Raw genomic sequence first — 57,671 nt, 5'->3', positions numbered from 1 at the left:
TAATGGAGGAGACTACCACCACCCTGAAGCGAGAAATGCGTGAAGAGTTGGAGAGCGATGTACAGGTGAAACGGCTTCTGTGGGTGGTAGAAAACTTCTACCACTACGAAAACCGAGACGTGCACGAGCTTTGTTTCTACTATTTGATGCATTTTCCGGCGGCAAGTCCAATTCTTGAACAGGCAGAGGGCTTTATCCGTTATGATGATGGGCAACCGATTCTGTTTCAGTGGCATCATTTACACGATCTTCGCGAGGTGGAATTATACCCATCTTTTTTAAAAAAGGACTTGAGAGAACTACCTGCGATGGTGATACACAAAGTTCATCGTGATGTGGATCATTGAGATATCTATCCCACCCACAAAAGAACATGAGACTGCTGACAAACCCGAACACAGATGGACGGCCGGATTTCCGTCTCCTTTCTCTTTCTCTTTCTCTTTCATCGATGATGGAGAGTCTACTTCGACTTGTCCATAACTTCTCGCCCTTGCAGGGCGTTTTTTTGTTTACCGGAAAAAGTCCGGCACATTGGACAACAGCGGAGCATATCCTACAGCATTTAACCAAGGGTGAAACAAAGAATCGTCGACTCACCATGTTGTCCACCGAAGAAAACCGCTCTCCAAAATGAAAGAGCGGTTTTTGGAAGGGTCCCTTTCTGAGAAGAGATGGAGGTCGTCTTATGCCTACAAATGACCAAAAACAATACTTCGATTATATCGTCATCGGCACCGGTCCGGCTGGGGCCGTAATCGCCAAGACCCTGAGTAACGATAAAAAAACGTCCGTCCTCGTTTTGGAAGCCGGAGATAATAACGATCGTGATCGACCGATCAAAGATTCTACCTTTGCACCTGAACTGGAAGAAAATTTTTTCCCGCAATACTTCTGGCAAGGTGAGGGGACACCGCAGGAAGGGGTAGATGACCGCTCTTTTGAATGGACCACCGGTCGTCTCTCCGGCGGCGGCACTTCTATCAACGGGGAGCAATATGTCCGACCAACGGCGGCCGTCTTCCGCGAATGGGAGCGTCTTTTGGGTCCGCAGTGGTCACCGCGACAGGCCTTAAGGCGATTCAAGGAATTGGAGAAATACAACGGAAAGACAAACAACCCTGCTGTACACGGTTATCGGGGACGAATCGATGTTAGGCAAGCTCCTGTCAACCCCACCATTATGGCTAAAAAGCTGGTTTTGGCGATGAAGCGAGCAACCGGATTCCCCGAAATTCTCGACTACAATGATCCGCGCACACCCCTGGGTCCCTTTACCCGCTGGCAATTGACTCAGAAACCAAATGGTCGCCGGGAAAGCGCATCCACCGCTTTTCTGTCAGCGGATATGATAACTCCTGACGGTCGGGGGGTTAACGGACGCAAGCTCAGGGTTTACTACCGCACAACAGCCCTTCGTGTACTTTTTTCCGACAAACGAGCCGTCGGGGTGGAATATTTGCGACAGGGAAAGTGTTTTTCCACTTATGCCCGTAAAAAAGTGATTATTTCAGCCGGAATCAACAGCGCTCAGCTTTTGATGCTTTCCGGGATCGGTCCGGCTGCCCAATTGAAAAAGGCGGGTATTCCCGTTCTTTTCAATAATCCGAATGTCGGTAAACACCTCCGTAACCATACCCTAAACACGGCAGTGTTTACCACAAATCGAAACGACCCCCCCTTACCTCCGAATGATCCCAATGCTCTTTACACCGGCGGTGCCTTTCTGCCCGATCCCACACCAGGCTCCCATCCACGGCGCCGGGCGGTACAGTTGATCGGGATCGGTTCCAATGGAACATTAACCATCGCCATTCTGTATTTGCGACCTAAAAGTCGAGGCTCCATCGTTATCCAAAACAATGATCCACTGAAGATCGTCCTAGCTGACGAAGGATTTCTAGCAAATCCCGCTGATTTGAAGGCCGTAAAAAACATTTACAAAACTTATATTAAAGAAATCGCCACTCAACTAGCCCAGATCGATCCAGCCTATCAACTTATTTCCCCATCGCCGGAAATGATTGATGATGATGCTCAGTTAGAAGAGTATATTAAAGAGGATTTTGATCACAACCATCACCAACAAAGTGCCTTACGCATGGCCCCGTTAAAAAAGGGTGGCGTCGTCGACCGTCAGGGACGGGTCCATGGGGTAAAAAATCTAATTGTAGCCGATGATTCCCTTGTTCCATTCACGGTGGATGGGAATACATCCGCCCCAGCATATCTCATCGGTTTAACGATTGCCCGGCAATTACAAGTGCAAAAACAGAAAACGTTCCGCTCAAAGATTCGATCGGAACCCACTGAGGAGTGATTGGAGCGATAACAGCAAAATCGCCCGGCGAGCGCGGGCGATTTTGTCAAGGGTAGATGGTAAACGGTTCTGTTGATCAGCCCAGGAAGGCGATGGATTGTTTCGTGTTTCTGGCGAATGTAATCGGATTTTGTATCGCTTCCCAATGGATATACATCAGACGGGGTTTCTCAAACAGCCAGTGATTATGAAGTGCGGTAACCGTAATGCCGTGACTTTGCAGATTGCGGATCAAACGGTTGGCCTGATTTTGAAAAACGGCCGTTTCCCCCAAACAGAGGGCACGTCCCGAACGGTCCAAGGATTCAAAGGAAAACAGCTGATAACGTACTAAGGGTGAAGTGGTACGTCTCCCCAAAATGGTCGCCCTAAACGGACGGTCACGACTGACAAAACAGACAGGGCCCTGTTCAATCTCATGTGTTCCACCCAAAATCGCCGCAAATTGGTTACATACTCTTCTAAACTCCGGAGTTACTTTTACTTGTTGTGCCATTAAAAAACCCCCTAGTAAAAATTGTTCGACATACGATATGTCCAAGTGGGGGGTTTTGTTTGTACAGATACCTTTGTTGAAGCCCATATTGTTACTATCCCACGAAAAGAGGCTGGTGTTAGAAAGTAGGTAGGAATCATAGCCATCGGAAACGAAAAAAAGCAAACGGCTATAACCGTTCGCTTTTTCCCTGAGAGGATTATCGATTGTTTCTGTCCTGATCCTCTTGTTGATCTCCAGACTGATCCCTACCCGGTGGCCGCGGGATGATAAATTCATCCCCGCCATCCTCTTCTCCCGGCTGCTCATCTTCACCAGGCGGCTGACCCGGGTCTTCCGGAGAGTCCGTATTTTCGTCCCCTTGATCCCCTTCTTGGTCACCAGGAGGCAGTTCCGGCAACTCCTCTTCCGGGGGCACTTCCGGCGGCCGAATGGCAAAGGCCATCACATTGGAAGGATCAGATTCATCGCCGGTCTCCGTATCGATCGCAATCACCCGGTAAGAATAGGTCGGACCGGCGTCGGAACCATCCGGTAGCTCGATGCGATCATCGGTAAAGGTTCCTTCCCTCGTGTCCCCCATCGCTTCCCAATCCGAATTGTCCACCGACCGTTCCACCCGGTAGGACAAACGATCGTCATAATCGTTCCAGCGCAATTGTACAGCAGGAGCATTGGCATCAAACGAGCCTTGCAAATTTACCGCTTTTAGCTCAAATGGCGGTTTCGGTTCCTCGACTCCCGGATTTTCAAAACGGCTGACCGGGGTACCGGACAAGGCTTCCGCCATCACCTGCTGAAATATTTTTGCTGGGTACCCGCTTCCGGAGAGTTCCACCTGTCCGTCCTGTTTGTTAAAAACCATGGCGGACATCACATATTCCCGCGTATATCCCACAAACCATGCTTGGCGGCTTTTTTGCGTCGTTCCCGTCTTCCCAGCCACATCGCGACCATCGGGAAGTTTTGCAGTCGTACCGGTTCCTTGATCCACATTGTACTTCATCATCCGCGTCAAGTAATAAGCTGTTTGCGGAGTAAGTACTTTTACATCCCGTTGCAGGTTTCCCTCGCTATCGGCCTCCCACTGGTTATCGCCAGTACTAATGCTCTCAATGGCGTGAGCCTCTGTCATGGAACCGTTGTTGGCGAAGACACTGTACGCCTGCGCCATCTCCACTGTGTTCACCCCATGGGTTAAGCCACCCAGAGAGAGCGCGGCATATGATTTCCTGTCTTTGTCATCCAGTTCCAACCCCATCCGCTCCGCATACTGAGCCGCTGTCGGTAAACCTACTTCTTTTTGTAACAGATAAGCCGTGGCGATGTTTAGCGATTTGGCCAGTACATCCCGTAGCGGCTGCTGGCCGAAGCTCCGTCGTTGAAAGTTTTGCGGTTTCCAATCTCCGATTTGAAAATCGGGGGGATCTGGCACGATTGTATACTCATTGTATCCTTTCTCTTGAATGACCGGTGCATATACCGTGATCGGTTTAAGAGCCGAACCCGGCTGCTGCCTTTCTTCGGTGGAGCGCAAAAGATAGCCACTGCCCTTGTATTCACGCCCGCCGGCGATCGCGGCAATTCCACCGCTTGTCGGATTGACAATCGTTCCACCGCCGTCCAATTCATCGTGATTCTGAAAAAGAGCGTCATCTTTAAACGCCTTTTCCATCGCTTTTTGAGCCTTGGGCACCATATTGGTATGAATTTCGTATCCCCCAGTGGCCAGCTCTTCTTCGGACAAGCCGAAACGGGCTTCCGCTTCCTGCATCACCAGATGTTTATACGCCTGATATTCATCATCTCGCAAATACTTGGTTAGATACTCGCGATTGACACCTAAATCCTTTTGTTGATATTGGTCCCGTTCCGCTGTCGTAATCAGCCCTTGATCCGCCATCAGCTTCAGGACTAAATCTCGCCTTTCCTTGGCCTTATCCGGATTTTGGTAAGGGTTGTAAGCGGATGGCGCTTTCGGCAATCCTGCCAATAACGCCGCTTCATGGGGTTCCAACTCATCCTTGGTCACATCTTTATCAAAATAGATTTTAGCTGCCATCTGAATTCCCTGTACATCATTTCCAAAATAAATAAAGTTCAGGTAAGCCTCTAAAATTTCATCTTTTGTGTAATCCCGCTCCAAATTCCAGGCGACAGCCACTTCTTGTACTTTGCGGGTATAAGTTTTTACATTGCTCTCCAAAATAACATTGCGAGCCACCTGCATGGTGATCGTTCCTCCACCTTCCGCCCGACGCCCCTCACGGATATTGGCCACAATCGCACGGGCGATACTGCGGAAGTCGACTCCATGGTGTTCCCGAAAACGCCGGTCTTCCACAGCTATAAACGCATTTCCAATCAGTTCATTTGACACCACATCATCCATGCTGACATATTCGCGGTTAGTCGATCCCAATTTGGTGGCGGGATTGCCATTGACATCATAAATCGTGGAAGCAAACTTAATCTGATCCAAACGATCCAACGGAACTGATTTAGCGGACATCATCACCGCCGAACATCCGCCGACCACTAACAGAATGGTTGTGATCAACACTAATACAAACCATTTTTTTGTGAAAAAGCGTGCCCGCTTTTTCTGTCTTCGTCCGCGTTCCGCCACCCGAGAGCCTACACGCTTTTCTTCCGCGGATGACTCCTGTTTCTCTTTTTCATCCATTTTCTTAACCCCCTGCCCTCTTCTCGCCACCAAGAGGAATCCTATCTATCTTTCTCAATATATGTCAGCCTCTATATATCCCTTATACTACTCCAACACCCCCAAAATGCCAATGGAAAAAATGGGCGTAAACAGCCGTGAGACGAGCTATGTAACCGTATGAAAGCACCCGGCTCTCCTCAAGGGAACAGAGGGGCATGAACCGACTGTAAATGATGAAAATGGGAGTTACACAATTTGATTCCATAAAAAAAAGCTGAATCCCTCTCAGGGATTCAGCTTAGATTGATAACACAGGGTCCAGGGCCCGATTTCCGTTTCGCGTCTCTTTCGCTTTCAACGATGAGGAGACCGCTTCGTCTCTCCGTCCCCAACCAGCAGCCAAAGGAAAACATATGTGGCCGCTACACTGGAAATCGTTCCCCTCTTCTCTCTAATGTTGTCAGCAACCTCTGCTTATTACGGCCAAAAGCCTCCGCCGTCATCATTACCATTGTCATTTTGGTCCCGACCACCATTATTTCCGCGGGAACCACCACCTTGATCATTGGGCAACTGATCCTGAATCTGATCCCCGCCATCCGGCTCTTCAGGCTGTTCACCCTGCTCCTCTTCCGGTTGTTGGTCCGGTTGCTCCTCTTCTTCTGGCGGTGGTGCATCGGGTGTCAGCTTCACTTCTACCACATTGGACTCCGCCCGTGCATCGCCACCTTCAGCTTGCTTATCGATGGCAACCACTTTGTAGAAGTAGGATTTAGACTCCGCTCCTCCCCCGAATAGCCCGTCGAAGAAACCACTTTCCGGCACTTCGATACTGTTGTCGCTATAACTGCCGCCTTCTGTCTCACCGATTGTGCTCCAGTTATTGTTATCCTCGGAACGCTGTACTTCATATTTCACCCGGTCGCCAGCATCCGACCACTTCAGATCGATTGCTTTGGCGTCAGCATTGTACGAACCGGAGACATTTGGTGGGCTGAGTTGGAAAGGCGGTTCGGGATCCTTCACACCCTTGGGCCGATCAAAATTCTTTACATCAAGGCCGGCCATCACTTCCGTCATAACGGCCTTCCAAATTCTCGCAGGATAACCGCCACCGGATAACCTGACTGTACTCCCTTGATCGTTAAAGACGGTAACCACTCCCACATATTGGGGCGTAAATCCAGCAAACCAGGCTTCCTTCGCGTTCTGTGTCGTTCCCGTTTTCCCTGCGACCGGACGCCCATCATCCAATTGCGCGTTTGTTCCGGTTCCCACAGGGCCATCCACCGCATACTGCAACATACGGGTTGTATACCAAGCCGTCTGCGGGCTAAAGACTTTATTGTCTTTCTTGATCGGTACCGCCGGTTGGACTTCTGTCCCCTCATTATTCTCCACTTTGCGGACAGTATGGGGTTCGTGGTTGACACCGTTGTTAGGGAAAGCGGAATACGCTTGTGCCATTTCCACCGTGTTTACCCCATCGGTCAATCCGCCCAACGACATAGCCGCAATACTTTTGCCATCCTTCTCATTCAAGGTTAACCCGGCCTTGACTGCCGTATCGTATGCCCGTTTTAGCGTAACGTGCTCCTGCAACAACCACACCGCCGAGGCGTTGAGCGAGCGGGCCACCGACTCCTGCAGCTCAACATCACCATAAAACTCACCAGTGTAGTTTTGCGGCGACCATTCCCCAATTTTAATCTCATCATCTTTGACGATATGGTATTCATTAAAGCCTTGTTCCACAGCGGGAGCATACACCGAGATCGGCTTCATAATGGAGCCTGGCTGCATCCGCTGTGTGGCCCGGTTCATATAGCCGGGCATATAGTGACGACCGCCACCCATCGCCACGATCTCCCCATTGCTGGGATTCATAATGGTTAAACCGGCATCCAGTCCCTCCAATGGTTGCCCGGTTTCCTGATCAACAAAATACTGATTCTTTTCGTCTTTTAACGCTGCTTCCGTAGCTTTTTGCGCTTTGGCATTAAGGGATGTGTAAATTTTGTATCCGCTATCCCTCAACTCATCTTCGGGGATATTGGAATAACGCTCCTTTAATTCCTTAAACAGATAATCCTTATAAGCCCCGTAAGAATTTTTGGGCAGATGCTTCTGCACATATTCGGGATCGACAGCCAACGGCTTCTTCTTGGCCGCTTCTACCTCCGCCTCTGAAAACAACGGCGGCGATTTTTCCCCTTTATCTTCCGCCAACTTGTTTAATACCACATTGCGTCGGTTGAGCGCATTTTCTTCTTTTGTAAAAGGATCGTATCCATAGGGAGCTTTTGGCAGCCCCGCCAGCAGGGCGATCTCCTCCGGCTCCAGCTCATCTTTGGTGATATCTTTATCAAAATAAATTTTAGCCGCCATCTTAACGCCGCGGACATCATTGCCTAAGTCAATATAGTTAATATACGTTTCCAGAATTCGGTCTTTCTCGTATTTCCGTTCTAGGTTGAGAGAAACTGCAATCTCATTTAACTTCCGCGTATACGTTTTATTGCGATCCTTCAAAACTGCGTTTCGGGCCACCTGCATCGTGATGGTGCTGGCACCTTCCGCCTTACCAAGGGAGATAATATTACGGAAAATAGCACGGCCAAACCCACGATAGTCAATTCCGTTATGCTGATAGAAACGTTCATCCTCCACTTTGACGAAGGCCTTTGCCAGCTCCGGCGATTTGATGTCGCCGATCTTGACATACTCCCGGTTGGAGGCCCCCAGCTTCATCACTTCTTTTTCATTGGTATCGTAGATGGTGGAGGATTCTTCCATTTTCTCTTCGATCTCTTCAATATTATAGGTAGGAGCGCTCATCACGACGGCGGAACAGCCACCGATTGCTAACAAAATCGTGGTGAGAATAACTAGAAAAAACCACTTCCAGGTGAAGAAGCGGAATTTCTTTTGCCCACCGCCACCCTTGCCATCACCGCCTCCACGCACCCTTCCCAGGCTGCGCCTACCGGCACGGCGGCCGTTGGAGCGCGAGCGGCTAGGAAAACCATTCGACTCCTTTTGAAACTGGCTCATACTTCTTTACCCCCTAATAGCATGTGGCAGATTTCAAACCTCGATGTGACTTATTCAAACTGTCTCTCTACGTAGGAATGAAGGAATATTCATATATGTGTCGTCATTGATCGCTCCACGTTTCTTGCGCGCGGAGGAGGCCATCTCTCTCCTTTTTCGCCTGAGATCACGAATATGATATAGTGAGAGGCGAGGTGATTATCCCATGAACATACCAGCAGCGGTCTTCGCCTGTCGCTTTACCGGGGTTATCGGAATCCTCGCATCCTGCCTGTTTGGGTACCTGTATGGGCTTATTGGATTTGTGCTCGGTCTTATCGCTTCGATGTTTTGGTTTAGCTTAGCCTGGTACCTGCAACAGGGATCCCACCCTAAAAAATAAAAGGCGAAACCTGTCGAATTTTCACCCTCTCATTATAACGCATATTGTGCTTCTTTTGTTACAGAAACTTTACTTTTACAGCGGAACAACTGCCCCTAGTACGGCAGTTGTTCTACGTTTTTATAACTTATTCCCTAATCGCTCACTTGAAAATCGCGATTATCAAATCCACCCGTCACCGGAATCACTGCACCAGTGATAAAATCGGAATCCGCCTCCGTCAGAAAGCGGATCACCCGGGCCAAATCCTCTCCCGTACCGGGTCGGCCAACGGGATTACGCGGCTCCTGTTTGCCTCGCGCCGCAGCGATCGACGCCTCTTTATAGGGAGGGCGAATATCGCCAGGGGATACCATATTGACAGTGATGCCATGGCGCGCTTCCTCCTGTGCCAGTGTGCGCGTAAACGAAACCAGCCCCGCTTTGGCGGCGGCATAAGCGGAAAAACCGCTCCAGGCAGGAGCCGTCTCTACCTCGGGAAAGCCAAAGGTGATTATCCGTCCCCACCCCCGCTGTCGCATATCGGGCACCACTTCCCGCACACAGTAGAACACCCCGCTCAAATTGCCGTCCACCAACTCCCGCCACTGCTCATCGTCGTGGTCGACCGCGTCGATCCGTTTAAACAGAAACGGACCCGCCGTACAGACAAGCACATCAATCCTGCCCATTCGCTCCCGGATCGTCGCTACCATCCGCCGCACGTCTTCTACACGTGAGACGTCTCCTTGCAGGGTAAAAAGCTCCCCACCATCAGCCTCAATCTCCTGTTGCAGTTTTTCCGCCTTTTCCCGGCTGTTGCGATAGTTGACGGCAACGCGATATCCTGCTGCTGCCAGCGTTTTTGCTACTTGTACCCCTAATCCAGCGATTCCCCCTGTCACCCAAGCCACCTTTGCTTCAGCCATATACACCATCCCTTTTATCCGTTACTTCCGTAAGTCGACTGACTAGGTATAACCGAGTCCCATCAGCAAAAGTGCTTCTTAGTTGTAGGTGGCAGATTTTCATCCTCGCTCCATACCACTTACACACTTCGCTTCCCAGTTTAATCGAGCACTCGCCCCTTCGCCGAGATCCTGTTTATTGTACCTGATGATCCCTTTTCTGCGCAAAAAGTTCCGCTAACCAAAGAAGTCCCCTTTTCCAGCGAAACGATTGCATCAACAAGGTACAATCGCTTCAACCGGAAATGAGGACTTAAGGCACTTCGCTTTCAAAAGACTTCCATCATTCGGATGATCAACAGACTTGTTCGCCCTTCTTTATCCCTTTCTCGCCTGCGGCTCCAAAACCCACTTCGTCATCAGCAACAACAGTGAGGCTCCGATCAAAATTCCCGCCACCGTCCACAGCGGATGGACTGAATCCCATATTGCCAAAGCCAGCACGATCGCAGTCAAGCCAGCAATAGCTACCACCCGAAACAGCCGCCGCTTCGTCCACCAGGCCAAAGCGGCAGAAACCACCGTCAACCCCGACATCACATGCCACTCCCACATCCCGATCATCGACCAGTCCATACGCTTCCCTCCTTTTTTTTCATTATGGACATGGAAAAAAGGGGGTATACGAAGACAACATAAACCTGTCACGATTATCGTGGGGTTTGACAATATCTCTAACAGAAGTCAAATCCGACATAATCACCTGAAGAGCAGGATTCTTCCCCGTCTATCCAGAAGATGAGTTCACACCAAATCGAAAGGGGGGGTGTAATGGTTTTTTATCTTAAACAAGGCGATACCATTCTTGGAACCCTTCACCCAAACAATAATGGGGATTTCCCTTGGATGCATTGTGAATTTAAACCAACGGCTTCCTTTGAACAGGTAAAGCCGTTATTTGATGAACTGTGCCATTTAAGCGAACAGGAAGAAGATAACCAAGCTGTCCTGGAAAGGCTAGAAGAATGTTGGGCAATCATCGATAAGCAGATTCATGTTATTTCCGAAGATAGAGAACGGTGGAGCATCGGTTTGATCTGCGACGACTTTGCTTCGATTCGTCCGTAAGTAACAAAAAAGCATCCCTTTTTCCAGATTGATACGCGAGTTTTTCGTGTATCCAACCCCAAGGGATGCTTTCTTTATTACACCTTTCTTCAAACAAACACGATTCCGTTACTGATCCTGATCACCGACATAGACGGAACGGATGATGGTTCGTTCAATTGTTTGTCCTTGGGCATCCGTCCCTGTCACATCAATGGTCAGGTTGTAAACACCCGGTTTTGTCATACGGGGTAACTTGCCGCTCAGCGCTTTACCGTTGGCGTCCGCTTTCAGCAATCCCCGGTGGGGAGCGGATTGAACCGTCCCTTTCGCTCCCGGCGGAGTCACCTGTACATCCACTTTTAAGTCTTTTGCCTTTCCTAGATCTGTATCGGCGATTTTGAGGCGCAACGGAATGTCATGATTGACCTCAGGCTGATTCTCGATTTCCAGCGAGAGAGATTGCGGTGCAAGATAAGTCCCTGTCAGCAGGTAAGCGTCTTCGCTTTCTCCGCTGAAACGAATTGTCCAGGTTCCCGCTTCCGGTTGATCAATCCGAAATGCTTGGACCGTGGCATCCTGGAAAATCACGGTTTCACTGCTACGTCCATAGACATCACTCTGGCTGTTATAACGTTTTCCAGAGGGAGAGGTCAATTCCACTTGTACGTTTTCGCTAGCTGTCATCAATGTAAAAATCGCTTCCTCTGTTCCCGAAGTGACAGTCGTCGTCACCACTTCTTCCTCTCCTGCCGCCAACGGACCACCACGTACCAATTGATCCCCTGCATTCGGATTGGACTCAGCAGAAGCAGCCACTTCCGTCGTCGCTGTTTGCGATGCGGTCATGGTTGAGCGAAGTGTCGGTTCAATCCGGTGAAATACCTCTCGGCCTAAGCGGATATTGTCATGATCCAAACCGGCAGTAAACAGATGATTCCCGTAAGGAAGGGAAGCACTCCAGACGTTTACCAAGCCGTCGTTGCTTCCATGGGTGGATAGATAGGCTCCACCTGTCCACAGGGCGGAAAACGTGGGCCCCCAGCTGGTTCCCGCTGTAGTGTAGTAGCTGTTGCGGGTCGCATTTGTATGGGAATCGGTCACAGCCCGGAATTGTTCCATATTGCCCACTTGTAGCGACTCTGTTCCCGGACTACGGGCTCCCAATAACTCCGCCAACCACCCGGCCCAAGAGCTGTACGCCAAATCCGCCAGGTGTGAGCCGTGATGGGGAGAACCCAATGTGATCACACGCCCGACATAGGGATGGGCACCATGATGGATTAACGCCGCTTGTGTATCGATTCCACCCTTGCTGTGGGCAACGATATTGACCCGTTGGCCGTAACGGTTGTAGATTTGTCCCAACAGATCAGCCAACATGCGGCCGTTGTCCCATTGATTGGCAGCGCTTCCACCCGAATCATGCAAATCGACAAACACCGTACGATATCCGTTTTGCCGGGCAATCGCCGCCATATCGTTTGCCCCGTAATACTGGGTTTCTCCAAACCAGCTGTCAGAACATCCATTCAACCCTTGTACAAAGACAAGCGGAGGCTTACTGGGGTCCGGATTGGCCGGTACCTCAACAAACCATGTTCCCGGTGTTCGGTCACAAGGATCCCCTTTGCCACCCAGCGGTTGAACCACTTCACCGGCCTCCACCGGCAATCCATCCATCATCCCCACAGGCAGTGCCAACAAAAACGCAAATAAAACCGACACAACCGCCCTAACTTTCCCTCTCAAGGAATGCACCTCATTTCATTCGAGTTGCGGTCCCCCTCCACCCGGTACATTCATTCCACATCGGCCAAGGCTTCTCCTGCTGTTTTGCGAAAATTAATTAAAAATTATAAAAAAGATTGTACCAATCGCTCCATATCTTCCGGCATCAGCGATTTCCACTCGTGTTCACGTCGATCCCTAGGATGAAACAGACACAGGCGGGCGGCATGCAGCGCCTGGCGCGCAATAGTGGCATCTTGTCCGCCGTAGAGGGTATCACCGATGATCGGAAAACCCCGATGCGACAGGTGGACTCGAATTTGATGGGTTCGCCCCGTCTCCAACTCCAACCGTAGCAAAGTGGCTCCCTTTAAGCGACGCTCCACCTGAAAGTGGGTGATCGCCTCCACGCCGTCTTCCCGCACCATCCGCTTATGGGGCTCTTCCGGGGAGCGGTCGATGGGAGCGTCGATTACCCCTTCCTCTTGCAGCCACTCCCCTCGAACCATGGCCAGATACTGACGCCGATAACGACGCTTTCCCATTTCCTTCGCTAAAAAAGCGTGAGCATAGGCATGTTTAGCAAAGACGATCAAACCGGAAGTATCCTTATCCAGACGTGTAACCGGACGGGCCTGTCGTTGTTCTCCCCGTTGCCGCCAATGGTACACCAGTCCGTTGGCCAAGGTGTAATCGCGATAATCTTTAGTGGGATGAACCACTTGCCCCGGCTCCTTATCCAGCACGATTAGGTCATCGTCTTCAAACACAATCCGTAAAGAAAGCTCCTGTGGTGGGATTGCCGGTTCAGGATCTTGCGGCATGATCACCTGAATCGCATCCCCTTCCGTCACACGGGAAGTAAAATACACGACGCGACCATTCACCGTCACCCCCTGTGACTCCCGCAAGCGACGCAACAACCGGCGAGAAAAGCGAAACCGTTGTTGTAACACCTGTCGCAACATTTTCCCCTCTTCTTCCTTTTTCACGGTATGTAAAAATGGAGCAGCTTCTGCGTTGTTCATCTCACCTTGCTCCTTTTCCTTTTTCATCTATTATCACCCTGTCGGTTCAACGAAAAAACCCGCCTTTTAAGCGGGTGAGGCTGCTGACAAACCTATCGTGGAACGGTCGGGGTGGTTATCCGTCTCTGCTCCATGCGTGTCAGAGTCGCTCGCCGGATAAAGTGAAACTCCATCGGTGGGATCTTTCCACCGATGGTTAGTTGAACTTATCGGGTTATACGCGGAAACCAACCCGACCTGTGTTTATAACCATTCCAGTACTTTGTCATCAATCTGCCGCTTATCAAGCGGGTATAGATTAATGACCACGGGACCAACAAGCTCTCCCTTTCATACCTCTTTCTCTTTCTTGGATGAAGGTTTTTAATACATAATGCCGGTTCGTTTGTGCGTTTGGGAAAACTGCGTCGGATTAGGATCAAAGTATTCAGTGGAGTATTTTTTAACAAACCGCTCCTGTGCATCGAGATAGCCTGAGCCCCAAGTGGGATCCATCGTGATCCATTTACCGTCCACTTTTACATCGACCCAGGCATGCCGATTTCCTTCCGCCACTCCTTCGACAAAACGGGCTTCCATATCGATGGAGCGCATGAGCGCAATCGCCAGGAAGCTGTAATCCTGACAGACGCCCTTTTTCTCCCGCAACGTTTTTAGGGCACTGTCATCGTATTCAAAGGCGTCGGTTTTAAACTTGTTTACATCATAGCTGATGTTTTGGGCCACATATTGATAAATGGCGAGGGCTTTTTCCCGATCCGATTGTTTATCCGCCGTCAGTTGCTGCGCAAGGGAACGAATCTCGTTGCTATCGGATTGAATTCCCCGGGAAGGCAGCAAGTTGCGCTGGTCATTGTCGTTATCGTTATGCACCGTGAAGCGCGCCACTCCAAAAAAGCGAAAATAATCGCGCTGCTCCGTCGTAATCTCTGGTACATTGACCGTCACTTCATAGGTTCCCTTGCCGAAACGAAGCCAAAAGCTGTCATCAAAGCGGTAATTCTCCACGGGAATAATATAGGTGGCTTGCTCACCGTCTTTTTTCGTCTGGATGATCAGATGTTTTGTCTTCGCCGCATCAGGCGCATTTGGATCGATCCTGCCCCGGATGCGGGTTTTCATATCGGCTTGTTCACCGCCTGCCAAAGGCATTTCCAACTGAACCCCACGTTCCTCATAATGGCGAAAATACTCCACCGGTTCCCGTTTCTGCTCGCTCTGATTGTCCAGCCATAACTTGGCCGCTTCGTTATACATATTATCTTTGGACGGATCAGGCGTTAACAACTTAATCTGGTGCACACCCTTACCAAACAGAAGCGGAATTTTTGAATCAAAGGTACCATCCCGGACAGGAATGATATGCTCCCACGTTTCCTCCCCTTTTTCCACCTGTACCATCAGCCGTTCCACCGTCTGCGGAAGAGAACCTTTCAGAGCAATGTTACGGTCAGCCTCTTGATAACCGGTAGCGGGCTGTTCAATCTGTAAGCCGGATGACTGACCCACTTGGGTCATCGCAATATCCCGTTCCAATTGTGGATTAACATTGTGCACCTTCATACGAGCTACATCGTAAAAGCGGTTGGCTTCCGCATTGCTGGGAAACCTTACCGTCACCCGGTAGACCCCTTCACCGTCGTGCAACTGGACCCACTGCTCAAAATTGCCATCGTTTAAAGGAATATAATAGGAAAACTTGCCTTCATCCCCTCCGACTCCTTCTTTCTTCACTTCCACCCATACAAAATCTGATTGAAACTGCTGATATTTCTTGACAGAACCTTGAAGAGAAAAACGGGAATTAACCGCAAATTCTCGATAGGCAGGGGACGCTAGATCCGCTTCCACCTGTTCTCCATAAGCTTCTAGCTTTAATTTTTTTAAATTTAACGCTTCATTTTTCTCCTCTGCCAACCGGTCCCACTTATTCGGTTGAGCTTCGGCCTCCGTTTGCAAGGGGAACGGGAAATCACATCCCGCCATCATCACCAGACAAACGGTTAGCAGTAAAACGACACCACCACGCAACCGTTTCATGGCAACCTCCGTCTCCTTGTGAAAATTCTCTCTCATTATATCAAGCATACGAAAAAAGCGGTTCTATAAATTGATTATATTTGATGAACACAACTTTATAACTACCTGTTTAACCTAAAAGAATTATAAAATGAAAAAAGAGACGCCCATTTTGATGGTACGCCCCACTAATTATAAGGAAAGACCAAGACCAAAGAAGATGCGGACAATCACATTCCTATCCAAAAAACAGAATGTTGTACTGCCATTGAGTTGATGAGTGAAAGCCACAACTTTGATACACCCCTATCATACAACAACTTACACGTTTTGTGTTTTTAAAAGTTCGACATAATTCGACATAATTCTCCCTTATTTTAGCGCCATTTTGCCTCATTTTAGCCACATGTTTTAAAACATCTTGATTTTGATCCCGTGAACAACACTTCAACAGTTGACAGCGAAATTGTAGCCAGTATGATGAAATTAATCATTTATCCATTATTCATACATTTTTTTATTAATTGCGGGTGAACCCGGATAATTGATTTAAGGTTAGAAAGGAGGAATCCTACCATAAGCCTCGGAATCAATTTGCGTCGGAGAAGAAAAAAGTTGCGGATGACGCAAGCGGAATTGGCAGAAGGCATTATCTCTGTTCCATATCTTAGCTTGATCGAAAACGAAAAGGCTATGCCTCGCGCAGATGTGTTGGAGCCCCTCGCCCAACGACTCAATTGTTCTGTCAACAATTTGCTCGGTGTGACGGATCAGGAGACACTGCGCCGAGCGGAAGGATGGATCGACCAAGTTCGCCTCGCTCTCACTTATGAAGGGGTAGGAGAAGCGGAACGCATTTTCCAGTCCCTAAAAGAATTGTCCTTTTCGATTGCAAACCCCAAAATTCTGATGCAGGTGGATTTGGTTGAAATTCAGCTGCTGATTCACCGACTGGAGTTAGAAGAGAGCCGAACCCGCCTTGAAATGTTTAAAGAGCAATGGCCCCAGTTGTCGGATGAGTATAACCTGCTGGCCTGGTACTTACGTCTGCAGGGGAATTTATATTTTTATCAAGATCAGCATCACAAAGCACTTATCTACTATCGTGAAGCGGAACGGATACTCTCCTCCGTCACTGATGATATCGAAAAAGCTTATATTTTTGGCAACTTGGGCCGAACCTATCTACATCTGTCCAACAGTTCACTGGGAATTCTCTATACCGAAAAGTGTATCGAAATCATGCAGCGTAAGGATCGCTGGCTGGAAACCTGCACGATGCTCAATATCCTGGGTGCATGTCATACTCGCCGTGGCGAGCATAAAGATGCGATTGAGTGTTTTGAACGGGTACTGCGGATGGCGGATCGCTTTTCCGTTACGGAAACGCTAACCTCCCAAACATACCATGAATTGGGCATCTGCTACTTCTCTCTCAGTGACTACGACCGCTCTATTCAGTACTTGCTAAAGTCGCTGGATGTGGTGAAAAAAGAGCAGCTGAGCCGGTGGGAGATCGGGTACACCCACAAAATCATTTGCCAGAATTACATTAAAAAAGGGGATTTTGAGCAAGCACGCCACCATCTTGAGCTGGCAATGGATCATTTACAAAAACGAAAACAACGGTTGACCGATTGCTATATTCTACTGGGCCAGATTCATTACGCCCAGGGTGACATCTCTTCTTTTGTCCAGTGTTATGAAAAGGCGATTCGAGAATACGGGCGGTTAGGGATATCTGAAAAAGCGGCCCAAGCCTCTCGCACACTGGGAAAGTATATGAACGATACAGGCGATCGGAATCAGGCACTTTCCTATTTGTTGCAAGCAGTCGAACACTATCAGACGCTTGCTTCTTCCATCGACTTTCCGGTCGAGTTACCCCCTACACCTGGAGATCAGCCGAAAGATACCGCCTCTCCGCAGTAATACATTTCAACCGAGGCCTCCTGTCGGGAAACCCTCGCTAACAAAGATTAGCCTTCCGAAGAGGTGAGTCGTTTCCGGCGTCAACCTCGGCACTGACACCCCAGCGAAGTATTCCTTCAGCTCTAATCGCTTTGCGGCCATGCTTTTCCTTTTACCGCAAGATCCAACATCAGTGGGAGGAGCACAGAGTCGCAAATCCGGCTCCATCCCCCTGTTCGGGTTTATCAGAGCCTCAAGGCCTCCCTAATCGGAGGCCTTGAGTGTAAGGTAGATCGATAATGATCCATATCGGCAATATCTGTTAACTGCGCATCTTACTCCTGTTCCCCCAACAACGACAACAGTTCCTCTTCCTCCACCACGCGCACACCCAAGTCTTGCGCTTTTTTCAGTTTGGAACCGGCCTTATCTCCGGCAATCAGCATATCGGTGTTTTTGCTGACACTGTTGGTTACGTTGCCACCGAGGGCTTTGATGCGGGCACCGGCGTCTTGACGGGACATCGATGCAAGCGTACCAGTAAGAACCACTGTTTTGCCGGCAAAGGGAGTATCGGCTAAAGGCGTCTCCTCCAAATCGGGCCCGCGGTATGTTAAGTTAACCCCGGCTTGTTCCAAGCGACGCAGGGTTTCCCTCACTTCCGGCGTTTCAAAATAAGTGACAATGCTTTCCGCCATCTTGGGGCCAATCTCATCGATCGCCTCCAGTTCATCCCGCTCCGCTTCCATCAAAGACGCGAGTTTTTTAAAGTGGGCAGCCAACACCTGTGCCCCCTTGGAACCGACAAAACGGATACCAAGGCCGAATAACACCCGTTCCAGAGAGTTTTTTTTGCTAGCTTCAATCGCAGCAAGCAAGTTTTCCGCTGATTTTTCCCCCATTCGCTCCAACGGGAGAAGATCCGCTTTTGTCAGATCGTATAAATCAGCTGGTCCTCGGATCAGCTCCGCTGCAAACAGCTGGGTCACCACTTTTTCCCCCAGCCCTTCAATATTCATGGCGCCGCGAGAAACAAAGTGGATAATTCCCTCCCGGGTTTGGGCCGGACACTGGGGATTGATACAGCGCAAAGCCACTTCCCCTTCGAGCCGTACCAACTCACTGCCGCACTCCGGGCATTCTGTCGGCATCTCGTAAGGCGTTTCCTCTCCGCTGCGTTGTTCCGTGAGAACTCCGACCACTTCAGGAATAATGTCACCCGCCTTTTTAACGATCACATGATCGCCAATCATAATCCCTTTCTCCCGGATATAATCCTCGTTGTGCAGAGAAGCCCGCTGCACCGTCGTCCCGGCCAAAGTGACCGGATCCAGCAGTGCCGTGGGAGTGACTGCACCAGTACGACCCACCGTCACCTCAATGCCACGCAAAACGGTGACTCCCTCTTCGGCGGGAAATTTATAAGCAATGGCCCAACGCGGACTTTTGGCGGTAAAGCCCAGTTGTTCGCGCAAAGCTAGGTCATCCACCTTAATGACGATGCCGTCGATCTCATAGCCCAATTCCATCCGATGTTCCCGCCAATGGTTCACAAAGTCCATCACATCATCGATCCCCTTGACGGTCACTCGCTCGGGATTCACCTTTAACCCCAACTTTTGCAACAAGTCGAGGGAAGCCGTATGGGTAAGAGGATTTTGTACACCCTCCATTTCACCGATTCCGTACAAAAAAATATCCAACGTCCGCTCCGCCGCCAACTTGGGGTCCAGCTGGCGCAAGGAGCCGGCGGCGGCATTGCGGGGATTGGCAAAGAGCGCTTCTCCTCGCTCTTCTTTGACTCGATTGATCCGCTCAAACTCCTTCTTCGGCAAAAACGCCTCCCCCCGCACTTCCAGGGTGACCAGCTCCCGCAAGCGCAGCGGAAGAGAGCGGATCGTCTTTAAATTTTGCGTAATGTTTTCCCCTGTGCGCCCATCGCCGCGGGTCGCTCCTCGCACCATCACCCCGTCTTCGTAACGAAGCGAAACCGCTAATCCGTCAATTTTGAGCTCACACACATAATCGATCGACTCCCGCCCCGACAGCCGCCGAATCCGCTCGTCAAAATCTTGCAGATCGTCAAAGGAAAAGGCGTTTCCCAAGGAGAGCATCGGAATCCGATGCTCCACCTTCTCAAAATAGGGTAGCGGTTCTCCTCCTACCTTTACAGAGGGAGAGTCCGGGGTTACCAAATCCGGATACACCTCTTCCAACCGTAACAACTCCGCCATCAGCCGATCATATTCAGCATCGCTAACGGTGGGATCATCCAACACATGATAACGGTAATTATACTCCTCCAACTCTGTGCGTAACGTCTGTATCCGCTGTTCCGCTTCTGCTCGCTCCATCGCTTCCACTCCTCGACAAACCGATGATAGAGAACCCCTACGCCCGGGTGATCGGCGCAAAGGTGGCCAGCAACCGTTTCACGCCGATGGGAGCGGGGAAGGCGATGTTTAATTCTGTGTCTTCTCCCTCTCCCTGTACTTTGACGACAGTGCCGGGGCCCCATTTGCGGTGATTCACTTTGTCCCCTACTTTCCAATCCAGATCGTTGTTGGGCACGGGTCGAATCGGCCCTTGCCGCAATACCGGCTTCTTTAAGACGGCTGAAGGTTTACCCACCCGTTCAAGCAGATGATCCGGAATCTCCTGTAAAAAGGGAGAGGGCGGGTTGGCATTGCTCTGGCCGAAGAGCATCCGCATGCGTGCCCGGCAGAGAAAAAGCCGATTTTGTGCCCGTGTGATGCCCACATAGGCGAGACGACGCTCTTCTTCCAGCTCTTCCTCATCATCAAAGGTACGGCTGTGAGGGAAGATCCCTTCCTCCATCCCCACCAGAAATACCTGGGGAAACTCCAATCCCTTGGCGGAATGAAGCGTCATCATCGTAACACCGGCGACTGCTTCTTCCCCGTCCTGCAAACGGTCCAGATCGGAGACCAAGGCTAAGTCGGTAAGAAAAGCAACCAGGGTTTTATCGTCGTTTTTCTCCTCAAACTCCCGTGTGACGGAGAGGAATTCATCCAAGTTTTCCAGGCGGCTGGCCGCTTCCACCGTCTCTTCCCTCTTCAGTTCCTCTCGATACCCGGATCGTTGTAACACTTCTTCTGTGATTTCACTTGCGCTGAGATACTCCATCATCGCCGACATCTCCCGGATTAAGGAAGTAAAGCGCTGCAACGGCTGGATGAAGCGATTGGTCAGTCCGATATTCTCCACTTCCAACAGCGCTTGAAAAAGGGAGAGGTGATGCTGTTCGGCATAAGCGGCGATCTTGTCCAATGTGGCTTGTCCGATGCCCCGTTTGGGCACATTGATCACGCGGCCGAGGGAGAGATCGTCGTCAGGGTTGACCACCAGACGTAAGTAAGCGAGAACATCTTTAATCTCCTTACGATCGTAAAACTTCAACCCGCCCACCATCTGATAGGGGATATTGGACTTGAGGAAAACTTCCTCTACTACACGAGACTGGGCGTTGGTCCGGTAAAGGACGGCAAAATCGTCATAAGGGCGCCCTTCACGGTGTTCCTTTACAATCGTATCCGCCACAAAGTACGCTTCATCGTGCTCATTGTCCGCTTCAAACAGTTGCACCGGTGCCCCTTCATCATTTTTTGTCCACAACGCTTTCGGCTTCCGTCCTTGGTTGTGGGCGATCACTTCATTGGCTGCGGATAGAATCGTCTTGGTGGAGCGATAGTTCTGTTCCAGTTTCACCACATGGGCATCGGGATAATCTCGCTCAAAGGAGAGAATGTTAGTGATGTCCGCTCCCCTAAATTTGTAAATCGATTGATCGGAATCCCCCACCACACACAGATTGCGGTGCTTGCCCGCCAACAGCTTGACGAGGACATATTGCACATGGTTGGTATCTTGGTATTCATCCACATGAATGTATTGAAATTTCTTTTGGTAGAAATCCAACACTTCCGGCACCTGTTGAAACAGACGGACCGTCTCCAGCAACAAATCGTCAAAATCGAGGGATTGGTTGGTTCGCAGCTTCTGCTGATAAGCCTCATAAACACCGGCTGCCATCTCATCGTTAAATCCCTGTGCGTTTGCCTTCATATCAGCCGGGGTAAACAGACGGTTCTTTGCATTGGAGATCTTATGGAGGAAATTGCGAGGCGGAAATTTCTTGGGATCAATGTTTCGCTCTTTTAGCACCTGTTTGACCACCGTCAGCTGATCGGAACTGTCCAGGATGGTGAAATTGCGGTTTAATCCGATGCGGTCAATATCGCGGCGCAAGATGCGGACACACATGGAGTGAAAGGTGGAGATCCAGATCTCTTCCGCATCCGCCCCCACCAAAGCGTGAATCCGATCCTTCATCTCCCGCGCCGCTTTGTTGGTAAAGGTAATCGCAAGAATGTTCCACGGATGGATCTTCTTTTCCGCTAACAACCACGCTACCCGATTGGTCAGTACACGCGTTTTACCGCTGCCGGCACCAGCCACAATCAAAAGCGGTCCTTCCGTCGTCTCTACCGCCTGTCGCTGATCAGGGTTCAATCCTTCAAGCATCGTCTCTTTTGTCCAAGGTTGTGCCATGCCACGCCACCTTCCGTTACCCAGATTGATAAAAAATGTAAGAGAGAATCGTATCATTTCAGTCAGTATTTCAAATCGATGATAAGGGGTTCGGGCTACATTCGGAGCAGCCCATTTTGAACGGATCTAGCCGCTCATTCCGATAACAAACGTTCACCGTAATCCTATTTTGCAGAATCCGTCATCCGTAAGCCGGTATATCAACCGCCCCTAACCGTCCCCTTCACCGCTTCCACCGTCGCTAATGCGGCATCTACGTTGAGATGGGCCAAGTTACCGACGACGACGGTATCCGCTAGTGCGGCCATTTGCCGTACATCTCCAGGACCGCCGATCCCGCCGCCATAAAACAGAGGCAGCCGCTCTGCCCCTTTTTTAGCCGCGGCTACCAGCTTTGGATCGCCCAGGGTGCCGCTATATTCCATATACAGTGCCGGCAATTGAAACAGATGTTCCGCCAAGCGGGCAAAAGCAGTCACATCCTGTGGAGACAGATCCGTTCGACTCCTGGTGAGGCGCGCTACACGCGAATCCGGATTAAGAACGAGATAGCCCAGAGCCGCCGTCTCGTCCCACGGAATCCAATCACCGAAGGCTTTTACCGCTTGCTGCTGATTACCCACAATCCAGCGGATATCATCGGTATTGAGAACGATGGGCAAAAGGTATCCGTCCACCCCCGGCACCACCGCGTCCACTCGGGAAACTTCCTGCACACAGGTGACCGGATAGGCAGCCACACGCTCAATTAACCGCTGGCTGTTTTCATATGTAATTCCGTCGGTACCGCCGACGATCACCACATCGGTTCCCGACAGACCGATTCGCTCCAGGGCAGCGTCGGAAAGCGCACGGTTGGGATCCAATTTAAAAGCGTGTCGCCACTTTTTCATCCGTTCCGTCAGCATCTGCATCCCCCCAACCGCACATGGTTTCCCATCCATTATATCCTACCAGCCAAAGCGACGAAAGCGCAGAACCAACCCCCATATCTTCCCGTCATAGAACCGCCTCCCCCGCCATATAGTCAAAAGTGGATCTAATTCCAAAAGGGAACCTGACAATGGAGGAGAGACGGCGTTGTTGCGAAAATGGAGCATTCGGCTGCTGATCTATCTCGCTTTAACCGGATTCGCATTTCTCATCGGTATCCATTTTTTACAGGTGGACCGAGGATATCCCCCTTCCACGGATCTAGAAGAGCAAAAACAGTTGTATCAACTTTGGGTGCTCGCCTTTACCCTCTTACTGGTTCTCCCTTGTATGATCTACTCGGTTTTTGGGGGAATCCATGTCTTTCAAAACGGCCCACGGCGATATCCGTGCTGGCAAACGGCCATCGTTGCCTTGCTGCTAACCGCCACCACCCTGCTCCATGGAAGCTTGGCCGGACTCGCTTTTATTTTTTGGTTTCAATAGAAAAAAGCTTGATCAAACAAAAAGGATACCCAAAAGCTGCCACGCTCCTTCTTGCTTTTCCGTCAAGCTTGAAATCGCCAAATAAATGTAAAAGGAATCGCGGGTAAAATGCCCTACCCATGAGCGCTATAAAAGAGGGCTTGTCTGGCTTGATTTAACTTCGATCTCTTGTCGACGTACTCATGCTTCTTCACCTGCGTTGTCTGTCGCTTTACCATAATGATCAACGGCGAAGCTGAATAGCACTTTTAGCATAAATAATAGGTAGATCGTCAACATATAGGGCTGTATATCTGGCAATAAGGGCAAACAGCCCAGGCCGACAGATAGGAGTAGGCCTGCGACAAATCGTTGCGAAGGCTTTCCGATAAGCGAATTCACGATAAATGCTCCAATGATCGTATAAGCCCAAACCGCTGTCGAATACCAAATATCTGTATTAAGAAGAAGCGCGACAAGCACGATATGAAAATGTACTGCAATAAATACGATCCGATTCGTTTGTCGCACCGCATAAAAATTGCTGGTTGAAGTCGTAAAGTTCGCTATGCAACCGCAGAATATATCAAAAATCAACAACAATGCCAAGGCGCTACGCAACACTGACAAATGGTCTGTCAATTCAGGAAACAACCAATATAACGCAGCCGTCAGCAATCCACCAAAAAGCAGTATGGCTAGAATAGACCCTATTGACTGTTTTTCGCCAAAAACATCATGCAAAAAAGATGGAATTCGGATTTGTTTCATCTCATTACACTCCCATCATCAATTGATGCTCACAAGCTTTAGTTGATTTTAATGTAGTTATGAATTGAATAGATCCAATTTATATAAAAATATAACAAACTGAATCGGCCATTTCAATAGATTTATACTCCCTTTATTGAATTACTCTAAAACTTCATCTACACTACAGATGAGGTGAAGAAGATGAACGGCTACGAACGACGGAAAAAGAAAAAAATTGGACAGATATACAATGTTTCATTTGAATTATTTTCTAAATACGGCTTTCAGAAGGTCAATGTAAATGAGATTGCACATGAGGCAAAGGTTTCTCCAGCCACCATTTATAATTACTTTGGCACAAAAGAACAACTTTACGCCGATACGCTCAGGAACTGGATGGACAAGCAGTTGGAGCAGTATGAGAGCATTCTTGATTCAGGGCTTTCTTTTCCGGAGAAGGCCAAGAAAATCATGTTGCTGGAGACAAAAAATTTGAAAATGTTAGCAGATACGTTTCCGAAATCTGCATCCTCGGAGTTGAGTGGCCTGATAGAAAGGTATAGTGAGCATAAGGTCGCTCCTTTTTTCGGGAGGTTTGTCGCACTCGGAAAGCAAGAGGGCTATATTCTTAAAGATCTAACAGAAGAGATGACGATGCTTTACTTCACGATGTTCAAAAATGAGCTGGCTCGATATTGGGAGGAACCGTATCAAGACCACGTAACTCGGAATATCGATCAATTGATGGAATTGTTCTTCTATGGGCTAGTTGGACGGGCACAGAAGCAGGAGGAGGGCGAAAGCAAAAGCTGATTCGCCTTTTGAATGATGCGGGGAACCCTATCATTGAGTAACAGCAAGTAATTGAAAACTTGCATGGGATTAAATAAATGCATTGCCTCATCTGAGTTGGGATCGGGCAACACTGTCAGTGAACCTTCACAAAGAAAAAAGCCCTGATGCATTTTGGCACAGGACTTTCTCCAATCTCAGGCGCCCGAATCGGCTGATTTTGCTTATTCCGATGGAGCCGACTCTTTCTTTTGTTCCAGCCGATCAAGAGCCAACTGATAGCCGTCCGTACCGTAATGAAGGCAGCGTTTCACACGGGAGATGGTGGCGGTACTGGCACCGGTATCCGCTTCGATCTGGCTGTAGGTGTATCCTTTTTGCAACATACGGGCCACTTCCAAGCGTTGGGCCAAGGATTTAATCTCCCCCACGGTACAGAGATCCTCAAAGAAACGATAGCAATCCTCGATCGATTCCAAAGTCAAGACCGCCTCAAATAAGTGATCCACTTCTTTTTGTTTTAATTTATTCAGCTGCATCTAAGCACCTCTTTTCTGTGACACTTTCCTCGTAAGGTACCAGGTACTTTCACCCTTTAGCGTATAACATTCTACACCATCAAGTACATTCCTCCCAGCATGCTCGCTACTGGTCATACGACCAAGACCCTTCCGTAGGAACCACCTGTACCCATGTTTTCCCTGGGAGCAACGGGATCACATCTCCGTCTTCCTCTACCGGCAGCAGCCATCCACCCTGATATTCCCAGTGGATGGAACGTGCCCTCCCCTGCTGGAACAACATTCCTTCCCCGCCGGTTGACCATTCGACTTGACGGCGTCCAGCCGAATCCAACACACGGTGGTCGGCACGGATCACCATCACATTATCGCCGGACAAGGGCTCACCGCTCTCCTTATCGCGATGCAGTTCTCCCTGTGTCCACCGCTGGTAGCGCTCGCTTTTTTCATCCCAGCGAAATCCGGCTTCATATAGCGGATGAAAGCGAATGTCGATCCGTTGAGCCGGTTCTCCTCCCTCTACAGCACCTTTGGGATCAAACAATGGCACAGCAGACTCACTTGACACCTCGGCATCGGCGGAAGTAGCCGCCCGTACTTTTCCGATGGACGTATATAGATTATGCGGTGCTTTTCGCGCCGGGTCGCGATAAAACTGGGCACTGCCTTGACCGATTCCGTCTATATGCGGCCAGTTCCGTTGCTTGAGAAGCGACAACGCTGCCGGTGAACCGCCTGCATGGGCGACAACCGCACCGCTTCCCTGAGCCACATCCAAATAATAAGGGCGTAAGCTGCGCACCGGACCCACTTCTCCATCATAATCCCCAAAGTAAAAGGCGGCAAATCGGGTGATCTCACCTTCCGCCAACACTTCAACCACCCAATCCGCTTCATGAAGACCGGATTGGGGTCTGGCTTGCTTTTGATTGTTCACCATTACCATCACCGGCGTCGGTAACGCTCCAGCCCACTTTTCTCCGGTATAGGGGTGAATCGCTTCCTTCTCTTTGTCACCCGTTTGCACTGAATCCGTCGGGGAATTTTCCGTCGCTGTGCAAGCCGTCATGCTTCCCGCCAACAACAACACCACACCAATCGCAATCCAACATCTCCCACCCATCACGCGACACTCCTTTGCAAAGGTTCTACGAGGGGGGCACCACCGAATTTTCCATTCGTTGGGACAACTTTGGCATGCTACAGCTTATGCATGTTAACTGGAACCTTTGCAAAGTCCTCTATTATAATGAACACCGATTTTAACGGTAGCTTTATATTAGCTTTACATACCTGTGTTAATCTGGGAGCAAACGATGGACAGGGATGGAAGCGCAGCCTGACAGCATGGAGGAGGATTCCCATGAGAATTGCGGTACTCGGTTCCGGTGCCAGTGGGTTGGTGACCGGCGCATGTTTAGCAGAGTTGGGCCATGAGATTTGGTGCGTAGATTTCCATGCGGCTGCTCCCGACAATTTTGTTTTACAACCGTGGGAGCCCGGGTTAAACGATCTTTTGCTGCGTGCGGTCAATAACGGTAGAATCCATTTTACGACCGATCAAGCCGGCGCTATCGCTGATGCGGACATCATCTTTATCGCTGTCGAAAATGTCAATGGTGATGGTAATTCCGATCTTTCCGTCCTGTGGAACGCAGCTGATCTGATTCAACATCACGGCAAACAGAGACCGCTGACCGTCATTCTGGGAGACATTCCGCTCGGTACAACCCGTTCTGTTCAAGATTCTCTGGGAGAGGCAGCAGATGTTGCCCATCAAGCTGAATTTTTCCGTCCTGGCAACGGGGTAGAAGATTTTTTCCAAGCGGAACAACTGTTAATCGGAACCGATTCCCCTCGTGCTCACCAAATTCTCGCTATCCTTTATCAATCCCTCTCTATTCCCGTAATCGGGGTGGCACCGGTCGAATCCGAATGGACCCAATACGCGGCTAAAACCCTCCGCTCAATGAAACATTCCTATACACAGCGCTTAAGCCGCATTCATAAAAATACCGCTCCCAGTTATGCTTCTTTATAACGAAAAATCAGCTCACCCACCTGCCAAGGGTGGGTTTTACATATAAAAAAACCGCTTGGTTCTCCTACTGGAGTTCCAGGCGGTTTCCCAATGTAATGGCAGACATTTTGCACTGTTATTCTATGGCTAGAATAGCAGGGAGTCAAGCCATTCGTCTATCAGGTAAGGGGAGTCGCAGGGCGGATGATCGCTCCATCTTTGATTCGTACCAAACCATCACGGGTTAAGCGCACTTGGGGCAGGTGCGTCGATGATAAAAATAAAAAGGTATAGATGGGATCGTGAAACGGGTGGTCAAAGTTTTTCAGTTTCGTTACCAATTCCTCCGACTTCTCAATCAGATCATCGATAGGCTGATCGCTCATCTTGCCGCCAATCGGGAGGGGCAAGAAAAAGGATTCTCCTCCACCCTGAAACCAGGCGATCCCACCACCGTTGTCTAACACACGTTGACCCGCCTTCACCATCGCATCCGGATCTCGACCCAACAGTAGCAAATCGCCGGAACCGTTGTAGCTGCTGGCCAATCCGTCGATCCCGCGGGCAAATCCGCGCAAAAACGCTTGGGTGGTCCATTGACCGGCAGGGTCGATTAAGCTGACAAATAGACGCTCCTCATCCACCTCGTCGACCGCTTCCCATTTTAGTTGGGTAATGACCGGATTGACCAGATGAATCACCGGCGCCTGCTCCCCTTTTTCAAGGGATAAAGCGACATCCTTCTTCTGCAGCCGCCACGGTGCGGAAATGAGGGGAGGAAAGCGCTCCCAATCCGGTTGCGGCTGCTCCACTAACAGGCGTCCGGATTGCGCCGCCCGTTCTCCTCGAACAAACACCTGAATCGGTGTCGGATCTTCCAGTGAGCGCAACACATTGATATCCGCCGATCGTCCCGGAGCAATCCCGCCGATATGAGCATCCAGACCAAAATAGACAGCCGGATTGAGGGTTACCATCCCATAGGCATGTTCAGGCGGGCAGCCTGCTTGGATGGCTACCCGGATCATTGCATCCACATGTCCTTGGCGCAATGCCGGAGGAGTAGGACCATCCGTCGTCATCATCAGACGATGCCATGGCACCGGTGCTTGCTGCTGCAACAATCCCCGGATTAAATCCGGCAGATCGGGGCGCAATGAACTGTATCGCAGCGTCGTCATATAACCCAGGCGTAAACGGTGCAGCACCTCCTCTACGGTGATGCTCTCATGATCACCGGTAACCCCCGCTGCCGCCAATCGGGATAATGTTCGGTACGAAGCACCAGGGGAATGGCCCTCCACTCGCTTGCCATAGCGATGGGCCTGTTCCACCATCGCCACTCGTTTTTGATCGCCGGACAACAGCGGCATCCAATCGGTCAACTCACCCGCTTGCAGCGTTGAAGGATGAGACATAGCTAATTTCACCCGCTCCAGGGTAAACGGATCTTCATCTGCATCCAGACGTGCCTGTGCATCCAACCGCGCCCACCAAAAGTGGTGGACCGCCGAAGCAGTTAGCCGTTCCCTCCATTCTTGCCAGCGATCATCGTCCAACGAGCGAAAAAAATAAAGATTATCATGGATCATGGCTGTCGTTCCCAGGGGAAGCACTTTTTCCGTCAATGAAACCGGATTATATAACTGAAACGGATGCGAATGTGGTTCGATATAGCCCGGTACCAGCACCATTCCTTCCACATCCACCACTTTTGTGCTGCTGTCCGGGTTTAGTTTGCCCTCTTCACGGGAGCCAACAAAAGCGATCTGACTCCCACCGACCCAAACATCCTGGTATTCCACAGCTCCGGTATACACATTTAACACCTGTCCACCTTTGAACCAAACTGTCGGCGGGCGCCGTCCCATTGTCGTCTCAATGACGGCCAGCCGCTCTTCCACAGAGGTGTTCATCATCCGCAATTTCCTCCTTTTCCAGACCATACTACCACAACCCACCAATTCCCTTCACCGTTTGATCCCACTTCAAAATGACCATACTATCGTTTGCAACGATCCGAATCGATGGAAGGAAAGGAGGGGATCGAACATGCAAAAAAACGTGGGTACCATTGACGCTTTACTGCGAATCACCTTTGGTTTGGCGGGGTTGGCGTGGAGTGCCGCTCGACTGACACGCCGTACTGACAGCATAAGGGCCCTGTTCATCGCAATCCTGGCGGGAATGAAAGTGGCAGAGGGCATCACCCGCTTCTGCCCTATGTTGCATTTCATAGGAGTCAGCTCCAAGGAGGTTCGTTAACGAAGAATGGAGCGAAGGCACAAAGGAGGAGAAACATGTGGAATCAATGGTTAAGAGTGGATTGGTGGGTTGACAATTTTTATGTGATCGCCACTGTCGTGGGATCGGTGGTGGCGGTTGTTTGGGTAATCGGTCAAAAAAGGCGAGCCCGTAGCTAAAGGCGGTCATCAAACCGGATACTCCCCATATACTGGTTGCAGTAATCAAAAAGGGGAGAGATCGTTTTTTATGCTGATTAAAAACTGTATGACTCCACGGGATGAATTGGCGATCATCTGGGCAACATCCAATATCGAACAAGGGTTAAAGCAACTGCGTCATCACGGACTGGAGACGATTCCCGTCATCGACCAACGAAATCATTTTGCCGGAATCACCGGATACAGCACCATCATGAAACAATTTTTAAAAATGGGATGTACACATACAGAGCTCCTACAACAACCCATTTCCCAGGCAATCGATTGGATCGAACCCTTAACCGTGGATGCCGATTTTGAGGAATTGCTCCCCACTTTGATCCGTTATCCCTTCGTCCCCATCGTCGCAGCGGACGGCATCACCCTAGCGGGAATCGCCAAAATCAGCGATGTGGAATCGGCCTTGGTGCAAGCGTTAGGCAGCAGGGTAAAGGGAGCGCGCTTTCTGATCGGGGTTTTTGTCGATGTTCCCCATGTGTTGGAACGATTACTGCTTACTTTAAAGCCCTTCGATATTAATATCATCTCGATGGCTACCTTTGACGCCGGGGATTCGGCGGCGCGCCGGATTTTATTAAAAATCGCGCCTACCCCCCATGTTGAGGCGATCTCCAAGTCTCTGGATCAATCCGGTTTCCGTGTATTAAGCGTCCATTCCTAATTCTGAATCCGCCTTTTTTGTCGCCCTCACTTAAACGTATTTTTGATATTTATCATCTTTTGTTGAAAATTAACCTTGAAACAGTGGACAATCCCCATTATTTTAGAAATAGAATCTTATTTATTAACTTCTTAGTCGATGCAGTCAATCAATGAAAAGGGTGGCAAATCCACTCACACGTGGTAACATAAGAAGAGAAAACAGGAACGAGAGTTCGTGCCTCTGCATTGGAGGAGAGTGAGGGGGATGAAAATTGAAAGAAGCGGAAGAGAAAGAGACGGTCATCCAATTCGATGAAGCAGGAAGTACTGCCTTTGTTTATACAGCCAGCTGGGATATCGCCCGGTCATTAAAAAAAGTGGGCTATGCACCTGTGAAAAAAACGGATGGTGCTTGGTGGTTTGAAGTTCCCGTCGATGCTCTCAGTATTCAAGGAGAAAAGCAGACAATGAACTTCGGCTAAACAAAAAAAGCTCTCGGAATCAATCCGAGGGCTTTTTTTGTTTAGCTTTTTTATTTAGCTTGTCTGTCCCGCTTTCGCTGCCGCCTTTTGTAGACGATACTGCTCCTCCCAATCTTCAGGCAGCGTCGATTCAATCGTCTCTACCGCCGATTGAATCTTACTAAATTCGCGCTCAAAGTCCTTGGTGGAGAGCCAGATTTTATACAGGATCGATGCCTCAAACGCAAACAGTAGAATCGTCCCAAAGAAAATCGTTTCTTTGATAATCAATGTTCCAAACAAGGGGGCCACCACAAAGATAAACATCTGAAATTCAATGCCGCTAAACAGATGCATCCGAATTCGCCGCTCCAAAAAGAAATCGCGAATACGCATGTAAATGCCGAATTTGGACTTAAATTCCTGCTGTAAATCGATTTTCTTTTTCTGCTGCAAGCTGTCGAGGGATTGCGTTCCGTCTGCCTGCTCATTGTTGTCCGCTTCTTCTTCCTCTTGCTCCGGCGGAGTCGGCTCCGGTTTCTCAATCACAATCCCAGCAAATTCAGCGGTACGTTTCAGTTTACGTTTGCTTTTGCGCAGCTTTGCCCGCATATCCCGGCGTAGCTTAAACAGCTGTAACGCATTGATATGGCGGGTAAAATAGGCGACAACAAACAAGAGTAACAAATAGAGATACGTCACATCTTCCGTCAGCCGGTATTGGCCCAGGGTGAGTGCTACACCGCACAAAACCACCCGAATATGGTCCAGGCTGATATCCAACAACATGCCGAAGGTGGAGCCTGTCCCTTTGAGGCGTGCGATCTTCCCATCCATGCAGTCGATGATAAAGCTGAGATGGTACAAAAGCGCCGCGGCGATCAGCGCGGGATAAGACCCAATATAAAACAGCGTCACTGCGGTCAGGCCGATGATAAAGGAAAAGATGGAGAGTTGGTTAGGGGTGATGTTGGTATGATTGGCCGTCGGCACGATCAGCCGTGATGCGACCGGATCCACCAACAACACCGTCCACCAAGCGTCTTTCTTTTTATAGGTGGTATGGACGTCGTCCAGTGTAAATCGTTGCGGTTTCTCCTCACTCAATCGACTTTACGCTCCCTTCTGGTTCTTTTTCGGTTTTTTTTCATCTTGGTATTTATCGATCATCTCGTCGATCCCGCCGACATCCACCACGCAACCCCGCTCCAAAATCAAGGCCCGATCACATATTTTGCGGAGGGGTTTTAAGCTGTGGGAAACAATGACCAAAGTTTTGTCAGAGCCCCGCAGCTCCTCCATTTTGGCGTAACATTTTTTCTTAAAATCCTTATCACCCACCGCCAACACCTCGTCGATCAAGATGATGTCGGCGTCGATGTGAACAGCGATCGAAAAGCCCAACCGGGCTTTCATCCCGGAAGAATAAAACTTGACGGGTGTATCGATAAACTCCTCCAATTCGGAGAAAGCGACAATCTCAGGGTATACTTCTTCAATTCGCTTCTTATTTAATCCAAAGATGGCACAGTTGAGGCGGATATTTTCCGCACCGGTCAAATCACGGGAAAGGCCGGCACCTAGCTCAATCAAAGGAGCCACTTTCCCATTCATCTGCACCTTACCCGCATCCGGGTAGATAATGCCGGAAAGCACTTTAAACAAGGTGGATTTCCCCGCTCCATTTTTTCCGATGATGGCGTAGGATTCCCCTTTTTTAACGGTGAAAGAGACATTGTTGAGAGCGATGAACTCCTTATACCGCTTTTCCCTTTTGGCCATTGAGATGAAAAAGCCTTTCAAGGTCTTATCATACGCTTTTCGAAAATGTTTGCTCAGATTTTCAACGACAATGGCATCCATTGTCAGATCACTTCCCCTACACGACGGTTCAACCGTTTAAAGATGAACCAAGAGATCAGGAGCATGACGAGGATAAAGATGATGACGTATAATACATAGCCCCAGGAGATGGACTGATCCGGGAAAAAGATTCCATGAAACAGACTGAGGATCACCGCCATCGGATTGAGGAAATACAAATCCGCAAACTGTCGGACTGTCTCCGATTCGTTTTCTGTGACAAAACTGATCGGATAAATAATCGGGCTAAGATACATCCATCCCCGTAACACCAGATTGGTGATAAACTCCACATCGCGGTAGTAGACGTTTAAAACCGAGATGAGAAAAGAACAAGCCAAGGCAAACACCGCCAGCAGCAGAATGAAGAACGGCAGCAATACCAGCTGGTCCCATTGAACCGGCACCCCCAACACGAAGGCAAAGGCGATTACCAAGACAAAAGCGGGAATAAAATTAACCAGATTGGCAGTGATCATGGAAAGCGGGAAAATTTCCCGGGGAAAGTACACCTTTTTAATTAAGGATGCATTCCCTGACAGCGCTTTGGTCCCTTTTTTCAAGGAGTTGTTGAAAAAGGTCCACGGAATTAATCCCGACAAAATATAGAGCGGATAGGGTTCAACTCCTTTGGAGATGCCCTTGATGATGACGGAAAACACCAAGGTGTATATCACCATCAAGCCTAGTGGCTCCAGCAAAGTCCAGAAGAAACCGAACAAGGAATTGCGATAGCGGATGCGAACTTCCTTGTGGACTAGGAAGTAAAGCAGCTCTCGATATTTCAGGATATTAGCGAACATGTTGGTACTCCTTATCATCCCACAGTTAAGCCTTTCAGGTCGTAACGATTTTTCGCCTCAACAGGATACACTTCATCCAGGATGCGATCAATCTCTTCATCAGTCAATTCCACTTCGTTTAAAATCGTATACCGGTTCCGCATAGACGGTGCCATTTGAATCGCCCGATGCATCTCCTCACGGGTGTACCCCAAATCCTCATAATGTGTTGGCAATCCCAGCTTTTCATAATAGGGAGCTAACCACTCGATCCGTTTGACTCGCCCCTGCAGATACTGGCTAAATAGAACACCGATCGCTACCTGCTCCCCATGAAGTGCCTTCGCTCCACAATGGTAATCAAGCGCATGACTGATCAAATGCTCCGAGCCGCTGCAAGGTCGACTGGAACCGGCGATGGACATCGCGATCCCGCTCATGATCAAAGCTTCGGATGCCACTTTCAACAGGGATTCGTCATACTCATCCTGATTCAAGGTGTTCATAAACGATTCAACGGCGTTATTGGCCATTAAATTGGCAAATGTGTTCATCTCTTCTTTTCCAGCACGGTGCGCCAAATGCCAGTCAAACAGCGCCGTCTTGTTGGAAAGGAGGTCGCCAATCCCCGCCGACATCAGCCGTGGCGGACACGAGGACAACACATCCAGGTCGATGATCACCGCTTGCGGCATTTTCACGCCAATACTGGTGCTTTTGTTCAACATCTTGATCACAGCGACCGGCGAACAGATCGCATCGCTGGAAATCGCCGTAGGGAACAGGATTACCGGTACATTGCTGCGGGTACCAACAACTTTGGATACGTCCAGGGCTTTTCCACCCCCGGCACCGATGATGATATCCGGTGGATCTTCCAGCACATGCCGCTCCAATTCATTGATTGTATCCAGACTGTTGCTTTGGCACGTCAGCACCTGAACAGTAGCAGCATGTCCGACAATCACTTCTTGCACTTGTTCTGTCACCCGACGTGTCTTTCCGCTTCCGCTTACCATCAGCACCTTTTGTCCCTTCAACCAGTCAAACACCGGTGATTGGGGAAGGTTAGGGATCGCCCCGTGTTCAATGATCAACTGAACCGGGATATGCACTTTCTTTGTCATGATTCCAGCTCCTTCCCGGTCAGGACAAAACGGATACGGCTAACTTTTTCGCGGTTTCCAGATCATTGAAGTCATCGATCTCCACCCAAGGCAGCCCCTGCGTATCGACTCCAACAATGGCGATATCGCCGGAGCAGGCTTCATACACATTTTCATACCATGCATTGGTTTCACCGTTTTCAATCATGGCCCGCGCCGTCCGATACAACACTTCCAGATCGGGACGGGCTAGTTTGGAAATCCCGATGTACTCACCATGGGCTTCATGCAATGCGATCTTTTTATTTACTTTCGTCAGTCTTCCCTCTTCATCCAGTAGTACCCGCATCGACTCTTCCGTCAATGTTTTTTGCGTATCCACCAATACTGCTGTGGGAGCGGATGCCTCCATGATAAAAGAGATCATGCGCTCATCGAAAAAGTCGTCGGAATTGATGAGGAGAATATCCTCTCTCAGCTTCTCCGTTAATAGAAACGAGTAAATGTTGTTCATGGATTCATAATGTGGATTGTAGATAAATTGGATATCCGTGCCAGCGAAGTGTTCCTGAATCCGCTCCATCTTGTATCCACCGAGCACCGTAATATCTTCGTCCTTAAATCCAGCCTTACGAACACTCTCCACTTGATATTGAACCAAGGGTTTGCCATGAACCTGGATCATCGCTTTCGGTTTATCTTCTGTTTCCGGGCGTAGACGACTGCCCACACCGGCGGCGAGAATTACCACTTTCATTTCTGGACACTCCTATCCGTTTGTAATATTGGCTTTACATAAATTTAACGCTGTCGTCATTCAACTTAACTTTGATGTGGTAAGATACAATCGTAACAAGGTCTTGAGAGCCAACACCACCAAAAATGCGGCAGTAAATGCGGCAACCAAAGGCCATTCCAACCACATTTCAACTATGGTTACCGCAGGCAGGAATGCAAAATATCCGGGCATCCCAGTCAAAAATGCAATCCACTCCATCTTATTGGATTGAGTTCGCATGGCGCTGACCGGATCGTTTTCATCCGTCTTCACATGGACATAATTGTATGATAAGGGCACCAACAAAGCGAGGGTGGCAACCAAAATCATCACGTAAGCCCAAGTAGCGACACCCAATCCCCACTCCATCCATCCAAAGGCGTGTGGGACCATCCAAGCGGCGGCGCTCCAGACGGGGATGCTTAAAGCACGGATCAAGGTGTCTAAAAATACACCCCGCTGGCTGGTTACCCCTTTGATTCGGGCCAGCTCACCATCCATACAATCACATAAATAGCCCAAGTTGTAACTGACGACCGCCAGCAGCCAACCCCATGGTTCTCCCGTCAGCAGGAGCCACCCCGTTAAGGTGAAAAAGAGAAGACTGAGCCAGCTGATTCCATTTGGCGTAAGGGGTGTACGGCTCAACAGCAAGGTTATATAAATGGAGATCCGGCGCAAGACAAACCAGGACCAGATCTCTTCCATATGTCGCGGTTTCTGGCAACGTTCTCGGTAAGCCAAAATCCGGTTGGAATCAACGGGCAGCGTTGGTAACGTTTTTGTCGTATCGCTCTTCATATACCCGTTCATTCCCCCAATACTCCCTGCTCATCAATCCGGCGGCAGAACCGACTCCCCGGCTAAAATGAAGCAGGAAAAAAGATACCATCGTTGGGACAAAGTACTTCCAACCTTTTTCTTTTTTCAGTCCCCAGGAAGAGACGAGGAGAAGGGTAGTATATGTCCCCATCAGTGTTAAAAATGTGTACCATGCGATCGCACTGAAAAAGGATGCTACGGTAAACGCCAACGTAGCCATTACCACGATAAACGGAATGAAATGGCGTCCACGCAGCACTCCCATGCCGCGCTTACTGGCGACGAGCGTCCATTTTCCATCGGCAAATGATTTTTGCATCAATGTTGGTAACGTATTGCGGACATAGTAGGTAGAGCGGATGATGGTGGACAGAAAGAATTTTCCACCCGCCCGCCGTACGCGGGCATGCATCTCCAGATCCTCATTCCGCTTTAGATTTTCATCAAAGTAGCCGACCTCTTCAAAGACTTCCCGCTTATAAGCGGCATACGGAACCGTATCTACATATCCTTCCCATTTGTTTTTGGTGGTACGAAATTTGGAATTTCCCACACCAAAGGGATGGGAATAGACATAGGCATTTACTTCACCCCAAAAACCCGTTCCTCTGCTCTCGATGACGCCACCGACACAAGCCGCTTCCGGCACTCTTTGCGCTACTTCATAGGTTCGGCTTAAAAAGTCCCGGGGGATTTGACTGTGACCATCTACCCGGATCACATACCGCCCCCGTGAATGTTGAATGCCGATGTTCCAGCCTGTGGCCAGGATTTTACGCGGATTCATATACGACCGAATCCGATCAGGGTAACGCCGTTCAAACGCCTCCACCAATTCTGGCGTTCGATCTGTCGACTCACCATCGATGATTATAATCTCGTATCGGTCATGGGGAAAGTCCTGATGCAAAATCGATTCCAACAGATTCTCTATATAATCTTCCTCATTGCGAACGACGAGTAAAAACGAGAAGATAAGATCCTCTTTCTGATTGATATGGATCACTCCAATCCGCACAAGCCTGTGCAGAAAAAGATCATGCTAACATCATAACATGGCACGTCAGTTTCTACAATGCACCCCGTTACAATTAACAGAAAAGTCCTATTTTTAGGTCGTTTGTCCTTGTTTCAACACATCCTTCGTCATTTGGTATTAAACAAAAAAAACTGAGACCGGTATGATGCCGGACTCAGTTTTTTTAGTATGTGTAGCCGCTAAACGGTTAGGTACCGTGGAGACTCCGTTGGGGAGTCGATCAACAGACGTGGCTTCGGAAACATGCCCATAGCCTATTCACTCTCTACTTCTCTAACGCCCGTGAGCCTATATCGGTGCGATAATGGGCCCCTTCAAATTGGATCGTTTTCACCTGGGCATATGCCTGGTTTCGGGCTTGGGATAAATCGCTCCCCCAAGCGGTTACTCCGAGTACACGTCCGCCAGCAGTAACGATACCGTCTTCTGTATGAGCGGTTCCGGCATGAAAAATGGCGGCATTATTCGCCTCGGTAAACAACCCCTGAATGGGCTTTCCTTTTTCATAGGAGCCAGGATAGCCGCCGGAAGCCATCACAATGCAACAAGCGGCTTCCTTTTTCCAGGACACCTCGATCTGTTGCAAGCGTCCCTGAGCCACCGCCAACAGCACTTCCGCTAAATCTGACTCCATCCGCGGTAACACGACTTGTGTTTCCGGATCACCAAAGCGGGCATTAAATTCGATTACTTTTGGTCCCTCCGGAGTGATCATCAACCCGGCATATAAGACTCCGCGATAAGTGAGACCGGCTTGGACCATCCCCTTGGCCATCGGTTCCAAAATTTGTGTTACCGCTTGCTGAACGATACGATCGGCGATTTGGGGGACAGGGCTATATGCGCCCATTCCACCGGTATTAGGACCCTGGTCATCATTAAAGACCGGCTTATGATCCTGAGCGGGCACCATCGGAATAACCGTTTCACCGTCGACAAAAGCCATTAACGACATTTCCTGTCCGGTCAAAAACTCCTCTACCACAATCGATGTTCCCGCATCGCCAAAGGCGCGCTCTTCCATGATATGGTGCACTGCTGCTTCTGCTTCTTGCAGGGTTTGAGCCACCACCACACCCTTCCCTGCCGCTAAACCGTCCGCTTTTACGACGATGGGAGCACCCTGTTCCCGGATATAAGTCAATGCTGCGTCCGGATCGGTAAAAGAGCGGTATCGTCCAGTAGGAATACCGTAAGCCTCCATCAATTCTTTCGCAAAACGCTTACTGCCTTCCACTTGGGCCGCTTCGCGATTAGGGCCGAACACGAGGTGCCCATTTACTTCCAATGCATCCACCACACCGGCCAAAAGCGAAGCTTCTGGACCGATCACTGTCAGATCAATCTCCCGTTCCGCTACAAACCGCACCAATCCCTCCACATCGGTAGCGGAGATGGGAACGCTTGTGGCTAAGGTTTCGATCCCTGCATTACCCGGCGCACAAAACAGCTGCTTTACCTGTGGGCTCTGCTTTAATTTCCACACGAGGGTATGTTCTCGCCCCCCGCTGCCAACAACCAATACCCGCATCATAACTCCCTCCTATCATCTTCAAAATCCCTCCCCCTAAGGGGGCTTGTCCAAGCAGCAAACCTCGCCGTTTATGGAAAGGCGAGGCTGATTCCAAACAAGATAACGGTCACCAATAGAAAAATAAAAGACCACTCTTCCCGCTGCCCTTTGTTTTCCTTCCCTTTTTCCCTAATTGTGGGAAGGGACATTAATCCGCTGGTCAAAATCGCCAACAAAAAGTATAAGGAGCCAATCACCCGTATGCTGTATTGCCAGGAAAACGGTTCATACCAGCCGAGAAAAACCGTGATCCACATTAATGTCAAGGTGGTGACAACCAACGTAAATGACCGTCGGATGATAACCACGGCCGTTCCTCCCCCTTTGTACCTACGGCCTCAGCTTTTTGCTGGAGCACTTTATCATACGTTGGGAAAGAAGCAGCCGTTCCACGTGTGAAGTCTCTGTTTTAATGCTTAAAGTGACGGACACCGGTAAACACCATCGCGATGCCGTGCCGGTTGGCTTCCTCGATCGATTCTTGATCGCGAATGGAACCACCAGGCTGGATAATCGCTTTAATCCCGGCGGCAGCAGCAAGCTCCACCGTATCCTTCATCGGGAAAAAGGCGTCAGATGCCAATACCGCTCCATGTGCCGCTTCCCCTGCCTGTTCTAAGGCGATCCGCGCCGCACCGACGCGGTTCATCTGGCCCGCTCCCACTCCGATCGTACGAAAATCACGGGACAAAGCGATCGCGTTTGACTTGACGTGTTTGACGACCCGCCAGGCAAACAGCAATTGCTCCCACTCTACTGCGGAAGGGGTACGATTGGTCACAACTTCGCAATCAGCGCGATCCAACGCTTTTCGATCCGCTTCTTGTACCAATAAGCCCCCTTCCACCGTTTGCAGACGGCGGGATGACGCATTCCCAAAAGCGGAAACCTCCACCTTTAGCAGGCGAAGATTCTTCTTTTCTTGCAAAATCTCCAGGGCAGCGGCATCAAACCCCGGTGCCAAGATAATTTCCAGGAAGATCTCTTTTAAGCGGCGGGCAGTCGCTTCATCCACCGTTCGATTCAAGGCGACAATACCACCAAAAATGGAAACGGGGTCCGCCTCATACGCTTTTTCATATGCCTCCAAGATCGTCTCACCGCTGCCGACACCGCAGGGATTCATATGTTTAACGGCAACGACAGCCGGACGATCAAACTCGGACACAATCTCCAAAGCGGTGTTGGCATCGTTGATATTGTTATAAGACAATGCTTTCCCGTGAAGCTGTTTTGCCGTCGCTAAACTACCCGCAGCTGCCAGAGGCTGTTGATAAAAAGCAGCAGATTGATGCGGATTCTCCCCATAACGAAGATCTTGTTTCTTCTCATAGGTTACGGTCCACTTCTCCGGATAGGGTTCATTTACTTCTGCACTCAAGTAGGAAGCGATGAGGGCATCATAAGCGGCAGTGTGGCGAAACGCTTTGGCCGCCAACTGTTGGCGCGTCTCATCAGTTACCCCACCCTGATCCATTTCCGCTAGGATCGTTTCATAATCAACAGGATCTACCGCTACTGTAGTAAAGCGATGATTTTTGGCAGCGGCCCGTACCATCGACGGCCCACCGATATCGATGTTTTCAATTGCTTCCGCAAAGGTGACATCCGGCTTGGCGATCGTTTGTTGGAAGGGATATAGATTAACCACCACCAGATCGATGGTGTCGATTTTGCGCTCTTCCAGTTGACGCTGGTGTTCCTCACGATCACGAATCGCCAGCAGCCCGGCATGAATGCGCGGATGAAGCGTTTTTACGCGACCGTCTAGGATCTCCGGAAAACCGGTCAATTCCGATACACCGATCACCGGAATCCCTGCTTCACCCAAGGCGCGTTTGGTACCACCAGTCGAAATAATCTCCACTCCGCGTCGGGAGAGGTCGCGGGCTAACTCCACGATACCGGTTTTATCGGAAACACTGATCAAAGCACGACGGATGGGAATCACTGCTGTTCCTCCTTCAGTTCCATTGACGATGGATCCGGCGGCAAGATACGGCCGGTCAACAACTTATACATCACTGCCGGATAAAGATTATGTTCAACAAACTGCACCTTTCGTTGCAACGTTTCCATGGTGTCATGAGGCTCCACCAATACCGGCTTCTGATCGAGAATGGGACCCGTGTCCATTCCTTCATCCACCCAATGCACCGTCACCCCAGTCCAGCGAACCCCGTATTCCAACGCTTGTCGGACCGCGTCCTTTCCTTGAAACGCGGGCAAGAGTGAAGGATGGATATTGAGAATGCGCCAAGGGTATGCCTCCAACAACGTCGGGCCAACCAGTCGCATATATCCCGCTAACATGATCCACTCAATGTTGTGTTCCTGCAAACAATGAAGCACATCCTGCTCATAAGCGGCTTTATCTTTATACTCTTTTGGATGAAAGGCAACGGCGGGAACCCGCAAACGCTCCGCCCGTTCCAATGCTTTAGCCTGCGGTTTATCACAGAGCAAAAGTGAAATCGGTTGCGGCCAATGCTGTTTGCGCGAGCGCTCCACCAAAGCTTCAAAGTTGCTGCCGCTGCCGGAAGCAAATACAGCGATACTCATAATGAGGCTCCCTTCAGACCGACAACACCGTTTTCCCCTGCTTCCACTTGACCAATCACATAGGCACGCTCTCCCGCTTCAATCGCAATCTGCATCGCCGTTTGCGTCTCTTCCGCCGGGACGAACAATACCATGCCGATGCCCATGTTAAAGGTACGATAGCAATCCTCCGCCGTGAGGGATGCCTGCTCCGCCAAAAAACGAAATACATCAGGCACCGGCCATGAATCGGGCCGAATGTTGGCTTGTAAGCCTTGCGGCAACATACGGGGCACGTTTTCAATCAAGCCGCCGCCGGTAATATGAGCGCCCCCTTTGACGGTGACCGCTTCCATCAATTGATGGAAAGGGCGGATATAGATACGGGTGGGGGTGAGCAGCTCCTCTCCCCAGGAATGATGCCCCCAGGGAACGGAATCCGTCAGGGAAGTACCCGAATCAGCGATGATTTTTCGCACCAAGGAGAAGCCGTTGCTGTGCAGGCCGTTGGAAGCTAGGCCTATAATGACGTCACCAGGACGAATCGTTTCCCCCGTTAGCAGTCCGCTCTTTTCTACCGCACCGACACTAAAACCGGCGACATCATATTCACCGGCGGCGTACATACCAGGCATTTCCGCCGTCTCACCGCCAAGTAGCGCACACCCCGCCTGTTCACATCCATCGGCGATTCCTTTTACCACTGCTTCCACCTGTGGCGGAGAGAGTTTGCCGGTGGCGATATAATCCAAAAAGAAAAGGGGCTCTGCTCCCTGTACCACCAGATCGTTAACACACATGGCGACACAGTCCACCCCGATCGTATCGTGGCGATCCAACTGAAAGGCCAGTTTTAACTTGGTGCCCACCCCGTCGGTGGCCGCTACCAGCACCGGTTCCCGGTAGCCGGACAGGGAGAAGAGACCGCCAAAGCCGCCGATTCCCCCCATCACCTCCGGGCGGTGAGTACGCATGACATGCCCTTTGATACGCTGAACCGCCTCTTCCCCGGCGGCGATATCCACTCCCGATTGTCGGTAGGCGTCGCTCATCCTTTTCCCTCCAGTGCCAACACAGCAGATTCATCCACCTCTGTGGGGTAGTTGCCGTTAAAGCAAGCCAAGCAATGACCGCAAGTTTCGTTTTCCTTCCGTCTGCCTACGGCTTGGACCAACCCTTCTTCCGTCAAAAATCGGAGACTGTCTGCCCCGATTAATTGCCGAATCTCTTCTACCGAGTGATCAGCGGCGATCAGTTGTTTGCGATTGGAAGTATCGATCCCGTAAAAACAAGAATATTTAACCGGGGGAGAGGAGATACGGACATGTACCTCTTTTGCCCCGGCTTCCCGCAACATCGTCACAATGCGACGGCTGGTGGTTCCGCGGACGATGGAATCGTCAATCATCACGACCCGTTTTCCTTCCACCACCTTGCGGACAGCGGACAACTTCATTTTTACCCCTTGCTCCCGCAGTTGCTGACTGGGCTGAATAAAGGTGCGCCCCACATAGCGATTTTTGATCAAACCCAGCTCAAAGGGAATGCCTGCCGCCTCCGCAAAGCCGATCGCGGCAGAAGTGCTGGAATCGGGAACACCGGTTACCACATCCGCTTCCACCGGCGACTCTGCAAACAATTGCGCTCCTAACCGTTTGCGGGCGGTATGGACGTTGATCCCGTCGATATCGCTGTCCGGGCGGGCAAAGTAAATATATTCAAAGGAACAGACCGCACGCGACGCAGGTGAGGCAAAACGGGTAGCACGCATGCCATCCCGATCCAGAATCAATAATTCTCCCGGCTTCACTTCCCGCAGATAATCGGCGCCAATAATATCAAAGGCACACGTCTCCGATGAAAAGACCGGTGCATCTCCCAGCATCCCCATCGATAACGGCCGCAACCCATGAGGGTCCTGGGCCACCAACAGCGAATCATTGGTCATGATCAACAAGGCATAAGCGCCGACCAGCTGGTTTAGAGCTTCCGCCACCGCTTCTTCCAGGGTAGGTTTGGTTGAGCGGGCGATCAGATGGGCGATCACTTCCGTGTCCGAGGTTGAGTGGAAAACGGCTCCCTGGCTCTCCAGTTCTTGTTTTAAGGCGTCTGCATTGACCAGGTTGCCGTTGGTTGCTAGCGCCAACTGACCGACGGCATCATTGTGAAATACAAACGGTTGGGCATTGCTCAACGAGCTTTCCCCCGTCGTGGAGTAGCGCACATGACCGATTGCCCAATCCCCGCTTAACCCCTTCATAATCTCATTGTTAAACACTTCATTGACCAGACCCATACTGCGGTGATAGCGGAAACCACCGCCGGCGGTAGCGACGATGCCGGCGCTCTCTTGTCCACGGTGTTGCAAGGCGTGCAACCCGTAATAGCTGAGCTGAACGGCGTCAGGATGCCCTAGAATACCGAACACTCCACACTCTTCCTTCAGTTCGTCGAAGACAGATTCATCGCGCATGGCAGTGTTCCCTCCCAGATCGTTTCCAGCTCTTGTAACGGAAGGTCGATGGCCATCTCTTGATTTACCCGAACGATCAAAGCCTGACCACCCACGCGGCCAATCTTGGTGCAGGCGATTCCATGCTCTTGCGCCAAACGGTGGACTGTTTCCGCTTGTGACTGCGGGACGCTCAGTAAGACACGGGACTGGCTTTCGCTAAAGAGAGCAACAGTGGCAGCCAATTCCGTATCCAACGTCACCTCGGCACCGTATCCGCCGCTGATCGCTGATTCTGCGATCGCTACCGCCAGTCCACCTGTCGACAAATCGTGAGCGGAGGAGACACTCCCCTTTCGAATCGCCGCCAATACCGATTCATGGAGCCGTTTTTCCAAGGCGAGATCGATGCGAGGAGCACGGCCGGATACTTCTCCTTCCACTACCCGTTGCAGTTCGCTTCCACCCAACTCCGCATGGGTTTCCCCCAACAGCAGCAAAAGGTCCCCTTCCTGCTTAAAAGCGGCGGTGGTAATATGGTTGCGGTTTTCCACCAAGCCCACCATCCCGACAACAGGTGTGGGGTGGATGGGTGCCCCTTTGGTTTCGTTGTACAGGCTGACATTGCCGCCGACCACCGGTGTTTCCAAGGTGCGGCAAGCCTCGCTCATACCCTCTACCGCCCCTTCCAACTGCCAAAACACTTCCGGTTTCTCCGGGCTGCCAAAGTTGAGGCAATCCGTAATCGCCAGGGGTTGAGCGCCGGAGCAGACGACATTGCGCGCCGCTTCCGCCACGGCGATGGCGCCGCCTTGACGGGGATCGAGGTAGACATAGCGGCCATTGCCGTCGGTAGACATAGCCAGGGCTTTGTCGGTACCGTCGATCACCACAACAGCGGCGTCCGATCCGGGACGAACGGCGGTACTGGTCCGCACCATATGATCATATTGCTGATATACCCAGCGCTTGCTGGCTACCGTCGGTGAAGCCAACACCCGTTTGAGTGCAGTGACAGCGTCAACCCCCGCCAATGTCGCCGCCGGTTTTGCCAGAGCAAAGTTGCGGTAATAAGCGGGCTCTTCTCCCTTCCGATGCAACACCGGCGCATCATCCACCAGCGTTTTAACCGGAATATCGGCCACCAGACGGCCTTGATGGCGAATGCGATAACGACCATCAGCGGTTACCCGACCCACAACCGCCGATTGCAGTCCCCACTTATTCAGAACTTGTTCCACTTCTCCTTCGCGGCCGTCTTCCACTACCAACAGCATCCGTTCCTGCGATTCGGACAACATAATCTCATAGGGGGTCATTCCCGTTTCCCGTTGCGGCACATCGTCCAGATTCAACTCCATGCCGGTTTCTCCCTTGGCTGCCATCTCAGCACTGGAACAGGTGAGACCTGCTGCTCCCATATCTTGGATTCCCAACAAAATCCCTTTTTGCACCAGTTCCAGACACGCTTCCAACAACAACTTCTCCATAAACGGATCCCCAGCCTGCACTGCCGGCCGTTTTTCCTCGGAGGCCTCAGACAGCTCCTCGGAGGCAAAGGTGGCTCCATGGATTCCATCACGCCCGGTGCTAGCTCCTACATAGATCACCGGGTTACCGGTACCGACAGCAATTCCTTTTTGCAGATCATCGTGATCCAGGATACCGACACACATGGCGTTTACCAAAGGGTTACCCTCATACGCGGCATCAAATTCCACTTCGCCGCCCACGGTGGGAATGCCGACGACATTGCCGTAATGGGCGATTCCTGCCACCGCCTGTTCAAACAGATAGCGTACACGCCCCTGTTCCAGCGGGCCAAACCGCAGCGAGTTCAACAAAGCAATCGGACGTGCCCCCATAGAAAACACATCACGGATGATGCCGCCCACCCCAGTGGCCGCTCCCTGAAACGGTTCAACCGCAGTGGGATGGTTATGGCTTTCAATCTTAAACACAACCGCCTGACCATCACCGATATCGATCGCCCCTGCCCCTTCACCGGGACCTTGCAACACCCGCGGTCCCTCAACCGGAAAACGGCGCAACAGCGGTTTAGAGTTTTTATAACTGCAATGCTCCGACCACATCACGCTGTAGATTCCCAATTCCGTCCAGTTGGGCAGGCGATCGAGATGATGGCAAACCTGTTGATACTCCTCAGCGGTCATTCCCACCTCTGTAAACATGCCTTGGTCACGGATTTGTTCCGGTGTTGGTTCATTGGCAACAGTAACCACTTCCTCTATCTCAGGCCGCACCATGGCTCTCCCTCCAGTAGCGTAGCATCGAAGTTAACATCTTGGCACCGTCAGCGGATCCCATCCAGTCATGAACCGCCCGCTCCGGATGAGGCATCAATCCCAAGACATTGCCTTTTTCATTGACGATTCCGGCGATATCATCCACCGATCCGTTGGGATTGTTGCCATCATAGCGAAAAACGATCTGCCCTCGCTCCTGCAATTGCTTAAGTGTCTTTTCATCGCAGTAGTAGTTTCCTTCTCCATGGGCGATCGGCAGTTGGATCGTTTCTCCTTCCTCATATTCCAAGGTAAAAGGAAGGTGGTTGTTTGCCACCTGGAGCGGTTGGATGTCACAACGAAATTGGAGATGATCATTTACCCGCATCGCACCGGGCAACAATCCCGCTTCCAGTAACACCTGAAAACCGTTGCAAATTCCGAGGACCAGTTTTCCTTTCTCCGCCGTTTCCTGCACCGCTTCCATCACCGGGGAAAAGCGGGCCAAAGCCCCTGTCCGTAGATAATCACCATAGGAAAAACCACCGGGCAAAATAATCGCATCGTAGGAGTGCAAGCGCTTTTCATGGTGCCACACCAGATCGACCGGTTGCTCCAAAATGTCACGAACCGCCTTCACACAGTCCGTATCGCAATTGGAACCAGGAAAAACAACAACGGCGAAGCGCATTAAGCACCCTCCTCCAGTTGAAACTCGTAGTTTTCAATCACGGGATTGGCCAACAGTTGCTGACACATCGCTTCCACCTGTTCACGAGCGACAGCGGCATCAGCTGAGTCCAACCAGACTTCCAACGTCTTGCCGATGCGTACATTTTCCACTTCGGCAAAGCCGAGAGAATGAAGCGATCCTTTGACCGCACTTCCTTGCGGATCCAACACGCTGCTTTTTAGGCGAACGGTAATTGTAGCTTTATACATGGGCTGTTCCTCCCAATCGAGTCCAAATTTCGCGATAAGCGGCTTCTACATCGCCTAAATCCCGACGAAACCGGTCCTTATCCAAGGGTTTTCCCGTCTCTCGATCCCAAAAACGGCAAGTATCCGGCGAAATTTCATCCGCCAACATCAGTTTGCCGCTCTCATCCACACCAAACTCCAGCTTAAAATCGACCAAAATAATTTCACACGCATCCATTCGTGACAGCAACAGTTCATTAATATTAAGCGCTTCTTCCCGGATTTTTGCCACTTGCTCCGGCTCCGCCAATTGCAATAAGCGGATATGATCCTCATTGATCAAGGGATCGCCCAGATCATCGTTTTTGTAGTAAAACTCCACCACCGGCTGCGGGAACAACACCCCGTTTTCCAATCCCAGCCGTTTGGCGAGAGAGCCGGCAGCCCGATTGCGAACCACTACCTCAATCGGCAAAATCGTTACTTTGCGGGCCAACTGCTCAGTCGGGGACAATAGCTTCACAAAATGATGTGCAACCCCGTAACTGCCCAGATGCTCAAAGAAATGGGCACTGATGCGGTTGTTTAACTCCCCTTTGCCGGCGATGGAGCCTTTTTTCCCCCCGTTGAAGGCAGTGGCGTCATCCTTGTACGATACCCACACCACATGCGGGTCGTCAGTACAATAAATCTTTTTCGCCTTACCTTCATATAACATCTCGCCTCGTTTCATCGCTACCCCTCCCTAGTGCCTCATCAGCAAAATGTGAATCTTGGACTCATGTAGGGCATTCCCGTATTCGCTCCATGCACTCACCAGCACAAGTCTCGCCTTGGTCACTTCGCTCCTAGGTCTCGCTTTGCACTCACCAGCACAAGTCTCGCCTTAGTCGCTCGCTCCCAGGTCTCGCTTTGCACTCACCAGCACAAGTCTCGCCTTAGTCGCTTCGCTCCCAGGTCTCGCTTTGCACTCACCAACACAAGTCTCGCCTTAGTCGCTTCGCTCCTAGGTCTCGCTTTGCGTGGCAGAGTCGCACAGAAGGAAATCCCCCGCGCTAACCGACAATGTTAGCAGTTGAGGTACTAGTCCAAACCTAGCCGTGCAAAAATTTCATCCACCCGCTGTAAATGGTAACGATAATCGAAGCAAGCGGCAATCTCCTCCGAGGAGAGAATTCCGGTGATGGTGTCGTCGCCTTCCACCAGCTCCCGGAAAGGGGTCGCCTCTTCCCAGGCCTGCATGGCCAGCTTTTGTACACGATCATAGGCGCTTTCCCGCTTTAAGCCTTTGTCGATCAAGGTGAGAAGTACCCGTTGTGAATAGATCAGTCCGTAGGTACGTTCCATATTGCGCTTCATGTTTTCCGGGAATACCGTTAAATTCTCAATAATGCCCGCCAAGCGGTTCAGCATGTAGTTGAGCAGGATCGTGGTATCGGGCAAAATCACCCGTTCTGCGGAAGAGTGAGAAATATCCCGTTCATGCCACAGAGGAACATTTTCATAGGCGGTCACCATATGACCCCGTACCACCCGTGCCAGCCCTGTGATATTTTCCGAACCGACGGGGTTACGCTTATGCGGCATGGCGGAAGAACCTTTTTGCCCTTTGCCGAACGCTTCTTCCACTTCTCGTGTCTCACTTTTTTGAAGCCCACGGATCTCCACTGCAAATTTTTCCAAGCTGGTAGCGATCAGCGCTAAAGTGGAGAGGTATTCCGCATGGCGATCCCGCTGTAGAGTTTGAGTGGAGATGGGTGCTGCTGTGAGGCCCAATTTTTCACATACATATTTTTCAACAAAGGGATCGATATTGGCATAGGTACCGACAGCGCCGGAGATTTTGCCGACGGCCACTGTGCGAACGGCTTGTTCCAACCGCTCTTTGTTCCGTTTCATCTCTTCCCGCCACAGTGCCAATTTTAGCCCAAAGGTGGTCGGTTCAGCATGGACACCGTGGGTGCGTCCCATCATTACCGTGTATTTGTGCTGTTTTGCTTTTTGCTCCAGCACATCCAACATCCGATCCACATCACGCAGCAAAATGTCATTGGCTTGGCGCAACAGATAGGATAAGGCGGTATCCACTACATCGGTTGAGGTTAAGCCATAGTGAACCCATTTGGATTCATTGCCTAAAGTTTCCGCAACTGCACGGGTAAAGGCGACCACATCATGGCGCGTCTCCTCTTCAATCTCCAGGATGCGGTCCACATTGATGCGGGCGTGCTGCCGGATTCGCTCCACATCCTTCCGCGGAATCACACCCAACTCCGCCCACGCTTCACACGCCAATATCTCCACTTCCAGCCAAGCCCGGTACCGGTTTTCATCGGTCCAGATCGATCCCATCTCTTCACGTGTATAACGTTCAATCATCCTTTTCAACTCCCGGTAGATTTCATCGACTCGCTGCTTTCCGAAGGCCAGATTCCCAATTCGTCCACAACTGTTTCCGCTTGTTCCAAACTTGCCTCCACGACAGTGATATGCCCCATTTTGCGTCCCGGACGGCTCTCTTTTTTGCCGTATAAATGCAATTTGGCGGATGAGGGCAAATGTGGAATCGCCTTTGTCACCTCTGGCAGATGTTCGCCGAGGATATTCACCATCACTGCTGGGGAAAGGGGTTGAAACGATCCCAAAGGCAATCCACAGACGGCGCGAACATGTTGCTCAAACTGCGAAGTGGCACAAGCATCGATCGTCCAGTGGCCCGAATTGTGGGGACGAGGTGCCAATTCATTGATCCAGAGGCGTCCATCCACCAACTGGAACATCTCCACCGCCACCAATCCAACTACATCCAAAGCAGTTGCCACATTTTGCGCCAACTGCTCCGCTTCCCGTAAGATGGAATCCGCGACTGGCGCCGGTGCCCGCGTCAGATGCAAAATATGATTACGGTGCACGTTTTCCACTGCCGGGTAAGTACCCACCTCGCCAGTAACGGAGCGAGCAGCGATCACAGACATTTCCCGCTGGAAGGGAACAAACGCCTCCACCACCCAGGGGCCGCCTGTCAATGTTTTTGCGGTTTGCACAGCATCGTCTCTGCTACGGAGTAACCACTGCCCCTTGCCGTCATAGCCACCGGTAGCCGTCTTCAGCACACACGGAAAACCGACCTCCATCGCGATGCGGAGAAGATCGGATGCATGGATGAGGGGTTGATACGGAGCAACAGGCAGTCCGGCAGCGACGAGGGCTTCTTTTTCCCGCAAGCGGTGGCGGGTGGTTTGCAGCAGGCGGCTTCCTTGCGGAACAAAGGTGTGATCTTCTAACAATCGCACCACATCGTCATCCACATTTTCAAATTCATACGTGACTACATCGCAGTGCTGTGCCAGCTTCCGCGCCGCTTCCAGATCATCAAAAGGAGCCTGAATATGCTGATCTGCCACCGAAGCAGTCGGACAATCCGCCGCCGGATCCAGTGTCACAAAACGGTAGCCTATTTGCCGTCCGGCCAGTGCGATCATCCGTCCCAATTGCCCTCCGCCTAAGATACCAATGGTACTACCAGGCAGAATCGGGTGTGCTTGTTTTCTTTTTTTCTCAGTCATCACTCTCACCCATCCAAATCGGCTGTATCCAGTACGCGCTGACGAATCGTTTGTCTGCGACGGCGTAGCCGTTCCCGTATATTTTCATTATGAGACCCCAAGATTTCCGCAGCCAGCAGCCCTGCATTAACGGCTCCCGCTTGACCGATGGCAACGGTCGCCACCGGCACACCGCCCGGCATCTGCACAATGGAGTAGAGGGAGTCTACCCCGTTTAAGGTGGACGTTTTAATGGGAACTCCGATCACCGGTAAAACCGTCTTAGCCGCTACCATCCCAGGCAGATGGGCGGCTCCACCGGCACCAGCAATAATTACACGTAACCCCCGGCCTTCGGCTTCCTCCGCATAGCGGAACATCTCATCAGGCGTGCGGTGAGCCGATACCACCCGTTTCTCAAACGGAATCTCCAACTCCTGCAATACTTCACACGTTTGCTCCATGGTGGGCCAGTCGGAAGTGCTTCCCATAATGACCCCCACCTGTGCCAACGACATTGACTCCACTCCTATCACTGAGTTAATTAAATGTCGATTGCCTCAATCTAGACATCAAAAAACCCAAACGAAGGGTTCACAGGGAAACCCCACCGTTCGGGTGAATAGGTACACACCACGGCAAGGCGTTTCCCATAGTCCGGAAATTTACGGTTTCCGGGTAGAGACGCCCAGGCCCTATTCCCAGGCATATATGAGAAAAGCACGATTGATGAATTTAATACTTTCGCTTCATGTCCAGTGTAACAGCCCTACACCTTGAAAGTCAACGCAAAGGCGAACGATTTAACTTCCAATCTCATCAGCGTTCGTTTTTACAATAAAAAACCCACCCGCTTGGCGATTGCGGATAGGTTTTAGGCATATCTGCTCAAGGTTAAACATGGGAATCGGGCTCCACTATATCATCCCACTTAAGCACTCCAAAGTACTCATCTCACCTCGGTCACTTGTTCCCGGGTCTCGTTTATGCACAAAAGGATCTTTACTCACGTCCTGCATTCCTTATTTACCAGCCGTCATCATGCAGTCTTACTCGCTTCCTCCTGAATATTGATGTCTGCCCCTTCCGTCTTGGCGATACAGGTGGCAACCATAGCGTCACCAGTGATGTTGGTGGCAGTACGCGCCATATCCAACAGACGGTCTACGCCCAACACAATCGCCAATCCTTCGATGGGTAGACCCACGACCGGAAATACGATCGTCAACATCACAATCCCAGCGGAAGGTACAGCAGCGGTACCGATCGAAGCCAACGTCGCCGTTAGAACGATCAAGAGCTGTTGGGTAATCGTAAGATCAATACCGTATACCTGCGCGATAAAAATCGCTGCAACCCCCTGCATAATAGCGGTCCCATCCATATTGACGGTAGCGCCCAGGGGCAGGACAAAGCTGGAGATGCTCTTTGGTACATTTAACCCTTTTTCCACTCGATCCATGGTAACCGGCAAAGTAGCAGCGCTGCTGCTGGTGGTAAAAGCCACTTCCATCGCCGGAAACATCGCTTTATAAAATTTGATCGGGCTTAGTTTGGCAATAAACTTGAGGAACAATCCATAGGTGATCGTCATGTGGAGCAAAAGGACCGACACCAATGTAATCATATAAAGGGCCATCGAACCAACCAGATTCGGACCCGCTTCCCCAATTGCACGGGCCATAAGCGCAAAAGCGGCAAAGGGAACGATTTTCATCAATTGGTGAATCATCCACATCATAATCTCATTGGCTTGTTCCACCAATTCCTTGACCCGATCCACTTTGCTGCCTAAGAAAGCCATCCCGAAGCCGAATACCAGGGCAAAGAAGATAATCTGTAACATTTGCCCTTCCGCCAACGCTGCAATCGGATTTTCCGGCACAATGTTGACGAATGTTTCCAAAATTGACGGCGCCCCATCTTTCGCCGCATCCGGTGCTTCCTCAGGCAGCGGTATATTGCCGGCATGGGTGCCTGGACCGATTACATTGGCTAAGATCAATGCCAAGCTGATAGCGACCGCAGTCGTAATCAGATAGAGAAGAATTGTCTTCCCACCGATTCGGCCCAATTTTTTTGGATCGGCCATTCCCGCTGCACCGATGGCGATCGAAAAGAAGACCAACGGCACCACGATCATTTTAATCGCCTTTAGAAACAAATCAGCCACAGGAGAGAAGACGTAAGTGTTGACTGAATCAAAAGTGGCAGGAAAATAAATATGAAGGGTAAGCCCCACAATGAGACCGAGCACAATTCCAATGAGGATTTTTTTCGTCATGCTCATTCGATCCACCTACCTTGTTAAAAAATCGTGGAAAACCCACGGAGTTACCTAAATCCGGGACAATTGATTTTATCTTATATAATTAAAAACTGTTATTGAACAACCCTCGATTGAACCATTATTCAGTTGTTCTTAACGATTGAGCTGCAATGCATAACTCAGCCAAAATCCACTTTTAGACTCGCTCTTTCAACTATACCATAACACCTAAGCAAAACGCCATAATCCTTCATATAACGGCAAAACATAACATTTCCTATCCCAGTTTCTCGCATCCCCCCATTTTCACCTTTTTTGATTATGAAAGTGGCTTTGAGCTAAACTATGATTGTTTTATCTTGTCCCATTACTCAGAAAAATGTAGGTGCCTTATCCATAAGATTGATACACCCCTTTTTTCACCCCGCCAACGGCTTCTTCGATTCTACCCATTCTTGATCCAACTGCCGAAATACGGGTAAAAACCACGCCACCACCGATGCAATGACAACAAGTCCCCCAGCCAGTGCAAATAAAGTGGTCACTCCCCAGGATTCAGCGGTAATTCCTCCGACAAATGCCCCCACCGGCATCCCGCCTTGCGCCAGTAAAATACGCAACGAAAAAACCCGGCCCCGTAACTCTTCCGGCACGAAGCGCTGATACAATGTTGTATTTAAGATGTTAAACCAGATTAGAAAAAATCCGCTAATCGCTGCCAAGCCGATTGCTAAAGGATACCAATACACAAGGGAAAGCAATCCCAAACAGAGTCCCCCAATCAGATTTGCTCCCAACATATATGGCTTTTTTCGGCGTGGCTCCGCAATCCATCCCATAAAAAGCGATCCCCCGATCATTCCCAAGGACAGCGAAGACATCAGCAAGCCATAATGGAACGTTGTTCCGCCCAATACTTCCAGTACATAGGGCAAGTACATCGGATTGGCGGCACTAAAGCATAGATTTCCTACCATGATTAACAACCCTGTGCCTAAGAGTACCGGCTGCACTTTATAAAAGGAGACTCCTTCGCGAAATTGTTGCACCCATGCACCTTTTTCTTGCGTAGATGCAATCTTTTTTTTAGGCGGAAGAAACCAGATCAGCGCTCCGGCTATTGCCATCAGTACAACTAATAAATACAAAATCACGTGTGCATCCCACATCATCAACAATAACCCAGCTACAGGCGGACCCGCCAACATGGCAAAGCTCATCGTTCCCTCTAACAGCGAGTTCGCCTTTACCAGCTTCTCCTTGGACACCACTGACGGCAAATAGGCCATCGCAGCCGGCCGAAACAAGGGTTCCGTACAACCCATCAACATAGCAGAGACAAATAAGTGCCACGGCTGCAACAACCCCAAAGTTAACATCACCGCTGGAAACAGATAAGCGGCCCCTCGAATCAATTCCGAAGCCACCATCACTTTGCGTAAATCCCACCGATCCAAAAAAGGTCCCACCAGCAGCTGTACAAGTAACAACGGGATCAGATATGTCATATGCAACGAACCCATTAACATCTTGGAACCCGTCAATTCAAAAATCAACCAACCCTCGACAAAAGTGGCAAACATGCCTCCCAATCCTGAAGCGATCTGGCCTGCCCACAATAATACAAATACGCGCTGGCGCAACAATTCTTTCATTGTTGTCCCCCTTCTCCCCGCCGGGAGGTCGATGATATCCGATCTGGCAGCAAATATTCCCGCAGCTGACCCCCAACCTGATCCAAAGCAACCTCCCGCAGCCGATGTCGTTCCATTCGTTTATCCACAAAAAAATCCCGTTGCACCAACCCAGCTGCCCGCAGGTGAACTAAATGATGATTAACTGTACTTTTCGCCAAACCAATATAACGGACGATCTCCATAAACGTGCGCGGCTCTTCTGCGATATAGCGCAGAATGCGCAAGCGATTGGCATCGCCGAGACAGTTGCTAAGTCGAACCAATGACCGCGGTGGATCCTCCGGCTTTTCTGGCGGCAATTCTACCGCATATTGCCAAATGCAATGGTTTCGGTACTCCGTCAATATATTAACGGGTGCGTAATGATACTGTGGGATCAAAACCAGATTCCATGTCGATTTTATCGGCTGCACCCGGATTCCTTTTGTTGCTTGTTCCACCACTTCTACCGGATCCAGTTTTTCAGCTAAGCGACGTTTTTTCTCCGCATCGGCACGTAAATACTGCAAAATGGCGGGATCCAAGTCTTGAAAATACTGCTGATTCCACTGTTCCACCACCGTCAGCACATGCTCCTGCATGCTTTTACATTCATCCAAGGGCAAAGGTCCCAAGTCCCCCCAATCGATTCGCTCATAAAGCTCCTCTGCTTGCTGGGCCTGTAACCAGCGCAAAAACGAGTCCACACTTCCTTTTTCCGGTGACTCCACTGCCCATCTCATCAGTAAATATCGAAAAATTTGCTTATCCTGAAAAGCATCTTCCGTCTGCTCCATCAGCTGTGACAAGGTTTGTTTTAGCTCCGGCTGAATACATGCATTCACTTTTCCCACCCATGGTTTTCCCAAGTCCGTCACCCGTGGCGCTTTTTTATCGAGATAAAGAGTGAGGCTGGCAATCAACTCATACAAGGGGGAGTACTCCACTTTTAATTGAATTGGCATCTATTTTTTTCACCCTTTCTGTTCGATATATGTAGAACAATTGCTTTAGTTCGATTATAATCGAACTAAATAATGGCGACAACAACTTTTTCCACTTTGCTTCTCTAAACACAAAAAAACCGGCTCTAGCAAGAGTCCGGTTTCCATTCTTTATTGCTTACTTCCTTATCTCACTATTCGGAAGTCGCTCACTATAATCGATTAAGCTTAGCGAAATCCACCCCACTCTTAGTGCACTTGTCTGTAGGAAATGTCCCTTTAGCAGCACATCATTCCTAACCTACTTGGATTCTGGTCAACCGCTATTTACATCCCTCACCCAACACAAAAACATCATCTTGTCGCTACCCACATCGCTTTTCGCAAAATAAATTCAGGATGTTCGCACACAGGATCAAACCCAAGTAGTTGCTGTTGTTCCGGATTGGCTTGCTGCAGAGTATTATGCACCAATTTTTTTGACTCGTCCGTTGTATGGGCACGCGCAAACCAATGATCCATCTTGACTCGATTCTGCCAGCGATGAGTTACTTCCACCGTCAAAAATCCAGCCTGTTGCAACATCTCGCTCCATTGCCCTTCCGTATATACCCGTCCATGAGAGGGGTCACGCCATTTTTCCACTTGGTTGTAGAGACGATCCACATCGGGATCATCAGGAGCGACATTATCCACCAATATAAAAATGCCGCCAGGTGCTAACAGACGTCGACATTCTTGAAATGCCTGCAATGGATGTGGAAAATGATGAGCGGCAATTCGTAACGTAACGACATCAAATAAATGATCCGGCAGTGGGATATTTTCCGCATCCCCCATCATCCAGCTGAGATTATCCAACCCCCGCGCCGCGGCTTCCCGCTGTGCCTGTTCCAACATCTCTGCCGTCAGATCAAAGCCGACAACACGTGGAACATACTCACGCAGCGCAAACGCTGTATGTCCCGTTCCCGTCGCCACATCCAACGCCAGCAGCGGACGGGGGACACGTGCTTTCACCTCTTGTACCAGCCAAGTGAGATCCTGTCCCTTCGCATGGATGTCACTGCCAACATACCCCGCTGCCGATTTGCCAAACTGTGTCTGCACCGCTTTTTTCTCCTCAGACAACCTTGCCACCTCCCATGGTGAAAAACAATCGTTTGTTTCGTCAAATGAAACCTCGTTTCAATATCATTTTACTTTAAACGGGATACGATGGCAATCCGTAATGGAATAATCTCGTATAAACGGTTATTCAACGGTCACATTTGTCTCCCGTAGGGTCTGAGCCGTACCTCAGTCCTAGTGTGGCCGGTCACCTACTCAGGTCGGTATTCCACGCGCTCTAACCGCGCTTGCTGCTTCGCTTTTTCCTGCGCACGACGTTTCGCTTCCCGCTCAAACCGCTCACGCTCAATTCGCTCCGCTTGTAGCCGCGCTATTGCTGCCTGGGTGAGCCATTACCCCACCAATTTGCATCAAGACTTTCCCTCTAGCTAATGCACCGCAATCGTGATAATTAGGCAATGGTAAATAGAAAATTAACAGCACAGTGATACCCAGATCACACATAAACCCACGAGTTTGATTACCTTACCAGACGTAGTTGGGTTTTGCCTTGTAAGGGTCTTCCTCCTTCATCAAGCTTCATCAAGTTGGCTTGCAACTGAACAGACCTGCCCTCTAGGGGTACCGGTGGTGGTTTGTATTAAAAGGTTTGTACTAAAAAGGCACACAACAGAAAAACCACCCTTATTGGGTGGTTTTTATTATGCCCGATATGGGCTTTGCCTGGCAACGTCCTACTCTCCCAGGGGCCTGCGCCCCAAGTACCATCGGCGCTGGAGGGCTTAACTGCCGTGTTCGGGATGGGAACGGGTGGAT

The 57,671-nt window shown here is 50.3% G+C and carries 51 protein-coding genes, 1 rRNA gene and 1 riboswitch (1 of these 53 running past the window's edge); of the genes, 12 read left to right on the top strand and 40 right to left on the bottom strand.

Features of this window, described 5'->3' with window-relative positions:
- Together C8J48_RS00255 and C8J48_RS00250 are read left to right on the top strand one after the other, a co-directional pair.
- Positions 1 to 347: the 3' portion of an NUDIX hydrolase gene (locus C8J48_RS00255; RefSeq protein ID WP_211316568.1), read on the top strand. Its footprint begins 133 nt before the window's first position; only the last 347 of its 480 coding nucleotides appear in the window; its start codon lies beyond the left edge, outside the window; the stop codon is at positions 345 to 347.
- Positions 348 to 688: 341 nt separating this feature from the next.
- On the top strand, positions 689 to 2,320 hold the full coding sequence (locus C8J48_RS00250; RefSeq protein WP_107724404.1) for a GMC family oxidoreductase: 1,632 nt from the start codon (positions 689 to 691) through the stop codon (positions 2,318 to 2,320).
- A 76-nt stretch (positions 2,321 to 2,396) separates the two neighbouring features.
- Here C8J48_RS00250 and C8J48_RS00245 read toward each other — a convergent pair whose 3' ends face one another.
- The 3 genes from C8J48_RS00245 to C8J48_RS00235 form a co-directional block, all read right to left on the bottom strand.
- Positions 2,397 to 2,816 (bottom strand): DUF1259 domain-containing protein, encoded by a 420-nt coding sequence (locus C8J48_RS00245; protein WP_107724403.1) that lies wholly within the window; start codon positions 2,814 to 2,816, stop codon positions 2,397 to 2,399.
- A 199-nt stretch (positions 2,817 to 3,015) separates the two neighbouring features.
- Complete coding sequence (locus C8J48_RS00240; protein ID WP_107724402.1) at positions 3,016 to 5,502, bottom strand: transglycosylase domain-containing protein; 2,487 nt, start codon at positions 5,500 to 5,502, stop codon at positions 3,016 to 3,018.
- A 459-nt stretch (positions 5,503 to 5,961) separates the two neighbouring features.
- The gene (locus tag C8J48_RS00235; RefSeq protein ID WP_107724401.1) at positions 5,962 to 8,538 is read right to left on the bottom strand and encodes a transglycosylase domain-containing protein; all 2,577 of its coding nucleotides are present in this window, start codon (positions 8,536 to 8,538) and stop codon (positions 5,962 to 5,964) included.
- A gap of 205 nt (positions 8,539 to 8,743) precedes the next feature.
- Between C8J48_RS00235 and C8J48_RS18565 the strand changes: the two genes are divergently transcribed.
- Entirely contained in the window at positions 8,744 to 8,920 is a 177-nt protein-coding gene (locus tag C8J48_RS18565) for a hypothetical protein (protein WP_170105016.1), read from the top strand.
- 134 nt (positions 8,921 to 9,054) lie between these two features.
- Here C8J48_RS18565 and C8J48_RS00230 read toward each other — a convergent pair whose 3' ends face one another.
- Positions 9,055 to 9,828, bottom strand: a complete 774-nt coding sequence (locus tag C8J48_RS00230; protein WP_107724400.1) for an SDR family oxidoreductase — start codon at positions 9,826 to 9,828, stop codon at positions 9,055 to 9,057.
- A gap of 357 nt (positions 9,829 to 10,185) precedes the next feature.
- Positions 10,186 to 10,443, bottom strand: a complete 258-nt coding sequence (locus C8J48_RS00225) for a hypothetical protein (protein WP_107724399.1) — start codon at positions 10,441 to 10,443, stop codon at positions 10,186 to 10,188.
- A gap of 195 nt (positions 10,444 to 10,638) precedes the next feature.
- On the opposite strand from C8J48_RS00225, the gene C8J48_RS00220 reads away from it, so the two are divergent.
- Complete coding sequence (locus C8J48_RS00220; RefSeq protein WP_107724398.1) at positions 10,639 to 10,935, top strand: hypothetical protein; 297 nt, start codon at positions 10,639 to 10,641, stop codon at positions 10,933 to 10,935.
- A 108-nt stretch (positions 10,936 to 11,043) separates the two neighbouring features.
- On the opposite strand, the gene C8J48_RS00215 is transcribed toward C8J48_RS00220, so the two are convergent.
- The 3 genes from C8J48_RS00215 to C8J48_RS00205 all read right to left on the bottom strand — a co-directional run bounded on the left by C8J48_RS00215 (position 11,044) and on the right by C8J48_RS00205 (position 15,713).
- Positions 11,044 to 12,666 carry an esterase/lipase family protein gene (locus C8J48_RS00215; RefSeq protein ID WP_146160423.1) on the bottom strand — a complete coding sequence of 541 codons (1,623 nt, stop codon included), beginning with the start codon at positions 12,664 to 12,666 and terminating at the stop codon, positions 11,044 to 11,046.
- Between the two features lie 104 nt (positions 12,667 to 12,770).
- Positions 12,771 to 13,700: an RluA family pseudouridine synthase gene (locus C8J48_RS00210; protein ID WP_107724396.1), complete on the bottom strand. Its 930-nt coding sequence runs from the start codon at positions 13,698 to 13,700 to the stop codon at positions 12,771 to 12,773.
- A 336-nt stretch (positions 13,701 to 14,036) separates the two neighbouring features.
- Positions 14,037 to 15,713 (bottom strand): transglutaminase domain-containing protein, encoded by a 1,677-nt coding sequence (locus C8J48_RS00205; RefSeq protein WP_170105014.1) that lies wholly within the window; start codon positions 15,711 to 15,713, stop codon positions 14,037 to 14,039.
- 573 nt (positions 15,714 to 16,286) lie between these two features.
- Between C8J48_RS00205 and C8J48_RS00200 the strand changes: the two genes are divergently transcribed.
- Positions 16,287 to 17,624: a helix-turn-helix domain-containing protein gene (locus C8J48_RS00200; RefSeq protein ID WP_107724394.1), complete on the top strand. Its 1,338-nt coding sequence runs from the start codon at positions 16,287 to 16,289 to the stop codon at positions 17,622 to 17,624.
- 314 nt (positions 17,625 to 17,938) lie between these two features.
- Here C8J48_RS00200 and ligA read toward each other — a convergent pair whose 3' ends face one another.
- The 3 genes from ligA to pcrB all read right to left on the bottom strand — a co-directional run bounded on the left by ligA (position 17,939) and on the right by pcrB (position 23,083).
- Positions 17,939 to 19,957 carry an NAD-dependent DNA ligase LigA gene (gene ligA, locus C8J48_RS00190; RefSeq protein WP_107724392.1) on the bottom strand — a complete coding sequence of 673 codons (2,019 nt, stop codon included), beginning with the start codon at positions 19,955 to 19,957 and terminating at the stop codon, positions 17,939 to 17,941.
- 37 nt (positions 19,958 to 19,994) lie between these two features.
- A complete protein-coding gene (pcrA, locus tag C8J48_RS00185) occupies positions 19,995 to 22,175 on the bottom strand; it encodes a DNA helicase PcrA (protein WP_107724391.1) in 2,181 nt (726 codons plus the stop codon).
- Between the two features lie 200 nt (positions 22,176 to 22,375).
- Entirely contained in the window at positions 22,376 to 23,083 is a 708-nt protein-coding gene (gene pcrB, locus C8J48_RS00180) for a heptaprenylglyceryl phosphate synthase (protein WP_107724390.1), read from the bottom strand.
- Positions 23,084 to 23,255: 172 nt separating this feature from the next.
- Here pcrB and C8J48_RS00175 point away from each other — a divergent pair, with 172 nt between their 5' ends.
- Positions 23,256 to 23,594: a hypothetical protein gene (locus C8J48_RS00175; RefSeq protein WP_107724389.1), complete on the top strand. Its 339-nt coding sequence runs from the start codon at positions 23,256 to 23,258 to the stop codon at positions 23,592 to 23,594.
- 180 nt (positions 23,595 to 23,774) lie between these two features.
- Here the strand turns inward: C8J48_RS00175 and C8J48_RS00170 are convergent, their stop codons facing one another.
- Entirely contained in the window at positions 23,775 to 24,344 is a 570-nt protein-coding gene (locus C8J48_RS00170) for a hypothetical protein (protein ID WP_107724388.1), read from the bottom strand.
- Positions 24,345 to 24,527: 183 nt separating this feature from the next.
- Between C8J48_RS00170 and C8J48_RS00165 the strand changes: the two genes are divergently transcribed.
- Positions 24,528 to 25,139 carry a TetR/AcrR family transcriptional regulator gene (locus C8J48_RS00165; RefSeq protein ID WP_107724387.1) on the top strand — a complete coding sequence of 204 codons (612 nt, stop codon included), beginning with the start codon at positions 24,528 to 24,530 and terminating at the stop codon, positions 25,137 to 25,139.
- Positions 25,140 to 25,342: 203 nt separating this feature from the next.
- Here the strand turns inward: C8J48_RS00165 and C8J48_RS00160 are convergent, their stop codons facing one another.
- Positions 25,343 to 25,657 (bottom strand): YerC/YecD family TrpR-related protein, encoded by a 315-nt coding sequence (locus tag C8J48_RS00160; RefSeq protein ID WP_107724386.1) that lies wholly within the window; start codon positions 25,655 to 25,657, stop codon positions 25,343 to 25,345.
- Between the two features lie 106 nt (positions 25,658 to 25,763).
- Positions 25,764 to 26,762, bottom strand: a complete 999-nt coding sequence (locus C8J48_RS00155) for a DUF3048 domain-containing protein (RefSeq protein WP_107724385.1) — start codon at positions 26,760 to 26,762, stop codon at positions 25,764 to 25,766.
- A gap of 240 nt (positions 26,763 to 27,002) precedes the next feature.
- Here C8J48_RS00155 and C8J48_RS00150 point away from each other — a divergent pair, with 240 nt between their 5' ends.
- Entirely contained in the window at positions 27,003 to 27,680 is a 678-nt protein-coding gene (locus tag C8J48_RS00150) for a UDP-glucose/GDP-mannose dehydrogenase family protein (protein ID WP_170105012.1), read from the top strand.
- A 158-nt stretch (positions 27,681 to 27,838) separates the two neighbouring features.
- Here the strand turns inward: C8J48_RS00150 and C8J48_RS00145 are convergent, their stop codons facing one another.
- On the bottom strand, positions 27,839 to 29,578 hold the full coding sequence (locus C8J48_RS00145; RefSeq protein ID WP_170105010.1) for an adenine deaminase C-terminal domain-containing protein: 1,740 nt from the start codon (positions 29,576 to 29,578) through the stop codon (positions 27,839 to 27,841).
- 133 nt (positions 29,579 to 29,711) lie between these two features.
- On the opposite strand from C8J48_RS00145, the gene C8J48_RS00140 reads away from it, so the two are divergent.
- The 4 genes from C8J48_RS00140 (at position 29,712) to C8J48_RS00130 (ending at position 31,248) form a co-directional block, all read left to right on the top strand.
- A complete protein-coding gene (locus C8J48_RS00140; protein ID WP_107724382.1) occupies positions 29,712 to 29,924 on the top strand; it encodes a YgaP family membrane protein in 213 nt (70 codons plus the stop codon).
- Positions 29,925 to 29,959: 35 nt separating this feature from the next.
- Positions 29,960 to 30,082 carry an EYxxD motif small membrane protein gene (locus C8J48_RS19150; protein WP_281261177.1) on the top strand — a complete coding sequence of 41 codons (123 nt, stop codon included), beginning with the start codon at positions 29,960 to 29,962 and terminating at the stop codon, positions 30,080 to 30,082.
- A 70-nt stretch (positions 30,083 to 30,152) separates the two neighbouring features.
- Positions 30,153 to 30,785, top strand: coding sequence for a CBS domain-containing protein (locus C8J48_RS00135; RefSeq protein ID WP_107724381.1), 633 nt, complete (start codon positions 30,153 to 30,155; stop codon positions 30,783 to 30,785).
- 253 nt (positions 30,786 to 31,038) lie between these two features.
- Positions 31,039 to 31,248: a hypothetical protein gene (locus C8J48_RS00130; protein ID WP_107724380.1), complete on the top strand. Its 210-nt coding sequence runs from the start codon at positions 31,039 to 31,041 to the stop codon at positions 31,246 to 31,248.
- Positions 31,249 to 31,302: 54 nt separating this feature from the next.
- Here C8J48_RS00130 and C8J48_RS00125 read toward each other — a convergent pair whose 3' ends face one another.
- The 25 genes from C8J48_RS00125 to rrf all read right to left on the bottom strand — a co-directional run.
- Complete coding sequence (locus C8J48_RS00125) at positions 31,303 to 32,334, bottom strand: CDP-alcohol phosphatidyltransferase family protein (RefSeq protein WP_107724379.1); 1,032 nt, start codon at positions 32,332 to 32,334, stop codon at positions 31,303 to 31,305.
- A gap of 6 nt (positions 32,335 to 32,340) precedes the next feature.
- Positions 32,341 to 33,090 carry an ABC transporter ATP-binding protein gene (locus tag C8J48_RS00120; RefSeq protein ID WP_107724378.1) on the bottom strand — a complete coding sequence of 250 codons (750 nt, stop codon included), beginning with the start codon at positions 33,088 to 33,090 and terminating at the stop codon, positions 32,341 to 32,343.
- Between the two features lie 2 nt (positions 33,091 to 33,092).
- A complete protein-coding gene (locus C8J48_RS00115; protein ID WP_107724377.1) occupies positions 33,093 to 33,893 on the bottom strand; it encodes an ABC transporter permease in 801 nt (266 codons plus the stop codon).
- 14 nt (positions 33,894 to 33,907) lie between these two features.
- Positions 33,908 to 34,999, bottom strand: a complete 1,092-nt coding sequence (locus C8J48_RS00110; protein ID WP_107724376.1) for an iron-containing alcohol dehydrogenase family protein — start codon at positions 34,997 to 34,999, stop codon at positions 33,908 to 33,910.
- A 19-nt stretch (positions 35,000 to 35,018) separates the two neighbouring features.
- Positions 35,019 to 35,735, bottom strand: a complete 717-nt coding sequence (locus C8J48_RS00105; protein ID WP_107724375.1) for a phosphocholine cytidylyltransferase family protein — start codon at positions 35,733 to 35,735, stop codon at positions 35,019 to 35,021.
- 60 nt (positions 35,736 to 35,795) lie between these two features.
- A complete protein-coding gene (locus C8J48_RS00100) occupies positions 35,796 to 36,569 on the bottom strand; it encodes a CDP-alcohol phosphatidyltransferase family protein (protein ID WP_107724374.1) in 774 nt (257 codons plus the stop codon).
- A complete protein-coding gene (locus C8J48_RS00095) occupies positions 36,514 to 37,584 on the bottom strand; it encodes a glycosyltransferase family 2 protein (protein ID WP_245891021.1) in 1,071 nt (356 codons plus the stop codon). Before C8J48_RS00095 ends, C8J48_RS00100 begins: the two co-directional genes overlap by 56 nt.
- Before the next feature lie 298 nt (positions 37,585 to 37,882).
- Positions 37,883 to 39,148, bottom strand: coding sequence for a phosphoribosylamine--glycine ligase (gene purD / locus C8J48_RS00090; RefSeq protein ID WP_107724373.1), 1,266 nt, complete (start codon positions 39,146 to 39,148; stop codon positions 37,883 to 37,885).
- Positions 39,149 to 39,219: 71 nt separating this feature from the next.
- Positions 39,220 to 39,498 carry a hypothetical protein gene (locus C8J48_RS00085; protein WP_107724372.1) on the bottom strand — a complete coding sequence of 93 codons (279 nt, stop codon included), beginning with the start codon at positions 39,496 to 39,498 and terminating at the stop codon, positions 39,220 to 39,222.
- 101 nt (positions 39,499 to 39,599) lie between these two features.
- Complete coding sequence (gene purH, locus C8J48_RS00080) at positions 39,600 to 41,138, bottom strand: bifunctional phosphoribosylaminoimidazolecarboxamide formyltransferase/IMP cyclohydrolase (RefSeq protein ID WP_107727508.1); 1,539 nt, start codon at positions 41,136 to 41,138, stop codon at positions 39,600 to 39,602.
- Complete coding sequence (purN, locus tag C8J48_RS00075; RefSeq protein WP_170105487.1) at positions 41,138 to 41,755, bottom strand: phosphoribosylglycinamide formyltransferase; 618 nt, start codon at positions 41,753 to 41,755, stop codon at positions 41,138 to 41,140. Before purN ends, purH begins: the two co-directional genes overlap by 1 nt.
- Positions 41,749 to 42,783, bottom strand: coding sequence for a phosphoribosylformylglycinamidine cyclo-ligase (purM, locus tag C8J48_RS00070; protein WP_107724370.1), 1,035 nt, complete (start codon positions 42,781 to 42,783; stop codon positions 41,749 to 41,751). The genes purN and purM overlap by 7 nt, the downstream gene beginning before the upstream one ends.
- Positions 42,780 to 44,204 (bottom strand): amidophosphoribosyltransferase, encoded by a 1,425-nt coding sequence (gene purF, locus C8J48_RS00065; protein WP_107724369.1) that lies wholly within the window; start codon positions 44,202 to 44,204, stop codon positions 42,780 to 42,782. The genes purM and purF overlap by 4 nt, the downstream gene beginning before the upstream one ends.
- Entirely contained in the window at positions 44,174 to 46,450 is a 2,277-nt protein-coding gene (gene purL, locus C8J48_RS00060) for a phosphoribosylformylglycinamidine synthase subunit PurL (protein ID WP_107724368.1), read from the bottom strand. The genes purF and purL overlap by 31 nt, the downstream gene beginning before the upstream one ends.
- Positions 46,437 to 47,120 (bottom strand): phosphoribosylformylglycinamidine synthase subunit PurQ, encoded by a 684-nt coding sequence (purQ, locus tag C8J48_RS00055; RefSeq protein WP_107724367.1) that lies wholly within the window; start codon positions 47,118 to 47,120, stop codon positions 46,437 to 46,439. Before purQ ends, purL begins: the two co-directional genes overlap by 14 nt.
- Complete coding sequence (gene purS / locus C8J48_RS00050; protein WP_107724366.1) at positions 47,120 to 47,371, bottom strand: phosphoribosylformylglycinamidine synthase subunit PurS; 252 nt, start codon at positions 47,369 to 47,371, stop codon at positions 47,120 to 47,122. The genes purQ and purS overlap by 1 nt, the downstream gene beginning before the upstream one ends.
- On the bottom strand, positions 47,364 to 48,083 hold the full coding sequence (gene purC / locus C8J48_RS00045) for a phosphoribosylaminoimidazolesuccinocarboxamide synthase (RefSeq protein ID WP_107724365.1): 720 nt from the start codon (positions 48,081 to 48,083) through the stop codon (positions 47,364 to 47,366). Before purC ends, purS begins: the two co-directional genes overlap by 8 nt.
- Before the next feature lie 350 nt (positions 48,084 to 48,433).
- Positions 48,434 to 49,729 carry an adenylosuccinate lyase gene (purB, locus tag C8J48_RS00040; protein WP_107724364.1) on the bottom strand — a complete coding sequence of 432 codons (1,296 nt, stop codon included), beginning with the start codon at positions 49,727 to 49,729 and terminating at the stop codon, positions 48,434 to 48,436.
- Positions 49,730 to 49,734: 5 nt separating this feature from the next.
- Positions 49,735 to 50,916 carry a 5-(carboxyamino)imidazole ribonucleotide synthase gene (purK, locus tag C8J48_RS00035; RefSeq protein ID WP_107727507.1) on the bottom strand — a complete coding sequence of 394 codons (1,182 nt, stop codon included), beginning with the start codon at positions 50,914 to 50,916 and terminating at the stop codon, positions 49,735 to 49,737.
- 5 nt (positions 50,917 to 50,921) lie between these two features.
- Positions 50,922 to 51,413 (bottom strand): 5-(carboxyamino)imidazole ribonucleotide mutase, encoded by a 492-nt coding sequence (gene purE / locus C8J48_RS00030; protein ID WP_107724363.1) that lies wholly within the window; start codon positions 51,411 to 51,413, stop codon positions 50,922 to 50,924.
- Positions 51,414 to 51,528: 115 nt separating this feature from the next.
- Positions 51,529 to 51,630: riboswitch (purine riboswitch) on the bottom strand.
- Between the two features lie 304 nt (positions 51,631 to 51,934).
- Entirely contained in the window at positions 51,935 to 53,179 is a 1,245-nt protein-coding gene (locus C8J48_RS00025; RefSeq protein WP_342748197.1) for a dicarboxylate/amino acid:cation symporter, read from the bottom strand.
- A gap of 404 nt (positions 53,180 to 53,583) precedes the next feature.
- Positions 53,584 to 54,819: an MFS transporter gene (locus tag C8J48_RS00020; RefSeq protein ID WP_107724361.1), complete on the bottom strand. Its 1,236-nt coding sequence runs from the start codon at positions 54,817 to 54,819 to the stop codon at positions 53,584 to 53,586.
- On the bottom strand, positions 54,816 to 55,805 hold the full coding sequence (locus C8J48_RS00015; protein WP_107724360.1) for an ArsR/SmtB family transcription factor: 990 nt from the start codon (positions 55,803 to 55,805) through the stop codon (positions 54,816 to 54,818). The genes C8J48_RS00020 and C8J48_RS00015 overlap by 4 nt, the downstream gene beginning before the upstream one ends.
- A gap of 333 nt (positions 55,806 to 56,138) precedes the next feature.
- Positions 56,139 to 56,915, bottom strand: coding sequence for a class I SAM-dependent methyltransferase (locus tag C8J48_RS00010; RefSeq protein ID WP_170105005.1), 777 nt, complete (start codon positions 56,913 to 56,915; stop codon positions 56,139 to 56,141).
- A gap of 661 nt (positions 56,916 to 57,576) precedes the next feature.
- A 5S ribosomal RNA gene (gene rrf, locus C8J48_RS00005) occupies positions 57,577 to 57,671 on the bottom strand; the annotation flags it as partial.

Origin of the sequence: Desmospora activa DSM 45169, assembly GCF_003046315.1 — a bacterium.
In the GTDB taxonomy this organism is placed as follows: Bacteria; Bacillota; Bacilli; order Thermoactinomycetales; family DSM-45169; genus Desmospora; species Desmospora activa.
Note: the sequence above shows the minus strand (reverse complement) of the source record. Positions and strands in the feature narration are given on the sequence as shown.

What these genes read in the sequence shown, in the direction of transcription:
- purF (WP_107724369.1), bottom strand. Translation starts at nt 44,204, where the DNA reads ATGCGCGATGAATCTGTCTTCGACGAACTGAAGGAAGAGTGTGGAGTG.
- C8J48_RS00165 (WP_107724387.1), top strand. Translation starts at nt 24,528, where the DNA reads ATGAACGGCTACGAACGACGGAAAAAGAAAAAAATTGGACAGATATAC.
- C8J48_RS00235 (WP_107724401.1), bottom strand. Translation starts at nt 8,538, where the DNA reads ATGAGCCAGTTTCAAAAGGAGTCGAATGGTTTTCCTAGCCGCTCGCGC.
- C8J48_RS00155 (WP_107724385.1), bottom strand. Translation starts at nt 26,762, where the DNA reads ATGGGTGGGAGATGTTGGATTGCGATTGGTGTGGTGTTGTTGTTGGCG.
- purS (WP_107724366.1), bottom strand. Translation starts at nt 47,371, where the DNA reads ATGTATAAAGCTACAATTACCGTTCGCCTAAAAAGCAGCGTGTTGGAT.
- purB (WP_107724364.1), bottom strand. Translation starts at nt 49,729, where the DNA reads ATGATTGAACGTTATACACGTGAAGAGATGGGATCGATCTGGACCGAT.
- C8J48_RS00240 (WP_107724402.1), bottom strand. Translation starts at nt 5,502, where the DNA reads ATGGATGAAAAAGAGAAACAGGAGTCATCCGCGGAAGAAAAGCGTGTA.
- C8J48_RS00135 (WP_107724381.1), top strand. Translation starts at nt 30,153, where the DNA reads ATGCTGATTAAAAACTGTATGACTCCACGGGATGAATTGGCGATCATC.
- C8J48_RS00105 (WP_107724375.1), bottom strand. Translation starts at nt 35,735, where the DNA reads ATGAAAGTGGTAATTCTCGCCGCCGGTGTGGGCAGTCGTCTACGCCCG.
- C8J48_RS00160 (WP_107724386.1), bottom strand. Translation starts at nt 25,657, where the DNA reads ATGCAGCTGAATAAATTAAAACAAAAAGAAGTGGATCACTTATTTGAG.
- purQ (WP_107724367.1), bottom strand. Translation starts at nt 47,120, where the DNA reads ATGCGCTTCGCCGTTGTTGTTTTTCCTGGTTCCAATTGCGATACGGAC.
- purC (WP_107724365.1), bottom strand. Translation starts at nt 48,083, where the DNA reads ATGAAACGAGGCGAGATGTTATATGAAGGTAAGGCGAAAAAGATTTAT.
- pcrB (WP_107724390.1), bottom strand. Translation starts at nt 23,083, where the DNA reads ATGCTGACGGAACGGATGAAAAAGTGGCGACACGCTTTTAAATTGGAT.
- purK (WP_107727507.1), bottom strand. Translation starts at nt 50,916, where the DNA reads ATGACTGAGAAAAAAAGAAAACAAGCACACCCGATTCTGCCTGGTAGT.
- C8J48_RS00220 (WP_107724398.1), top strand. Translation starts at nt 10,639, where the DNA reads ATGGTTTTTTATCTTAAACAAGGCGATACCATTCTTGGAACCCTTCAC.
- C8J48_RS00245 (WP_107724403.1), bottom strand. Translation starts at nt 2,816, where the DNA reads ATGGCACAACAAGTAAAAGTAACTCCGGAGTTTAGAAGAGTATGTAAC.
- C8J48_RS00145 (WP_170105010.1), bottom strand. Translation starts at nt 29,578, where the DNA reads ATGATGAACACCTCTGTGGAAGAGCGGCTGGCCGTCATTGAGACGACA.
- C8J48_RS00250 (WP_107724404.1), top strand. Translation starts at nt 689, where the DNA reads ATGCCTACAAATGACCAAAAACAATACTTCGATTATATCGTCATCGGC.
- C8J48_RS19150 (WP_281261177.1), top strand. Translation starts at nt 29,960, where the DNA reads ATGTGGAATCAATGGTTAAGAGTGGATTGGTGGGTTGACAATTTTTAT.
- C8J48_RS00230 (WP_107724400.1), bottom strand. Translation starts at nt 9,828, where the DNA reads ATGGCTGAAGCAAAGGTGGCTTGGGTGACAGGGGGAATCGCTGGATTA.
- purL (WP_107724368.1), bottom strand. Translation starts at nt 46,450, where the DNA reads ATGGTGCGGCCTGAGATAGAGGAAGTGGTTACTGTTGCCAATGAACCA.
- purM (WP_107724370.1), bottom strand. Translation starts at nt 42,783, where the DNA reads ATGAGCGACGCCTACCGACAATCGGGAGTGGATATCGCCGCCGGGGAA.
- C8J48_RS00150 (WP_170105012.1), top strand. Translation starts at nt 27,003, where the DNA reads ATGAGAATTGCGGTACTCGGTTCCGGTGCCAGTGGGTTGGTGACCGGC.
- C8J48_RS00020 (WP_107724361.1), bottom strand. Translation starts at nt 54,819, where the DNA reads ATGAAAGAATTGTTGCGCCAGCGCGTATTTGTATTATTGTGGGCAGGC.
- C8J48_RS00015 (WP_107724360.1), bottom strand. Translation starts at nt 55,805, where the DNA reads ATGCCAATTCAATTAAAAGTGGAGTACTCCCCCTTGTATGAGTTGATT.
- ligA (WP_107724392.1), bottom strand. Translation starts at nt 19,957, where the DNA reads ATGGAGCGAGCAGAAGCGGAACAGCGGATACAGACGTTACGCACAGAG.
- purE (WP_107724363.1), bottom strand. Translation starts at nt 51,413, where the DNA reads ATGTCGTTGGCACAGGTGGGGGTCATTATGGGAAGCACTTCCGACTGG.
- pcrA (WP_107724391.1), bottom strand. Translation starts at nt 22,175, where the DNA reads ATGGCACAACCTTGGACAAAAGAGACGATGCTTGAAGGATTGAACCCT.
- C8J48_RS00025 (WP_342748197.1), bottom strand. Translation starts at nt 53,179, where the DNA reads ATGACGAAAAAAATCCTCATTGGAATTGTGCTCGGTCTCATTGTGGGG.
- C8J48_RS00140 (WP_107724382.1), top strand. Translation starts at nt 29,712, where the DNA reads ATGCAAAAAAACGTGGGTACCATTGACGCTTTACTGCGAATCACCTTT.
- C8J48_RS00110 (WP_107724376.1), bottom strand. Translation starts at nt 34,999, where the DNA reads ATGACAAAGAAAGTGCATATCCCGGTTCAGTTGATCATTGAACACGGG.
- C8J48_RS00170 (WP_107724388.1), bottom strand. Translation starts at nt 24,344, where the DNA reads ATGAAACAAATCCGAATTCCATCTTTTTTGCATGATGTTTTTGGCGAA.
- C8J48_RS00100 (WP_107724374.1), bottom strand. Translation starts at nt 36,569, where the DNA reads ATGAACGGGTATATGAAGAGCGATACGACAAAAACGTTACCAACGCTG.
- C8J48_RS00115 (WP_107724377.1), bottom strand. Translation starts at nt 33,893, where the DNA reads ATGTTCGCTAATATCCTGAAATATCGAGAGCTGCTTTACTTCCTAGTC.
- C8J48_RS00210 (WP_107724396.1), bottom strand. Translation starts at nt 13,700, where the DNA reads ATGAAAAAGGAAAAGGAGCAAGGTGAGATGAACAACGCAGAAGCTGCT.
- C8J48_RS18565 (WP_170105016.1), top strand. Translation starts at nt 8,744, where the DNA reads ATGAACATACCAGCAGCGGTCTTCGCCTGTCGCTTTACCGGGGTTATC.
- C8J48_RS00120 (WP_107724378.1), bottom strand. Translation starts at nt 33,090, where the DNA reads ATGGATGCCATTGTCGTTGAAAATCTGAGCAAACATTTTCGAAAAGCG.
- purD (WP_107724373.1), bottom strand. Translation starts at nt 39,148, where the DNA reads ATGCGGGTATTGGTTGTTGGCAGCGGGGGGCGAGAACATACCCTCGTG.
- C8J48_RS00225 (WP_107724399.1), bottom strand. Translation starts at nt 10,443, where the DNA reads ATGGACTGGTCGATGATCGGGATGTGGGAGTGGCATGTGATGTCGGGG.
- C8J48_RS00205 (WP_170105014.1), bottom strand. Translation starts at nt 15,713, where the DNA reads ATGAAACGGTTGCGTGGTGGTGTCGTTTTACTGCTAACCGTTTGTCTG.